The 57162-nt window shown below is 58.4% G+C and carries 55 protein-coding genes (1 of these 55 only partly in view); 38 read left to right on the top strand and 17 right to left on the bottom strand.

Going from position 1 to position 57162, the window contains the following annotated elements; genetic code table 11:
* The 13 genes from cbiE to mdoH form a co-directional block, all read left to right on the top strand.
* Positions 1–577: the 3' portion of a precorrin-6y C5,15-methyltransferase (decarboxylating) subunit CbiE gene (gene cbiE, locus ACR0AP_RS00275; protein WP_480504564.1), read on the top strand. 623 nt of this gene lie to the left of the window's left edge; 577 of the gene's 1200 nt are visible here — the last part of the coding sequence; its start codon lies beyond the left edge, outside the window; the stop codon is at positions 575–577.
* Positions 574–942, top strand: a complete 369-nt coding sequence (locus ACR0AP_RS00270; protein ID WP_480504562.1) for a cobalamin biosynthesis protein — start codon at positions 574–576, stop codon at positions 940–942. The genes cbiE and ACR0AP_RS00270 overlap by 4 nt, the downstream gene beginning before the upstream one ends.
* On the top strand, positions 939–1733 hold the full coding sequence (gene cobM / locus ACR0AP_RS00265) for a precorrin-4 C(11)-methyltransferase (protein ID WP_480504561.1): 795 nt from the start codon (positions 939–941) through the stop codon (positions 1731–1733). The genes ACR0AP_RS00270 and cobM overlap by 4 nt, the downstream gene beginning before the upstream one ends.
* The gene (locus ACR0AP_RS00260; RefSeq protein ID WP_480504558.1) at positions 1720–3042 is read left to right on the top strand and encodes a cobyrinic acid a,c-diamide synthase CobB; all 1323 of its coding nucleotides are present in this window, start codon (positions 1720–1722) and stop codon (positions 3040–3042) included. Before cobM ends, ACR0AP_RS00260 begins: the two co-directional genes overlap by 14 nt.
* Positions 3039–3767 carry a uroporphyrinogen-III C-methyltransferase gene (cobA, locus tag ACR0AP_RS00255; RefSeq protein WP_267363673.1) on the top strand — a complete coding sequence of 243 codons (729 nt, stop codon included), beginning with the start codon at positions 3039–3041 and terminating at the stop codon, positions 3765–3767. Before ACR0AP_RS00260 ends, cobA begins: the two co-directional genes overlap by 4 nt.
* On the top strand, positions 3760–4503 hold the full coding sequence (cobF, locus tag ACR0AP_RS00250; protein ID WP_480504556.1) for a precorrin-6A synthase (deacetylating): 744 nt from the start codon (positions 3760–3762) through the stop codon (positions 4501–4503). The genes cobA and cobF overlap by 8 nt, the downstream gene beginning before the upstream one ends.
* Positions 4504–4590: 87 nt before the next feature.
* Positions 4591–5049, top strand: coding sequence for a DUF302 domain-containing protein (locus tag ACR0AP_RS00245; protein ID WP_480504554.1), 459 nt, complete (start codon positions 4591–4593; stop codon positions 5047–5049).
* A 79-nt stretch (positions 5050–5128) separates the two neighbouring features.
* Positions 5129–6748, top strand: a complete 1620-nt coding sequence (locus ACR0AP_RS00240; RefSeq protein ID WP_480504552.1) for a thiamine pyrophosphate-binding protein — start codon at positions 5129–5131, stop codon at positions 6746–6748.
* Positions 6735–7919 carry a CaiB/BaiF CoA transferase family protein gene (locus ACR0AP_RS00235; RefSeq protein WP_480504551.1) on the top strand — a complete coding sequence of 395 codons (1185 nt, stop codon included), beginning with the start codon at positions 6735–6737 and terminating at the stop codon, positions 7917–7919. Before ACR0AP_RS00240 ends, ACR0AP_RS00235 begins: the two co-directional genes overlap by 14 nt.
* Positions 7920–8098: 179 nt before the next feature.
* Positions 8099–9469: a tetratricopeptide repeat protein gene (locus ACR0AP_RS00230; protein ID WP_480504549.1), complete on the top strand. Its 1371-nt coding sequence runs from the start codon at positions 8099–8101 to the stop codon at positions 9467–9469.
* A 28-nt stretch (positions 9470–9497) separates the two neighbouring features.
* Positions 9498–10715, top strand: a complete 1218-nt coding sequence (locus ACR0AP_RS00225) for an OpgC family protein (protein ID WP_480504547.1) — start codon at positions 9498–9500, stop codon at positions 10713–10715.
* Positions 10712–12211, top strand: coding sequence for an OpgD/OpgG family glucan biosynthesis protein (locus ACR0AP_RS00220; protein WP_480504546.1), 1500 nt, complete (start codon positions 10712–10714; stop codon positions 12209–12211). The genes ACR0AP_RS00225 and ACR0AP_RS00220 overlap by 4 nt, the downstream gene beginning before the upstream one ends.
* Entirely contained in the window at positions 12208–14079 is a 1872-nt protein-coding gene (mdoH, locus tag ACR0AP_RS00215) for a glucans biosynthesis glucosyltransferase MdoH (RefSeq protein WP_480505782.1), read from the top strand. The genes ACR0AP_RS00220 and mdoH overlap by 4 nt, the downstream gene beginning before the upstream one ends.
* On the opposite strand, the gene ACR0AP_RS00210 is transcribed toward mdoH, so the two are convergent.
* Together ACR0AP_RS00210 and ACR0AP_RS00205 are read right to left on the bottom strand one after the other, a co-directional pair.
* Entirely contained in the window at positions 14080–14904 is an 825-nt protein-coding gene (locus ACR0AP_RS00210) for a CE1 family esterase (RefSeq protein ID WP_209503293.1), read from the bottom strand. It lies immediately after the preceding gene.
* On the bottom strand, positions 14901–15362 hold the full coding sequence (locus tag ACR0AP_RS00205; RefSeq protein WP_480505780.1) for a rhodanese-like domain-containing protein: 462 nt from the start codon (positions 15360–15362) through the stop codon (positions 14901–14903). The genes ACR0AP_RS00210 and ACR0AP_RS00205 overlap by 4 nt, the downstream gene beginning before the upstream one ends.
* Positions 15363–15595: 233 nt before the next feature.
* On the opposite strand from ACR0AP_RS00205, the gene ACR0AP_RS00200 reads away from it, so the two are divergent.
* From ACR0AP_RS00200 to selD, 7 genes are read left to right on the top strand one after another with little or no spacing between them, the layout of a single operon-like run.
* A complete protein-coding gene (locus ACR0AP_RS00200) occupies positions 15596–18466 on the top strand; it encodes a monovalent cation/H+ antiporter subunit A (RefSeq protein ID WP_480504543.1) in 2871 nt (956 codons plus the stop codon).
* A complete protein-coding gene (locus tag ACR0AP_RS00195) occupies positions 18466–18825 on the top strand; it encodes a Na+/H+ antiporter subunit C (protein ID WP_209503290.1) in 360 nt (119 codons plus the stop codon). Before ACR0AP_RS00200 ends, ACR0AP_RS00195 begins: the two co-directional genes overlap by 1 nt.
* The gene (locus ACR0AP_RS00190) at positions 18822–20366 is read left to right on the top strand and encodes a monovalent cation/H+ antiporter subunit D (protein WP_480504542.1); all 1545 of its coding nucleotides are present in this window, start codon (positions 18822–18824) and stop codon (positions 20364–20366) included. The genes ACR0AP_RS00195 and ACR0AP_RS00190 overlap by 4 nt, the downstream gene beginning before the upstream one ends.
* Positions 20366–20863 (top strand): Na+/H+ antiporter subunit E, encoded by a 498-nt coding sequence (locus ACR0AP_RS00185; RefSeq protein ID WP_209504851.1) that lies wholly within the window; start codon positions 20366–20368, stop codon positions 20861–20863. Before ACR0AP_RS00190 ends, ACR0AP_RS00185 begins: the two co-directional genes overlap by 1 nt.
* Entirely contained in the window at positions 20860–21129 is a 270-nt protein-coding gene (locus tag ACR0AP_RS00180; protein WP_209503286.1) for a K+/H+ antiporter subunit F, read from the top strand. Before ACR0AP_RS00185 ends, ACR0AP_RS00180 begins: the two co-directional genes overlap by 4 nt.
* A gap of 7 nt (positions 21130–21136) precedes the next feature.
* Positions 21137–21523: a Na+/H+ antiporter subunit G gene (locus ACR0AP_RS00175; protein ID WP_209597047.1), complete on the top strand. Its 387-nt coding sequence runs from the start codon at positions 21137–21139 to the stop codon at positions 21521–21523.
* Between the two features lie 5 nt (positions 21524–21528).
* Positions 21529–23688 (top strand): selenide, water dikinase SelD, encoded by a 2160-nt coding sequence (gene selD / locus ACR0AP_RS00170; protein ID WP_480504540.1) that lies wholly within the window; start codon positions 21529–21531, stop codon positions 23686–23688.
* Here the strand turns inward: selD and mnmH are convergent.
* The 3 genes from mnmH to ACR0AP_RS00155 form a co-directional block, all read right to left on the bottom strand.
* Positions 23679–24731, bottom strand: a complete 1053-nt coding sequence (mnmH, locus tag ACR0AP_RS00165) for a tRNA 2-selenouridine(34) synthase MnmH (RefSeq protein ID WP_480504538.1) — start codon at positions 24729–24731, stop codon at positions 23679–23681. The two genes, selD and mnmH, sit on opposite strands and share 10 nt — an antisense overlap.
* Before the next feature lie 37 nt (positions 24732–24768).
* Positions 24769–25434 (bottom strand): SOS response-associated peptidase, encoded by a 666-nt coding sequence (locus ACR0AP_RS00160; RefSeq protein WP_480504536.1) that lies wholly within the window; start codon positions 25432–25434, stop codon positions 24769–24771.
* Positions 25435–25616: 182 nt separating this feature from the next.
* Positions 25617–27194, bottom strand: coding sequence for a bifunctional metallophosphatase/5'-nucleotidase (locus tag ACR0AP_RS00155; RefSeq protein WP_480504534.1), 1578 nt, complete (start codon positions 27192–27194; stop codon positions 25617–25619).
* 107 nt (positions 27195–27301) lie between these two features.
* Here ACR0AP_RS00155 and ACR0AP_RS00150 point away from each other — a divergent pair, with 107 nt between their 5' ends.
* The 4 genes from ACR0AP_RS00150 to arsC are packed head-to-tail and all read left to right on the top strand — an operon-like array spanning position 27302 to position 29461.
* Positions 27302–27640 (top strand): DUF952 domain-containing protein, encoded by a 339-nt coding sequence (locus ACR0AP_RS00150; RefSeq protein WP_480504532.1) that lies wholly within the window; start codon positions 27302–27304, stop codon positions 27638–27640.
* Positions 27637–28068 carry a DUF1330 domain-containing protein gene (locus ACR0AP_RS00145; RefSeq protein WP_480504530.1) on the top strand — a complete coding sequence of 144 codons (432 nt, stop codon included), beginning with the start codon at positions 27637–27639 and terminating at the stop codon, positions 28066–28068. The genes ACR0AP_RS00150 and ACR0AP_RS00145 overlap by 4 nt, the downstream gene beginning before the upstream one ends.
* Complete coding sequence (locus tag ACR0AP_RS00140) at positions 28065–29123, top strand: quinone-dependent dihydroorotate dehydrogenase (protein ID WP_480504529.1); 1059 nt, start codon at positions 28065–28067, stop codon at positions 29121–29123. The genes ACR0AP_RS00145 and ACR0AP_RS00140 overlap by 4 nt, the downstream gene beginning before the upstream one ends.
* Positions 29120–29461, top strand: coding sequence for an arsenate reductase (glutaredoxin) (gene arsC, locus ACR0AP_RS00135; protein WP_209503266.1), 342 nt, complete (start codon positions 29120–29122; stop codon positions 29459–29461). The genes ACR0AP_RS00140 and arsC overlap by 4 nt, the downstream gene beginning before the upstream one ends.
* Here arsC and ACR0AP_RS00130 read toward each other — a convergent pair.
* Genes ACR0AP_RS00130 through ACR0AP_RS00120 form a run of 3 tightly spaced genes read right to left on the bottom strand, consistent with a single transcriptional unit; the run spans position 29458 to position 31716 of the window.
* Positions 29458–30774, bottom strand: coding sequence for an MATE family efflux transporter (locus tag ACR0AP_RS00130; RefSeq protein WP_480504526.1), 1317 nt, complete (start codon positions 30772–30774; stop codon positions 29458–29460). The genes arsC and ACR0AP_RS00130 overlap by 4 nt on opposite strands.
* Positions 30775–30776: 2 nt before the next feature.
* The gene (locus tag ACR0AP_RS00125; protein ID WP_267364663.1) at positions 30777–31295 is read right to left on the bottom strand and encodes a PaaI family thioesterase; all 519 of its coding nucleotides are present in this window, start codon (positions 31293–31295) and stop codon (positions 30777–30779) included.
* Position 31296: 1 nt separating this feature from the next.
* Positions 31297–31716, bottom strand: a complete 420-nt coding sequence (locus ACR0AP_RS00120; RefSeq protein WP_209503260.1) for a PaaI family thioesterase — start codon at positions 31714–31716, stop codon at positions 31297–31299.
* A gap of 115 nt (positions 31717–31831) precedes the next feature.
* Between ACR0AP_RS00120 and ACR0AP_RS00115 the strand changes: the two genes are divergently transcribed.
* The 8 genes from ACR0AP_RS00115 (at position 31832) to ACR0AP_RS00080 (ending at position 39787) form a co-directional block, all read left to right on the top strand.
* The gene (locus ACR0AP_RS00115; protein WP_267364662.1) at positions 31832–32200 is read left to right on the top strand and encodes a MerR family transcriptional regulator; all 369 of its coding nucleotides are present in this window, start codon (positions 31832–31834) and stop codon (positions 32198–32200) included.
* A gap of 270 nt (positions 32201–32470) precedes the next feature.
* Positions 32471–32872: a MerR family transcriptional regulator gene (locus ACR0AP_RS00110; RefSeq protein WP_209503256.1), complete on the top strand. Its 402-nt coding sequence runs from the start codon at positions 32471–32473 to the stop codon at positions 32870–32872.
* Between the two features lie 42 nt (positions 32873–32914).
* Entirely contained in the window at positions 32915–34696 is a 1782-nt protein-coding gene (locus tag ACR0AP_RS00105; RefSeq protein ID WP_480504523.1) for an acyl-CoA dehydrogenase C-terminal domain-containing protein, read from the top strand.
* A gap of 55 nt (positions 34697–34751) precedes the next feature.
* Positions 34752–34964 (top strand): hypothetical protein, encoded by a 213-nt coding sequence (locus ACR0AP_RS00100; RefSeq protein WP_209503252.1) that lies wholly within the window; start codon positions 34752–34754, stop codon positions 34962–34964.
* 279 nt (positions 34965–35243) lie between these two features.
* Positions 35244–35882, top strand: a complete 639-nt coding sequence (locus ACR0AP_RS00095) for a glutathione S-transferase family protein (RefSeq protein ID WP_480484256.1) — start codon at positions 35244–35246, stop codon at positions 35880–35882.
* A gap of 11 nt (positions 35883–35893) precedes the next feature.
* Positions 35894–37105, top strand: a complete 1212-nt coding sequence (locus tag ACR0AP_RS00090; protein ID WP_480484257.1) for an acetyl-CoA C-acetyltransferase — start codon at positions 35894–35896, stop codon at positions 37103–37105.
* The gene (locus tag ACR0AP_RS00085) at positions 37105–37593 is read left to right on the top strand and encodes a cupin domain-containing protein (RefSeq protein WP_267364657.1); all 489 of its coding nucleotides are present in this window, start codon (positions 37105–37107) and stop codon (positions 37591–37593) included. The genes ACR0AP_RS00090 and ACR0AP_RS00085 overlap by 1 nt, the downstream gene beginning before the upstream one ends.
* Positions 37586–39787 (top strand): 3-hydroxyacyl-CoA dehydrogenase NAD-binding domain-containing protein, encoded by a 2202-nt coding sequence (locus ACR0AP_RS00080; RefSeq protein ID WP_480504521.1) that lies wholly within the window; start codon positions 37586–37588, stop codon positions 39785–39787. Before ACR0AP_RS00085 ends, ACR0AP_RS00080 begins: the two co-directional genes overlap by 8 nt.
* 56 nt (positions 39788–39843) lie before the next feature.
* On the opposite strand, the gene ACR0AP_RS00075 is transcribed toward ACR0AP_RS00080, so the two are convergent.
* Together ACR0AP_RS00075 and ACR0AP_RS00070 are read right to left on the bottom strand one after the other, a co-directional pair.
* The gene (locus ACR0AP_RS00075; RefSeq protein ID WP_348540305.1) at positions 39844–40617 is read right to left on the bottom strand and encodes a Hint domain-containing protein; all 774 of its coding nucleotides are present in this window, start codon (positions 40615–40617) and stop codon (positions 39844–39846) included.
* Between the two features lie 269 nt (positions 40618–40886).
* A complete protein-coding gene (locus tag ACR0AP_RS00070) occupies positions 40887–41822 on the bottom strand; it encodes a DMT family transporter (protein WP_209503242.1) in 936 nt (311 codons plus the stop codon).
* A 148-nt stretch (positions 41823–41970) separates the two neighbouring features.
* On the opposite strand from ACR0AP_RS00070, the gene ACR0AP_RS00065 reads away from it, so the two are divergent.
* The gene (locus ACR0AP_RS00065; RefSeq protein ID WP_480504518.1) at positions 41971–42984 is read left to right on the top strand and encodes a hypothetical protein; all 1014 of its coding nucleotides are present in this window, start codon (positions 41971–41973) and stop codon (positions 42982–42984) included.
* Between the two features lie 6 nt (positions 42985–42990).
* Here ACR0AP_RS00065 and upp read toward each other — a convergent pair whose 3' ends face one another.
* The 6 genes from upp to ACR0AP_RS00035 form a co-directional block, all read right to left on the bottom strand.
* A complete protein-coding gene (gene upp, locus ACR0AP_RS00060; RefSeq protein WP_209503238.1) occupies positions 42991–43623 on the bottom strand; it encodes a uracil phosphoribosyltransferase in 633 nt (210 codons plus the stop codon).
* Positions 43620–44606 carry an adenosine deaminase gene (locus ACR0AP_RS00055; protein ID WP_480504516.1) on the bottom strand — a complete coding sequence of 329 codons (987 nt, stop codon included), beginning with the start codon at positions 44604–44606 and terminating at the stop codon, positions 43620–43622. The genes upp and ACR0AP_RS00055 overlap by 4 nt, the downstream gene beginning before the upstream one ends.
* Positions 44603–45814 (bottom strand): phosphopentomutase, encoded by a 1212-nt coding sequence (locus ACR0AP_RS00050; protein ID WP_480504514.1) that lies wholly within the window; start codon positions 45812–45814, stop codon positions 44603–44605. The genes ACR0AP_RS00055 and ACR0AP_RS00050 overlap by 4 nt, the downstream gene beginning before the upstream one ends.
* Positions 45811–47118, bottom strand: coding sequence for a thymidine phosphorylase (locus ACR0AP_RS00045; protein ID WP_480504512.1), 1308 nt, complete (start codon positions 47116–47118; stop codon positions 45811–45813). The genes ACR0AP_RS00050 and ACR0AP_RS00045 overlap by 4 nt, the downstream gene beginning before the upstream one ends.
* Before the next feature lie 4 nt (positions 47119–47122).
* Positions 47123–47515, bottom strand: a complete 393-nt coding sequence (locus tag ACR0AP_RS00040; protein ID WP_480504510.1) for a cytidine deaminase — start codon at positions 47513–47515, stop codon at positions 47123–47125.
* A 91-nt stretch (positions 47516–47606) separates the two neighbouring features.
* Positions 47607–48710, bottom strand: coding sequence for a cupin domain-containing protein (locus ACR0AP_RS00035; protein ID WP_480504508.1), 1104 nt, complete (start codon positions 48708–48710; stop codon positions 47607–47609).
* Between the two features lie 427 nt (positions 48711–49137).
* On the opposite strand from ACR0AP_RS00035, the gene ACR0AP_RS00030 reads away from it, so the two are divergent.
* From ACR0AP_RS00030 to ACR0AP_RS00015, 4 genes are all read left to right on the top strand, one after another.
* Positions 49138–51411, top strand: a complete 2274-nt coding sequence (locus ACR0AP_RS00030; protein WP_480504506.1) for an NADP-dependent malic enzyme — start codon at positions 49138–49140, stop codon at positions 51409–51411.
* 45 nt (positions 51412–51456) lie between these two features.
* Positions 51457–51846 carry a GFA family protein gene (locus tag ACR0AP_RS00025; protein WP_480504505.1) on the top strand — a complete coding sequence of 130 codons (390 nt, stop codon included), beginning with the start codon at positions 51457–51459 and terminating at the stop codon, positions 51844–51846.
* A gap of 231 nt (positions 51847–52077) precedes the next feature.
* Complete coding sequence (gene prpE, locus ACR0AP_RS00020) at positions 52078–53967, top strand: propionate-CoA ligase PrpE (protein WP_480504504.1); 1890 nt, start codon at positions 52078–52080, stop codon at positions 53965–53967.
* An 88-nt stretch (positions 53968–54055) separates the two neighbouring features.
* On the top strand, positions 54056–55492 hold the full coding sequence (locus ACR0AP_RS00015; RefSeq protein WP_480504502.1) for an amidase family protein: 1437 nt from the start codon (positions 54056–54058) through the stop codon (positions 55490–55492).
* A 240-nt stretch (positions 55493–55732) separates the two neighbouring features.
* Here the strand turns inward: ACR0AP_RS00015 and ACR0AP_RS00010 are convergent, their stop codons facing one another.
* Positions 55733–56539, bottom strand: a complete 807-nt coding sequence (locus ACR0AP_RS00010; RefSeq protein WP_480504501.1) for an NAD kinase — start codon at positions 56537–56539, stop codon at positions 55733–55735.
* A 122-nt stretch (positions 56540–56661) separates the two neighbouring features.
* Here ACR0AP_RS00010 and ACR0AP_RS00005 point away from each other — a divergent pair.
* The coding region (locus ACR0AP_RS00005; protein ID WP_480504499.1) for a PLP-dependent aminotransferase family protein at positions 56662–57162 on the top strand (501 nt) is incomplete at its 3' end.

Genomic DNA, 57162 nt, shown 5'->3' with positions numbered 1-57162 from the left:
GACCGGCACTGGGCGGGGACTGTCCAAGGCCTCGGGCAAGCCAGATGATCTTTTTGAAACCGACGGTCAGATTACAAAACGCCCGATCCGGGCACTGACCCTGTCCGCACTGGCCCCGCAGCGGGGCGAGCATCTGTGGGATATCGGCGGTGGCACTGGTTCGATCAGCATCGAATGGCTGATGTGTGACCCGACCCTGACCGCCACCAGTATCGAACCCCGCGCAGACAGGGCCGAACGCATTCGTCGCAATGCCGACGCGCTGGGGCAGGATCGGTTACAGGTTGTCCACGGTACCGCGCCCGAAGCGCTGGCCGGTTTGCCCCTGCCAGACGTGGTTTTCATCGGCGGTGGGCTCAGCCCCAGTCTGCTGGCGTGGCTTCGCGACGCCCTGCCCGCTGGCACCCGGTTGGTCGCCAATGCGGTAACGTTGGAAAGCGAAGCACTGTTGGCGCGATGGCACCAAGACCTGGGCGGAGACCTGTTGCGGATCGAACTGGCACATTCTGCACCGCTCGGACCGCGGCGCGGCTGGAAGGCTGCCTATCCGGTCGTGCAGTGGAGCGTGACCTTATGATCGTGGCAGGCTTGGGCTTTTCATCAGACGCGACGGCAGACAGTTTGCGCGCCGCCTATGACGCGGCAGCGGCCAGCCATGATGTCCAAGCTCTGGCGACGGTTGCCGACAAAAGCGGCCACTCTGCGCTGGCGGCCTTTGCGGAAAGCCTTGCCCTTCCGCTGCATTTCGTGGCGGCTGCCGATTTGGCCGGACAACGCACCCTGACATGCTCTAACCGCAGCCGTGCCGCTTATGGCACCGGCAGCGTAGCCGAAGCATCCGCCCTTGCCGCCGCCGGGTCCGGCGCGCGGCTGCTTTCACCCAGACACATTTCGGACGACCGGCTGGCCACCTGCGCCATCGCCATCGGAGGACAAACATGACCGTTCATTTCATCGGCGCCGGACCGGGCGCTGCAGACCTGTTGACATTGCGCGGGCGCGACATCATCGCCTCGTGTCCTGTATGCCTATATGCCGGATCACTGGTGCCCGAGGAGATTCTGAGCCACTGCCCCAAAGACGCAAAAATCGTCAACACTGCGCCCATGGATCTGGACCAGATCATGGCCGAGATCGAAGTCGCGCATAAAGCGGGTCAGGATGTGGCGCGGCTGCATTCGGGCGATTTGTCAGTCTGGTCGGCGATGGGCGAACAGATCCGCCGCCTGAAAGAAATGGGCATTCCGGTCAGTGTGACCCCTGGCGTACCATCCTTTGCCGCCGCCGCAGCGGCCCTGGGCACCGAACTGACCCTGCCGGGACTGGCGCAATCGGTGGTTCTGACCCGGACGCCGGGGCGCGCGTCATCCATGCCCGAAGGTGAAACGCTGGTGAATTTTGCCCGAACCGGCGCGACATTGGCCATTCATCTGTCAATCGGCAATCTGGACAAGGTTATTGCAGACCTGACCCCGGCTTATGGCGCAAATTGCCCGGTGGCCGTTGTCTATCGCGCAAGCTGGCCGGATGAACAGATCATCCGCGCAACGCTGGAAACCCTGAAAGGGTCGCTGGATGAAAGCATCTCGCGCACGGCTTTGATCATGGTCGGCCCCGCGCTGGCCGGTGAGGGTTTTGACGAAAGCTGCCTTTATTCCAGAGACTACGACCGCCGCTATCGCCCGCAAAGTGCCGACAGCCCTTGGTCAAGCTGGAGCCATGGTGATGACTAACCCTCCGGGTATTCTGATTTCAGCACCCTCTTCGGGTACTGGCAAGACGACGGTCATGCTAGGCCTCTTGCGCGCGCTGGCCGAAGATGGCCTGACCGTGCAACCCTTTAAAAGCGGGCCGGATTATATCGATCCCGCCTTTCACCGGGCGGCGGCCGGGCGGGCTTCGTTCAATCTGGACAGCTGGGCGATGGCAGATCCCCTGCTCGGCGCAATTTCTGCTCAGGCCGAAGGCGCTGACATTGTGGTGGCCGAGGGCTCGATGGGTTTGTTCGACGGTGTCGCAAAGCCTGGCGAAGTTGGGCACGGTTCGAGCGCCGAGACCGCCCTGCGCATGGGCTGGCCCGTTGTACTTGTGTTGGATGTGGGCGGGCAGGCACAATCAGCGGCGGCAACGGCGCTGGGGTTCAGGATGTACAATCCTGACCTGCCCTTTGCCGGAGTGATCCTGAACCGATGCGCCAGCCCCCGCCATGAACGCCTGACCCGTCTGGGGATGGAGCGCGCGGGCCTGCCTGTTCTGGGCGTCCTGCCCCGGCGTGGTGACTTGACCCTGCCCGAGCGGCACTTGGGACTTATTCAGGCGGTTGAACACCCCGATCTGGAAAGCGCCATTGTAGGCTATGCTGCGTTCTTGAGAGAACATGTGGACCTTGACGCAATCAAGCGGGCAGCTTCCTCAGGCCCCAGCGGACCTTCGTCAGCCGCGCTGCCGCAGCCCCCGGCCCAGCGAATCGCGCTGGCCCGTGATGCCGCCTTTTCCTTTACCTATCCCCACCTTTTGCAAGGGTGGCACGATGCGGGTGCCGAGATCCTGCCTTTTTCCCCCTTGGCAGACGAACCTCCGGCGGCGGATGCCGATCTGGTCTGGCTGCCTGGCGGGTATCCCGAATTGCATGCCGGAGCATTGGCGGCGGCCACCACCTTTCTGAGTGGACTGCGTAAACATGCGGAAACAAAACCGGTGCACGGAGAATGCGGCGGCTACATGGCGCTTGGTCAGGCGCTGATCGACAAGGATGGCGTGCAACATGAAATGGCCGGCTTGCTGGGCCTCGTCACATCCTACCAGAAGCGCAAGTTCAACCTTGGCTACAGAAAGGCCACCCTTCTGGCCCCTATGCCCGGCTTTGCCAAAGGATCGGCATTGCGCGGACACGAGTTCCACTATTCCTCAATCATGGATCAACCGGACGCCCCATTGGCACGCGTGTTTGACGCCGAAGGGGAAGAAGGCCCGCAAACCGGATCACTACGCGGCAATGTCACTGGCACGTTCTTTCACCTGATTGCGGAGGCGTCGGCATGAGCGGCTTTGTCTCTTTCATCGGCTCTGGCCCCGGTGATCCGGAACTACTGACGCTCAAGGCGGTGGACCGGATGCAAAAGGCCGATGCGATCCTGTTCGACGATCTCAGCAGCGGCCCGATCCTGAGCCATGCGCGCGACGATGCGGATCTGGTTGGCGTCGGAAAGCGGGCCGGTCGTCCGTCCCCCAAGCAAGACCATGTCAGCCGGTTGCTGGTGGATTACGCGCAGTCCGGTCAGCATGTGGTGCGCCTGAAATCCGGCGACGGCGGTATGTTCGGACGGCTTGAGGAAGAGCTTGTCGCCCTGCGCGCAGCCGGAATCGCCTATGAGATCATTCCCGGCGTCCCCTCAGCAGTGGCAGCGGCAGCGGCCGCAGGCATTCCATTGACGCGCAGGCTCACGGCCCGGCGGGTCCAGTTCGTGACCGGCCATGACGTCAGTGGTGAGTTGCCCGACGACCTGAACCTGAAAGCGCTGGCTGATCCGCAGGCCACGACCGTCGTTTTCATGGGCAAGCGCACCTTTCCCCTGCTGGTCGAAGCCCTGCACACGCAAGGATTGCCGTTGGATACTCCGGCGCTTATGGCCGAATCCGTCTCGACCCCCGACCAAAAGCTGCAGCGCGCCACGATTGGCGCGCTGGCAGAGCAGCTGAAAACCGAGATTGGCAAAGCACCGGCGCTGATCCTTTATGGTCCGCTGGCGGAGTTCGACGATGATTGATCTGAGCTTGATCGGCATCGGCACCGGCAATCCGGATCATGTAACGTTTCAAGGCGCGCAGGCGATCCGGGCGGCGGATTTGATCCTGATTCCACGCAAGGGGGAAAACAAGGCTGATCTGGCCGGGCTGCGTGAAGCGATCATCGAGCGTGTCGCCGAAACGCCGCCGCAGATTGCCTATTTCGATATTCCCCAGCGCCGGGCCGACGATGGCTACCTGCGCGGTGTCGATGAATGGCACGACGCCATCGCCCTGCGCTGGCAAGCGGCCATAGCCGCTCATCCAGAGGCGCAGCATGTCGCGCTGCTGATTTGGGGGGATCCGTCCCTCTATGACAGCTCACTGCGCATCGCTGCCCGGTTGAACCCGCAACCCAATACCAAGGTTATCCCCGGCATCACCGCCTTGCAGGCGCTGACCGCCGCCCATGCGATTCCGATCAATGATCTGGGCGCGCCCTACGTTGTCACAACCGGTCGTCGTATCCGGGATGAAGGCTGGCCTGATGCGGCCTCGAACGTCGCTGTGATGCTGGACGGCGAATGCTCGTTCCAAACCCTTGATTTGGCAAGTTATGACATTTGGTGGGGCGCCTATGTGGGTATGAAAGAAGAGGTTCTGATCAGTGGCCCGCTGGATGAGGTTGCGCAGAATATCCTTGAGACCCGGGCGAAAGCCCGCGCCGAACATGGCTGGATCATGGATATCTACCTATTGAAGGCTCGACGGAAGTAACGCACGGGCACATGAACACGGGTTTGTGATGTCGCGGGTCGGTCAGGTCTGGCACACAGGTTGCACCTCAATACAGGATACGTGACAATGAAAGCCCTCATTCCCTTGCTCTGCCTGATCGCTTTACCCGTTTGGGCACAGGACGCCCCAACCGGTTGGACCGTGTTTCCCGCGGACAAGACCTACTCGGAACTGGTCGATGCAACCAAGGCTGCGATCAAGGACAACGGATTGATAGTGGTGACGCAGGCTGGACCCACCAAGGCTGCTGCGGCGCGCGGAATCACCATTCCGGGCAATCTGGTTATTGGCGCGTTCAACAACGATTACGCGGTAAGGGTGCTGGAAACCTCTACCAATGCGATGATCGAAGCACCGATCCGTTTCTATGTCACCGAGAACGAGGACGGAACCGCAACCCTGTCTTACAAGACCCCCAGTTTCGTGTTTGACCCTTACATGGCGGAAGGCGGACAAGCCTTGCAGGACATTGCTGCAGAACTTGATAAAACCTTTCAATCTGTCGCTGAAGACGCAGTCAAATAGTCACACTGACGTGATCCGCCTTGCGTCTGGTGGCGTCCTCCGCAATCTGCTTCGAAACGGTTATCTCGGAGCATGACTGATGCAGGACCCCACGCCGCGCGCCGCCGATCTTCTGGCCCAACGCCTGTATGAAGCGGGGTGCCGCCACGCCTTTGGAATGCCGGGGGGTGAGGTGCTGACACTGGTGGATGCGCTTGAGAAGGCGGGCATCACCTTTCATCTGACAAAACATGAAAACTCGGCCGGATTCATGGCCGAGGCCGTGCATCACCGCGACGGCGCGCCTGCGATTCTGGTCGCCACTTTGGGTCCCGGCGCGATGAACGGCATCAACGTGGTGGCCAATGCGTTGCAGGACCGTGTTCCGATGATCGTTCTGACCGGTTGTGTCGATGCGGACGAAGCGCTGACCTATACCCATCAGGTTATGGACCACAGCCAGGTTTACCGTTCCATCACCAAGGGCACGTTTACCCTGACGGCCAAGGGTGCGGATATCATCGCAGACAAGGCGGTGTCGCTGGCCACGCAGCCGCGACCGGGGCCGGTTCATATTGATGTCCCGATCTCGGTCGCCGACACGCCGGTGACGGGTAAAAAACGCCGCCGCCTGGCCAAGGTCGCGCCTGTCAGTCCCAATGGTGAATGCCTTGAAAAAGCCCGGCGCTGGGTGGCTGAGGCCGAGCGACCCATCGCCATTATCGGTCTCGATGTTCTCTATGACGACTCGCGCAGTGTGGTGCAGGCGTTTTTGGAACATTTCGGAATTCCATTTGTGACAACCTACAAGGCCAAGGGTGTTGTTCCCGAAGATCACCCTTTGTGTTTGGGCGGCGCTGGCCTGTCGCCTTCGGCAGACAAGCACCTTGTCCCATTGGTCGAACAAGCCGATCTGGTGCTGTGTCTGGGGTATGACCCGATCGAAATGCGCCCCGGCTGGCGCGAAATCTGGGACCCCGAAGAAAAGCGCGTCATCGACATATCAGCGGTGATCAATGACCACTACATGCATCAGGCGGGTCTTAATCTGGTGGCTGACACGGGCGAGACGCTGGAGGCCATTGCCAAGGGAAACCCTGCCCGCACGACCTGGCCGGGTGGTGAGCCCCCACAGGTCAAAACCGCACTGGCACAGGCCTTTCCCACCGATGAGGAATGGGGACCCGCAGCGGTCATCGCCGAAACGCGCGCTACTCTGCCCCCCGAAACGCTGGCAACCGCCGACAGCGGCGCGCATCGCATTCTGCTGAGCCAGATGTGGGAATGCAGCGAAGAACGTGGGCTGATCCAATCCTCGGCGCTCTGCACCATGGGCTGCGCTGTTCCAATGGCCATTGGTCTAAAACTGGCCGCGCCTGACCGCCCGGTGATCAGCTTTTCGGGTGATGCCGGGTTTCTGATGGTCGCCGGTGAATTGTCGACGGCGGCCGAAATGGGTGGCAATTCGATCTTTCTTGTCTTCGTAGATGCCAGCCTTGCCCTTATCGAGTTGAAACAGCGGCAGCGGCAGATGGGTAAGAATGGCGTGGATTTCGGCCACCATGACTTCGCCGCCATGGGCCGTGCATTTGGTGGGAACGGCCACACTGTCCGCAACCGGGCAGAGTTGCGTGCAGCACTTGAAGCAGCTGTAAAGGCCGAGACATTTACCGTCATCGCCGCTGAAATCGACCGTGGAGGATACGATGGCCGCATCTGAGGGCCCGCTGAAGGGCGTCAAGGTTCTGGACCTCAGCCGTATTCTGGCCGGGCCGACCTGCACGCAGTTGCTGGGTGATCTGGGCGCAAGCGTCATCAAGATCGAAAACCCTGCCACCGGCGGCGACGACACACGGCAATGGGGTCCGCCCTATGTCACCGATGCCGACGGCAACCGCTCGGACCTGAGCGCCTATTTCATGTCAGCGAACCGAAACAAGAAATCCGTGGCGCTGGATATCGCGACTGAGAAAGGTCAGGCGGAAATTCGGCGGCTGGCCTCACACGCGGATATTCTGATCGAGAATTTCAAACCCGGCGGTCTGGCGAAATACGGGCTGGACTATGCCACCCTGTCGCAGGAGTTCCCCAGCCTCGTTTACTGCTCGATTTCGGGTTACGGCCAAACCGGACCAAATGCCAGCAAGCCCGGCTATGACCTGATGGCGCAAGGCTATGGAGGGATCATGTCCCTGACCGGCGACCCGGAAGGCGCGCCAACGAAAGTGGGGGTCGGAATCGCTGATGTGATGTGCGGAATGTATGCGAGCGTTGGTATTCTGGCCGCACTGCGCCACCGCGACCTGACCGGTGAAGGTCAGCAGGTCGATCTGGCACTGGTTGATTCTCAGATCGCATGGCTGATCAACGAGGGCGTCAATTACCTGACTTCTGGCAACGTTCCGCAACGCCGCGGAAACGGGCACCCCAATATCGTGCCTTATGACGTTTACGAGACATCCGATGGGCATGTCATTCTGGCGGTTGGAAATGATGGCCAATTCAAAAAACTGTGCGGTTTCCTGGGACAACCCGAACTTGCCGACGACCCCAGATTCGTGACCAACCCGGCGCGACTGGAACACCGTGATGCGCTGAACGCCATTCTTCGGCCGGCTGTTCAACGGCTGGATACGCGATCCGTAATTTCCGGTCTTGAAGACGTGAAAGTGCCTGTTGGTCCGGTCCAGACGCTGGATCAGGTTTTTGACACGGAACAGGTAGCAGCACGAAATATGCAGATTTCGATGCAGGCCCAGCCCGGTAAGGTGAACCTGATCGGGAATCCCCTTAACCTGTCACGTACGCCTGTAACATATCGCAGCGCACCACCCACCTGCGGGGCGGACACTGACTGGGTATTAAACGCTGAAAACCCGTTCGACGATTGAAACACTTGCACAACTAGGCGGCAAGTTGCTGAAACATGCCTTTGAATCGGCGGATTTTTTCGACTTTTTCACACACGACATTTCACCAATTCGAGAGCGGGGTCGATACTGATACGCCGCTCTCGCACACTCTGTTACATCAAACAGTGTCAAATACCGCAATCAGATTGGACCCAAGTATGAAACAAGACGTTTTTGGACAGATGAACACCTTGGCGCAGCCGGAAGCTGTCGAAGCCTGGAATGGTGTTCTGCTTGGGTTCATGGCACATGCCGCGGTTACGCCCCAACATCTGGGCAAAGTGCTGGAGCTTGAGCCCGATTTTGCTTTGGGCCATGCCGTTAAAGGCCTGTTCATGGCCCTTCTCGGTCGGCGCGAGATGATGGCGGTTGCAGTCGAGGCTTTGGCGGCTGCCAATGCTGCGATGAAACGACAGCCCGTCTCGGCGCGCGAGCGGCTGTTTGTCGATGCTTTGGGGCTGTATCTGGCGGGCCAACTGACACAGGCGGTGCAAAAGTTCGAAGCGGTCCTGCGCGATCATCCGCAGGATACGTTGGCGATGAAACTCAGCCACGCGACCCGTTTCGTTCTGGGCGATCCGGACGGAATGCGCCGTTCGATCGAACGGGTGATGCCTGCATATGAACCCGATCACCCCGGTCGGGGTTATCTGCTGGGCTGCCATTCCTTCGCGCTGGAAGAAACCGGAGCTTATGAAAAGGCCGAAATCGCAGGACGTCAGGCGCTTTGGATGGTGTCCGACGATGCCTGGGGTCTGCACGCGGTGGCCCATGTCCATGAAATGACCGGCAACGCGCAGCTGGGCCTTGACTGGCTGGCCGGGCGCGAGGCGGCCTGGGCCCATTGCAACAACTTCCGCTATCACGTCTGGTGGCACAAGGCCCTGATGCATCTGGATCTTGGTCAGGTCGATCAGGTGATGGACCTGTATGACAATCACGTCCGCAAGGACAAAACCGACGATTACCGCGACATCTCAAACGGAACTTCGTTGCTGATGCGGCTTGAACTAGAAGGCGTAAACGTCGGAAATCGCTGGGAAGAACTGGCTGACCTGAGTGCTGCGCGCACCGAAGACGGCTGCCTGATCTTTGCGGATCTGCATTATCTGCTTGCGCTGACCGGTGACAACCGCGCTGATGCCACCGCCAAGATGCTGACCCGCCTCAACAAAGATGCAGCACGCGCCAATGACGATACCACCCGCCGTATGGCCGATCCCGGTGTCGCGGCCGCCATGGGTCTTGAAGCCTTTGGTGACGGCCATTATGGCACGGCATTTGATCACCTGTTGGCAGCGCGCGGTTCGATGCAACTGGCTGGTGGCAGCCACGCGCAACGTGATGTATTTGAACGCATTACCATCGATTCCGGGCTTCGGGCCGGTCGTCTCGATGCCGTTGAACGCATTCTGGACGACCGTCGCGCCAAGCGCGCCGGGGGAGAAGACAATTATGCCATCGCGCGCCGCGCCCTGATTGATGCGGCCCGTGACGGCGGAGACATGCAAAGCGTCCCCGCCGAATAACAAGACGACCAAAAAGGACAGAGACCGTATGGCGACCATATCGCCCGCTGCTGATTTTGCACCCGTCGCAGCCCCGGCTGCGGCACCCGCCCGCACGCGTGACCCGCGACTGGATTTCTATCGCGGCATCGCGATGTTCATCATCCTGATCGCCCACATTCCTAATGATCCCTGGGCGAATTGGATCCCGGCGCGCTTTGGGTACTCGGACGCAACCGAGATCTTCGTGTTCTGTTCGGGCATGGCCTCGGCCATCGCCTTTGGCGGGGCGTTCCTGCACAAGGGCTGGTGGATGGGCACGGCCCGTGTGGCCTATCGCATCTGGCAGGTTTATTGGGCCCATATTGCCCTGTTCTTCTTCGTCGCCATGACAATGGCCGCGCTGGATCTGACCGGTGCGTTCGAGAAAACCTATGTCTCGTCGCTGAATCTTCAGCATCTCTTCGATGATCCCGCCCCTCAGATGGTGGGAATCTTTACCCTGACTTATGTACCGAACTACTTTGACATCCTGCCAATGTATCTGGTGGTACTGGCGCTGATGCCACTCTACATCGCGCTGTACCGTATCAGTTTCTGGCTGATGGCAGCTGCATCTGTGACCATCTGGTGCATCACCCAGACCGGCGCGCTGGCCCTTCCAGCCGAGCCTTGGTCGGATCGGCAATGGTTCTTCAACCCGTTTGGCTGGCAATTGCTGTTCTTCACCGGATTTGCCTTGATGCGCGGCTGGATTCCCGCTCCACCGGTATCGAAAACCCTGGTCTGGGCGGCTGCCTTGTTCCTGATCCTTTCAGCACCATTCGGATCGTGGAAAGTCTTTATCTGGGTTAACACTGCTGCACCTGAGCTGGGCGCTGTGATCCGCAAGAGCTGGCCATTGACCGAAGAGTTGCGCGGCAAGACCGAGTTTGGCCTGCTGAGGTATGTCCATTTCCTGTCACTGGCCTATCTGGGCTGGGTTGCGGCAGGCGAACATGGTCACCGCCTGATAGCGACGGGTCACGGTTTAGGCGCGCGTGCCTGGCAGTTCCTGCTGACGGTCATCACCAAAGTCGGCCAGCAATCCCTTGCGGTCTTTGTATTTTCCATGGCAGCAGCGCGACTTATCGGCGTTGCCCTCGATCAAGCTGGGCGGGATGTTGCCACCGTCTTTGTCGCCAACATAATTGGCTTTGCCATGATCATTGGCGTGGCTTATCTGGCAGCTTGGTTCAAGTCTCAACCCTGGAAATTGAAGAGATGAATTTCACCCGTCGCGCATTCCTCGTTTCGACGACAGCTTTGGCCTTTGCCCCATCGGCCTATGCGACCGGGGGCACCGTTCCATTTGACCGTGGCCACGTGATCGAACTGGCCCGCGATCTTGCCAGCCGTCCCTATGCGGAACGCGAAATGGTCCCTCAGGAATGGCAGGATCTGACCTACGAACAATATCGCTCGATCCGTTTTCGACTGGACCGCGCGTTGTGGTACGAGACCGAAACGCCGTTTAACGTCGATTTCTTCACACCGGGCCTTTATTTCCCCCGGACCGTCAAGGTGGAAACGGTCGAAAACGGCATGACCACACCGGTCGATTTCGATCTGGGGATGTTCGACAAATCCGATGATGTGCCGCAATTGCCCATCGACGAGACTCTGGGCTTTTCAGGCCTGCGACTGCGGACAGAGATGCACCGCCCCGGCAAAACGGATGAATTCTGCGTCTGGCAGGGCGCCAGCTATTTCCGCGCAATTGGCCTGCATGAGGTTTATGGCCTGTCGGCCCGCGGACTGGCCCTGAAAACCGGCGATCCAGATGGCGAGGAATTCCCCGAGTTTACTCGTTTTTGGCTGGAACGCCCCATGCCCGGCCAACGGAATATGGTTGTACATGCGCTGATGGACAGTCCCAGCGTGACCGGTGCTTATCGGTTCGATGTCACGGCCGGAGCGGATTGCATTATCGATGTCGAGGCCACGCTGTTTCCGCGTGTTGACCTGCCCCATGTGGGCATAGCGCCGGGCACCTCGATGTTCCTGTTCGACCAGACCAACCACAGCCGGTTCGACGATTTCCGTCCGGCCGTCCATGACAGTGACGGGTTGCTAATCCGCAATGGCGCGGGCGAGGTTCTCTGGCGTCCCTTGGCAAATCCAACCCGCCTACAGGTTTCCTCCTTCGTTGATACTAACCCACGTGGTTTCGGGCTGATGCAGCGTAAGCGCGAGTTCTCGGACTATGCCGACCTTGAGGCGAATTATCACAAACGCCCGGGCCTGTGGGTCGAGCCTAAGGAAGAGTGGGGCAAGGGCACCGTTACACTGGTCGAGATACCGGCAGATCAGGAAATCTACGACAACATCGTCGCCTATTGGCGTCCGGCTGAACCCTACGCGGCAGGTAGCAGGGTTGACCTGTCCTATCGCCTGATCTGGGGTGAGGAGCCTCAGCGCACTCCGATGCCACGGGTGACCAACACCGCCATGGGCGAAAATACCTTTGGTGAGGGGCGTTTGGTTGTCGTCGATTTCGAAGGCAGCGAATTGTTCGATGATATCGAGACGATCAGTGTCTTCGTGGATTCCCCTCATGCCGAAACCTCGGACGGTGTTCTGCAACGCAACCCGGATACGGGTGGGTTGCGTCTGGCGTTTTCGTTCCAACCTGAAGAGCGCGATCATGTTGAATTGCGCGCGCAGCTGCTGAAAGACAAACAGCCCGCCTCTGAGGTGTGGCTTTACCGATGGACCATATGAACCGCGATCTGCATATCATGCCGCCTGAAGCACCTCTGGCGATGCCCGCGCAGAATTTCAGCGTAGGGTTCCACGATGCCGATGCCCCGTCGGGCACAGACACGGGTGCGACTGGATTTTGGCGCGCGCTTGCGTTTTCACCGGCGATGGTGGCGACATTGGGCCTGCTATGGATCATGAGCGACTGGTTCAGCGCCCAGGGGATCAATCTGATCGAGGGCATCCTGTTGGCGCTTATCTCGTTCAACTTCTTTTGGATTTCATTCACGGTCTGCACCGTTCTGCTGGGTATGGTGTCGCTGTCGCGACAGGATCGTCCGCAGCGCAAGCGCACAGCACAGCCCCTGCGCGTGGCCCTTTTGACACCGGTATACAACGAAGTGCCATGGAACGTGCTGGGCAACGCCCGCACCATGCTTGAGGATTTGCAGGCACGCGGTGGGCAGCATCACTATGCCATGTTCATCCTGTCCGACACGCGCGATCCTGAAATCGCGGCGCAGGAACAGGCCAGCGTCGAAGCCCTGCGCACCACGCTCGCCCCGGGGCTGGAGTTGTATTACCGCCGTCGCGAGCTAAACACCGACCGCAAGGTGGGTAACATCGCCGACTGGGTCAGTCGCTGGGGCGCAGATTGGGACGCGATGCTGGTTCTGGATGCGGACAGCCTGATGACAGGTCGCGCCATACTTCGGCTGACCGATGCGCTGGCGCGTGATCCCGGTGCCGGGCTGATCCAGAGCTATCCGCAACTGATCGGCGCGCAATCGGTTTTTGCCCGGATGCAACAATTTGCAAATGGAGTCTATGGCATCGCCTTTGCCGAAGGATTGGCGCGCTGGTGCGGGCAAGAGGGCAATTATTGGGGCCACAACGCAATTATCCGCACCAAGGCTTTCGCCACCAGTGCCGGACTGCCCAAGCTGCGTGCGCTCAATGGTCAGGACAAGCTGATCATGAGCCATGATTTCGTCGAGGCCGGATTGCTGCGCCGTGCCGGATGGGCGGTGCGGTTCCTGCCACGCATTCGGGGATCTTACGAGGAAACACCCCCCACACTGATCGATCATGCGATGCGGGATCGGCGTTGGTGCCAGGGCAACCTGCAACACCTGAAACTGCTGGGCTCGACCGGATTCCGGGCCGTCTCGCGTTTTCACATGTTCCACGGTGCCGTTGGGTACTTGATGTCACCGCTGTGGTTTGCGCTGCTGTTGATGTGGGCACTGATCGGTCAGGGCAAAGACGCGTCTGTCCTGCACTACTTCAGCCCCGATAATCCGCTGTTCCCGCAATGGCCGGAAATGTCTGAAACCCGGCACGTTCTGATCATTCTCGTGATGTATGCAATGCTGCTGGCACCCAAGGTGCTGGGAGTTCTGGCTTTGCCGTTAAGCGGTGTGCGCTACTCCGAATTCGGAGGCGGCCTCAAGTTCCTGACCTCGTTTCTGGCCGAGGTCATTCTGTCAATCCTGTATGCGCCAATACTGATGGTGCAACAGATGATCGCCGTGTTCCGGACAGCGCTTGGCATTCAGCGGGGCTGGTCGCCTCAATCACGCGACGGTGGCAGTTACGGATTGCGCACGCTGATCCTGTGTCACGCATTGGAAACCGTCAGTGGCATGGCCTTGAGTGTTGGTATCCTGTCCGGGCTGGTCTCGATCTGGCTGGCTCCGATCGCCATCAGTCTCGCTTTGGCCATCCCACTATCAGCACTCAGCGGTGTTTCGGCCGGTGCCGCACGCCGGATGGTCGGGATGCGCGAGGATTTCCGCGAACCTTCCATCACCCGGTCGGCCCGCCGTTACCGGGCCGAGCTGAAACAACTGGTTGAAGGCAAGATCAAGATGACCCCGGCAGAGTGATCAACTGCCTGGAAGCCCTTCGTACCAATCCACGACCATATCGGCCCAGCCGGCTGGAACTGTATGACCGCCCGGAAACAAGGCAAACTCCAGCGCGCTGCCTTTGGCACAGGCAGTCCAGCGGCGGCGCATGAATTTTCCTGTTGTGCTGAACCCAGCCGGTTTGTGATCGACGCAGCCATTTGCCTCGCGCCAGATTTCGAGCCCGGCATAGATGTCCCCCTGCTGAAACCGGCCACCGCCCAGCAAGCGCCCCTCAAGCGGAACCACGTTGTCGGTCCAGCCGTGGGTATGCAACATCCGGATCGGACCCTTGCAGGTTTCTGGGTGCGGCCGCCAGAATCCCCCGGACACCGGAACATATGCCGAAAATGTCTCGGGTGCCTTGCAGGCCAGATAGTTGACCATAAAACCACCAGCCGAAAACCCGCCCAGCATGACCCGGTCGGTGTCGATACCAAAGCGGTTTACCGCGTCCTGAACCACTTCAGACAGAAAGGCGGTTTCATCCCGTTCGCCAAAACCGGGATAGAAATTCCAGCTTTTTGTGCCACCACGGTCGGGCCTCTCCAAGCCTTCCGGAGCCATGACAGCATAACCCCGCGCCAGCAGAGGTTCGACCATCCCGCGATTTCGCATCGTGCCTGAACCACTGCCGCCATACCCGTGCAGGAACACCACCAATGGCGGGTTTTCTGTGTCGGGCAATTCGATGTGATACGCGCCCATCGGCGTCTCGCAAACGCTCTGTTGATCGGCGCAGCCCGCCTGGACCGTCTGCGCGACAAAGGCAAAGATTGCTGCAAGACTGATTTCCCTGATCATCCCGCATCCTCAATGAATCTGCGAACCGGCAAACCGGCCCTTACCCATCCCGGCCCGGCCGCCGAGCCCAACATTCCCTCGGGTACGTCGATGATATTTGTGAATCCGGCTTCAATCAAACGATTGCTGAGGCGCGCGGACCGCACCCCTCGGGCGCAAATCAGCGCCACGGGAACAGCCTGATCACCACCGGTCATTTGTGTCAGAACGTCGACGAAATCCTCGCGCCGCATATCCAGCGGTACCGCGCCCTCGCCAATTCCCGAGGCGCGCCACTCGCGCGGTGTGCGGATATCAACCAGCAGAACGCGCCCGTCCACAGCCTGCTCATGGGCGTCGGCCACACTGATCCGGCCGCCGCTGTGATCCTCGGGGATCAGTCTGTATTGCCTGATCGCAAACCCGGCAGCAATCGCGGCACCGACGCCAATCACTACCCACCGTCGGGATCGGTTCATTTTTTCGGCCACACCTCAGCCTCCTGTTCGCTGGTGCTGTTTCTATCACAACCAAACAGCAGGTTGCGCGGTGAAAGACAGCTCGCAGATCAAGATCGCGTCATTAATGCGCTGCGCCGCCAATACCTTGGTGATCCATTTCAGCTCGTTAAAAAGTTGCCATCTCTGGACAGTCGGCAAAATATCCTTACAAAATTGACCTCACCCTGACCGCCCAGACCGGAGTATCGCACTTGTCCCTATTCCTTATTGCGGCCCTTCCCTTCCTTGGTGCTGTATTTCCCGCACTGCTGATCCGCGCGGGCCGAAATGCCGCCGCATCCGCAGCCGGGTTGACCACATTTCTGGCCCTGATGGGGCTGCTGATCCACATCCCTTCGGTAATGCGCGGAGACGTCGTGACTGCCCGGTTTGACTGGATACCGAGGTTGGGCCTGAACGCGAATTTCATGCTGGACGGGCTGGGATTTCTTTTCGCCTTGCTGATCCTTGGCATTGGATTGCTCATCATCCTCTACGCACGGTTCTACCTGTCGCGCGAAGATCCGATGGGGCAGTTCTATACCTATCTGCTGCTGTTTCAGGGGGCGATGGTTGGTATTGTCCTGTCCGACAATATCCTACTTTTGATTGTTTTCTGGGAACTTACATCGCTCAGCTCATTCCTGCTGATCGGCTATTGGAAACACCTGCCCGATGGCCGTCAGGGCGCGCGCATGGCTTTGGCCGTCACCGGCTCGGGCGGGTTGGCGATGATCGCCGGGATGCTGATCCTCGGCAATATCGTTGGATCCTATGACCTGAGTGTCATTTTGCAGAACAAGGAGCTGATCCAGGCGTCCCCCTACTACCTGCCAGCGTTGATCCTGATCCTGCTGGGCGCCTTCACCAAGTCGGCACAGTTCCCGTTTCACTTCTGGCTGCCCCACGCAATGGCCGCGCCGACGCCGGTGTCTGCCTATCTGCACTCGGCCACCATGGTGAAAGCCGGTCTGTTCCTGATGGCGCGGATGTGGCCTGTTCTGGCAGGAACAGATGCGTGGTTCTACATCGTGGCCACGACTGGTCTGATCACCATGCTGCTGGGTGCGGTCATCGCGCTGTTCAAGGATGATCTAAAGGCGTTGCTGGCCTTTTCGACTGTATCCCATCTGGGCCTGATCACCATGCTATTGGGCTTTGGCACTAAAATTGCCGCCGTGGCCGCCATTTTCCACATAATCAACCATGCGACCTTCAAGGCCGCCCTGTTCATGACCGCCGGGATCGTGGATCACGAAACCGGCACGCGGAACCTGAAACGGCTGGGGGGTCTGCGTCACCTGATGCCGATCACCTTCACCATCGGCACCATCGCGGCCCTGTCCATGGCGGGTCTGCCGCCGCTGAACGGCTTTTTGTCGAAAGAGATGATGCTGGAAGAGACCGTTCACACCACTTGGTTGCATTCACATTATCTGGTTCCGGGGCTGGCACTTTTGGCGGCGCTGTTCTCGGCCGCTTATTCTTTCCGCTTCGTCAGCCATGTTTTCCTTGGACCCAAGCGAGAAGACTATCCCAGCCATCCGCATGACCCGCCTGTCGGGCTGTGGCTGGCGCCCGCACTGCTGGTTGTACTGGTCGTCCTGATCGGTCTGAATTCCGCCGCGATCGTTGGCCCCCTGATCGCCGTGGTTTCCAGCGCGGTGATAGGCGGCGAGAAGCTGCCGTATTACTCGCTCAAACTGTGGCATGGCTTCACGCCCGCACTTTACATGTCGGTTGTTGCGACATTGGGCGGCCTTTTCCTGCTGGCGCTGCACAAACGCGGCGAGCAGGTCTGGAATGCCCTGCCCCGGCCCGAGGCCAAGGTAATCTTTGAGGCTATCATCGACGCGCTGACCAGATTAAGCCGCTGGATCACCGATGAAATGCATAACGGTGTTCTCAGCCGCTATGCGATCATCTTCGTCGCTTTCACCGTGGGCCTTGGTTATTACGCCTATTCGACAGGAACCATCGGCGTGGAAACCCGCGTTCCGCTGCCAGCGCAGATCATTCCGATCATCGGCTGGATTTGTCTGGTGGGCGCAACGCTTGGTATCATGTGGTTCCACCGGAACCGCCTGTTGTCGCTGGTGCTGATCGGCGTCGTGGGCCTGATCGTTTCCATCGCGTTCAACTATCTTTCCGCTCCTGACCTTGCCCTGACGCAAATCTCGGTCGAGGTGGTAACGATGATCCTTTTGTTGCTGTCGCTGAACTTCCTGCCGACCGAGACGCCATGGGACAGCAGCGCGGCACGGCGATGGCGGGATGCCGCGATTTCCGTCATTGCCGGTCTTGGTACTGGCGCGCTGGTTTACGCGATGATGATGCGCGATTTTGCATTCCCAACGATTTCAGAATTCCATCTGGCCAATTCCTACAAGGGCGGTGGCGGCACCAATGTGGTCAACGTGATCCTCGTCGACTTCCGGGGTTTTGATACGTTTGGCGAGATCATCGTGCTGGGCATTGCCGCGCTGATTATCTTTGCGCTGACGGAATCCGTGCTAAGCACCAATGTCCGCAGTTACCTGCTGAATCGCAAACCGCACTGGCCGCAGTCCGGTGATTCACACCCGCTGATGATGGTTGTGGCGACCCGCGTGATGATGCCGATTGCGCTGATGGTCGGGGCTTATATTTTCTTCCGTGGGCACAACCAGCCGGGCGGCGGATTTATCGCGGGACTGATCGTCGCCATCGCCTATCTGATGCAATACATGGCCAGCGGCTATACTTGGGCGATCGAGCGGCAGCGGTTTTATTACCACGGCACCATTGGCTGGGGCGTGCTGATCGCCGCCGCCACGGGTCTGGGGGCCTGGTTCAATGAACGCCCCTTCCTGACCAGCGATTTTGGCTATCTCCACTGGCCCCCGCTTGAGGAATTCGAATGGGCCACCGCCATGCTGTTTGACACGGGCGTGTTCCTTGCGGTTCTGGGTGCGGTCATGCTGGCACTCGACAGCCTGTCCCGCTTTGCGTGGCAGCCCGGAATGGCACAGGAATTCCCGATGGATATCAATCCCCTGCGGGACTCTCCACCGGAAAAAGAACAAGAGAAGGAGCAGGCCTGATGGAAGCGCTCGTAGCCTCTGCCGTAGGTATCTTGACCGCTGCCGGAATATTCCTGATCCTGCGCCGCCGGACGTTTCCGGTCATTCTGGGCCTGTCGCTGATCACTTACGCAGTCAACGTGTTCCTGTTCGCGACCGGGCGTCTTGCGCTGAACGCCCCCCCGGTTCTGAACAAATACAAGGACGTCGCTTATACCGACCCTTTGCCACAGGCGCTGGTGCTGACCGCAATTGTGATATCTTTTGGGATGACCGCGGTGATCGTGATGATTTCGCTCAGCGCGTACCTGTCCTCCAAGGATGACCATATCGACATGACAGCGCAGGACAGCGTGGACGCAGCAGGAGAAGACGCATGAACCACTGGATCGTTGCGCCGATCGTCCTGCCCGCGATCCTGGCTCCGTTTAGCATCATGGTCCTGCGATACCATCTGGATCTGCAGCGCATCTTTTCCGTTGCCGGTGTTGTGGCCTTGCTTGGGATTGCGCTGACAATCACGGCGCAGGCTTCGGGCGGAGATATTCAGGTTTACGAGCTTGGAAACTGGCCCGCCCCGTTTGGCATTGTCATGGTACTGGATCGAATGTCGGCCATGATGGTGCTGCTAACCGCGCTGCTGGCCTTACCGATTGTCCTCTATGCAATAGCTTCGGGCTGGGATGATCGGGGCAAACACTTCCACGCCCTGTTCCATTTTCAGCTTATGGGTGTCTGCGGCGCATTTCTGACCGGAGATGCCTTTAACCTTTTCGTGTTTTTCGAAGTTCTGCTGATCGCCTCTTACGGTCTGATGACCCATGGTGGCGGTGCGGTACGGTTGAAGGCGGGTGTGCAATATGTGGCTTACAACCTGTTGGGATCGACCTTGTTCCTGTTTGCGTTGGGCACGATCTATGGTGTGACCGGGACACTGAACATGGCGGATATCGCCTTACGGGTTGCAGATATCCCGGCCGAGGATACAGCATTGCTGCGGGTTGGCGCGGTCCTTTTGCTTTTGGTCTTTTGCATCAAGGCCGCCGTTCTGCCCCTGCATTTCTGGCTACCTGCCAGCTATGCCAATGCGCCAATGCCCGTTGCGGCCCTGTTTGCAATCATGACCAAGGTCGGGGCTTACTCGATTCTGCGGATGTTCACACTGGCCTTTGGCCCCGATGTCGCAGCGACAGAGGGTCTGGCGGGTGAGTGGTTGCAACCTGCTGCACTTGTCACTTTGGCTGTCGGGACTATCGGCATTCTGGGGTCAAAACATATCGCCCGCATGGTGGCGTTCTGCGCGATTGCATCCATGGGCACTCTGTTGATCGCAATCTCGCAATTCACGCCTGACGCAACAGCCGCAGCGCTGTACTATGTGTTCCATTCGACGCTGGCGACAGCCCTGCTGTTCCTGGTTGCCGATCTGGTGATGGCGCGGCGGGGCGGGGCCATCGCACCAACGCCCCCCATGCCGCAAAGCGGGCTGGTGTCTGCACTGTTCTTCGTGGGGGCGATTGCAATGGCGGGAATGCCGCCCTTGTCCGGCTTTATTGGCAAGCTGCTTGTGCTGGACGCCTCGCGCGATGCTTCGGATGCCACGATGGTCTGGGCCGTGATTCTGATCAGCTCTTTCGTCACAATTATCGGACTGGCCAGAGCCGGGACATTGATCTTCTGGAAAAGCCATGACACTCAGGCTGTTCCAATAGAAATGCCCGCGGAAAACGAGGCTGCCCCTGAACCGGTCGCACCGGAACCGCAACCCGGTCTTGCCTTTACCGCCGTTTTCGGCGCCGTAGCCGGCCTGATCCTGCTGACATTGTTTGCGGGCCCTGCACTGGAATATACCAGCCAAACCGCAGAGCAGCTGTTCACGCCTGAAAACTACATCTCTGCCGTATTGGGAGGGGCCGAATGATGAAACTGCTACACCGGATATTTCCGCACCCTCACCTGACCATTTTGTTGACGATCGTCTGGATCCTGCTGGCGAACAAGCCGTCGCTGAATTCTCTGGTCTTTGGCCTGATCCTTGGGATCATCATTCCCTTTGTCACACAACCCTACTGGCCCGACAGGCCCAAGCTGCGCAACTGGCCAATGGTCGCCGAATACATGATCGTAGTGCTGTGGGATATTGTCGTCGCGAATGTGACCGTGGCCCGCATCGTCTTGTTCAAACGCAATGAAGACCGGCGGCCCAACTGGGTGTGCATTCCACTGGAGCTTCGGACACCCGAGGCCATAACCGTGCTGGCCGGGACCATCACGATGACACCCGGCACCGTCAGTTGCGACCTGTCGGCACAGGGGCACAATCTGCTGGTTCATTGCCTTGATGCACCAAACCCGGATCAGGTGCGCGACGAAATCAAGCAGCGCTATGAACGTCGCCTGAAGGAGATTTTCGAATGATCGAATACGCAATCTACTTTGCATTTGCCTGTTTCGGCGCGGCGATCATGATGTGTCTGTGGCGGATCATCACCGCAGACGGCGTTGGGACCCGGGTTCTGGCTCTGGATACTATGGTCATCAACACGATTGCCCTGATGATCCTTTATGGCCTGTCGAAAGGGACCGAGATTTTCTTTGAAGCGGCCATGATCATCGCGATGCTGGGTTTCGTTTCGACCGTCGCATATGCGCGCTTCATGCTGCGCGGCAACATCATCGAATGAGGGCGATATGACATTCATTGCAGAGCTGCTGATCGCCGTTTTCCTTATAATCTCGGGTGTTTTCGGGTTTGTCGGGTCCTTCGGCATGATCAAGCTGAATGACCCTATGTCCCGCCTTCATGCGCCGACCAAGGCGACTACTTTGGGTGTGGGCGGGGTGTTGCTGGCTTCGATCACCCATTCCGTTCTGCTGGAAGGCAAACTGTCGCTGCACGAGCTTCTGATCACGCTGTTTTTATTCCTGACGGCTCCGATCACGGCCCTGTTCATTGCAAAATGGCACATTCACCGTCATGAACTGCCCAGTGACCTGCCCGATGCTGGCGAGGATGAGCTTTGGGCCACCCATGCGGTCGAGCAGGTCGAGGATGTTCCGGACCACAGCGCGAATTAACACAAATGCACACATCTCCGCTGCCCCTGACCCGTGATCTGGTTTTAATTGGCGGCGGCCACACCCATGCCCTGCTGCTGCGCAAATGGGGAATGAGCCCTTTGCCCGGCGCCCGGGTAACCGTGATCAACCCAGGCCCCACCGCCCCCTATTCCGGGATGTTGCCCGGATATGTCGCCGGACATTACGACCGGTGGGAGCTGGATATCGATCTTGTCAGACTGGCCCGTTTCGCAGGTGCGCGAGTGATCTTGAGGGCGGTCAACGGCATCGACACCGAAACACACGAAGTGCACGTCCCCGGGCATCCTCCGGTAGGCTTCGACGTGGCTTCGGTCAATGTAGGGATCACGTCGGACATGCCCGCCCTGCCGGGCTTTGCGGAATATGCAGTGCCAGCCAAGCCGTTGGGACCCTTTGCCGCAAAATGGGCCGAGTATCTAAAGGGTCAAGGGCCAGCCGCGGTCGCCGTGATCGGTGGCGGCGTCGCGGGCGCCGAACTGGTCATGGCGATGGCGCACGCGTTGAAAGCCAGAGGGCGGGCGGCACAGATTACCCTGATCGATAGTGCCGCGGCCCTGACTGCAACCAAACCCAAGGCGGCGGCAACAATCCGGATTGCAATGCACGACCTTGGTGTAGAGGTGATTGAAAACGCGGTGATCACCCGGATCGGGCAAGATCACGTGGAACTAAAGGACGGGCGCACAATTCCGGCTGGTTTCGTGACCGGTGCCGCCGGAGCCCGCGCCCATGACTGGATTGCAAACACAGGGCTTGACCTTCATGACGGATACATCCGCGTAAACAGCTACCTGCAATCCAGTGATCCGGCTGTGTTTGCCGCCGGGGATTGCGCCCATCTTTCGGACAACCCCAGACCGAAGGCTGGCGTTTATGCGGTGCGCGAAGCGCCAATATTGTTCGAAAATCTGCGCGCAAGGCTCGGCGCGGGGCGGATGCAAAGATACACACCGCAAAAAGACTATCTCAAACTGATCTCACTGGGTGGCAAGTCAGCACTGGCCGAGCGTTTGGGAACATCGTTCAGCGGCCCGTTGATGTGGACATGGAAGAACCATATCGACCAGACCTTCATGAACAAGTTTCGCGACCTGCCGCAAATGACACCACCCGCTCTGCCGCGCGACCGGGCCGCCGGGCTTGATGGGGTTTTGGGTGAAAAGCCCATGTGCGGCGGATGTGGAGCAAAGGTCGGGCGCGACGCATTGCAGATCGCCCTGAAATCCCTCCCCGCCCCTACTCGTACCGACGTCACCCCCCTGCCCGGCGACGATGCCGCGCTTTTGCAAACGGGCGGGGCGCGGCAAGTCATGACGTCCGATCATCTGAGGGCTTTCACCAACGATCCCACACTTATGACGCGTATCGCCGCCATTCACGCCCTGGGGGATATCTGGGCCATGGGGGCTGCACCTCAGGCAGCCACGGCAACGATCATCCTGCCACGCATGTCTGCCGCCCTGCAAAGCCGCACAATGTCCGAAATCATGTCCGTCGCGAGTGACGTCATGCGCGATGCGGGCGCGGAAATCGTCGGCGGGCACAGCTCAATGGGCGACGAGATGACGGTCGGTTTCACGTTGACCGGCCTGTGCGAAGCTACCCCGATTACATTGGCGGGTGGTCAGCCGGGGGACCGTCTGATCCTGACCAAACCCTTGGGAAGCGGTGTTCTGATGGCGGCGGAAATGGCCGGTCTTGCCGAGGGGGCCTGGGTCGCGGCAGCCTACAAACATATGACACAGCCCCAAGGCGATGCAGCCCGCATTTTGGCCAACGCCCATGCGATGACCGACGTGACCGGGTTTGGTCTGGCCGGGCATCTGCAAGGCATCTGTGACGCATCTCATTGCGGCGCTACGCTTGATCTGGACGCGGTAAATGTGATGGACGGTGCGCTTGCGCTGACGGATCAGGGGGTCCGGTCAACGATTTTTGCCGACAACAGCACGATTGCGCCCAATCTTCCGTCCGGGGACAAGGCGGCGCTGCTTTTTGATCCGCAAACAGCCGGGGGTTTATTGGCCGCCGTGAATGCGAAGGACGCCGAAACCCTTCTGCAAGATCTTCTGGACGCGGGATATCCGGCAATGATCATTGGCCAGCTGACCGACACACCGGGTTTGCGCCTTCAAACCTGATCCAGCAGGCTTTCAATTTGCGCGGCCGCGTTGCTCAGCCCCGTGTTGTCCAAAGTTTCCACATCAAGACTGGCCAACACTTGCACCGGGCGGGATTGCCGGGATTTGGTGTATGCGGGATCATAATGCTGTTCCATCAAGGCCCGTGTCAGCGCCTGTTTTTCACCCGCATCGATCAAGCGCAGCCACCCGTCCACGACCTCATGCCCGCGATGGAACCGCAGCGGCGATAACCGGTCACGCAAACGGTCACCGTCAGACAGGATGTCGTGATAAGCCCGCACCAGATAGGCCGAACGTGCTTCAATCGAAGCCGTGATGTTCACACGCGGAGCATTACACAACGCGTTCCAAAGGCTGGGTGGCAGGATCAAGCTGCCAATTTTGGATGATTCCGCTTCGACCACGACTGGACGCGCCGGATCCATTGCACACAACGCAGCGGACAGAGCAGATTCAAACCCCTTCTGACTGGGCTGCCCTCCCGGCCTTTCGCCCAGCAAGGACCCGCGATGGTTGGCCAGCGCTTCAAGATCCAGAACCTGTACGCCTCGTGCCTGCAACACAGCCAAAAGATCGGTCTTTGCGGTGCCCGTGTTGCCATCCAACGCGATCAGCCGATGTGGCAAGGGATCATCGTACAAATAAGCGTTCACCAATCGACGATAGGTGCGATAGCCACCTTCGACCACTTCGGCGCGCCACCCAATTTGTTGCAACATCCATGTGAAAGATCCGGAACGCTGTCCACCGCGCCAGCAATAAACCAAGGGGCGCCACGCTCCGTCATGATGGCTGAGGTGATGTTCGATGTGATTGGCTGCATTGCGGAATACCAAAGCAGCGCCCAGCTTGCGCGCCAGAAAGGGGCTTTCCTGTACATAAATGGTTCCGACCCGGGCGCGTTCCTCATTATTCAGCACCGGCAGGTTCATTGCACCCGGCAGATGATCTTCGGCAAACTCGGCAGGGCTGCGAACGTCAATCACGGTATCATAGCCGTGCGCGTAAAGTTGGGTCAGGTCAGGAAATTTCAGAGCCATGCCGAAGGTCTAGCTTGCCGCGTTTCCAATGAAAAGGTCACGCGTCATAAGGTTCGATCAGCTCAGGCCCGCTGGCCCGGTTCGAGTTCACCGCAGGATCGACCCGGTGGAAGGTCAGCACGTCCTCGTGCCCTGGCTGCATCAGTCGTGCGGCCCCTTTTCCGGCTTCACCCAACCATAGTGGCCAGTCTTTGGGTTCTACGATCAAGGGCATTCGCTGATGAATGACCTCAAGCCTTTTGTTGGCAGCCGTCGTCACGATTGCACAAGTGCCCTGACGTTCGCCTTCAGGACCCCAGTCCTGCCAGACCCCGGCAAAAGCAATCGGAGCTTTGTCCTGACGGTGGATATACCAAGGCAGGCGCGTTCCCTGTTTCGTTTTTGTCCATTCATAGAACCCAGTCGCTATGATCAGGCAGCGGCGCGTCCGGCAGGCATCACGAAAGGCGGGCTTGTCCGCCAGGGACTCGGCCCGGGCGTTGATCAGCAACGGCCCCGCTGTTTCGGTCTTGTACCAATGTGGCAGAAATCCCCAGCGCAGCTCGTCCAGATGACGGCCTGTTTCGCCACTCCGCACGACATGTACCTGATTTGTCGGACAAACATTGAAATTCGGCACCACAGGTAGCGCATTTGCTGGGCGCGCGGAAAACAGCTGCGCCATTGCGTCGTTTGGAAGAGTTACTGCAAACCGTCCGCACATGAGTAATGAACCACCGATACAATGCTAAAGCACCGAATTCCGACTTTTATTAGGAACCGATACCAATATTCGTACTGGGTCAACCGCGCTCTGGCCGGAATACGATTTCAGCTGATCGGTTCCCAAAAAAACAAAAAAGCCGCATCACGAGGATGCGGCTTTTGTCTTTTCTATGAACACAGTTACTTCTGTTTGATACGCCCGTCGACATAGGGCTGATAGGGCGCATTTTCCGCCAGGTATTCCGCGGTGACATCCGCAAGGTCCGGGCCGAAGTCATAGGCGTTCTTGTCGTCGCCTTCGAACATCTTGTACCCGTCACCGCCGTTGCGGACGTAGTTGTTGGTGACGACCAGGTAGGTCTTGTTCGGATCGATCGGAACAAAACCGTCACCCTCGGCAACCATTACCTCGCTGACGCGTCCCTCGTTCGGCGCAACGCTTGGATCCCAAGTGAAGCTTAGGCCGGCGACCTGCGGGAAGCGACCTTTTACTTCTTCCACCTGACTTACACCATTCTCAAGCGCGTCAATGACACCCTGTCCGCTGATTTCAAAGGTCGACAGTGTATTCTGGAATGGCAACACAGTCAGAACCTCGCCCATGGTCACATCACCGGGGTCTATGGACGCCCGCAATCCACCCGAATTGGCAATCGCGATCTGAACGCCCTGATCCGCCACGCGCGCCAGCATCGCATCGGCAACCAGGTTGCCCATCTGACATTCCTGCACGCGACAAATTGAGCGATCCCCTTCAATGGCTTCTGCAGCGCTTGCAACAACCTTGTTGCGGATTTCATCCAAAGGCACCGCCAGTTCCGCAATCCGGTCCAGCGCGGCCTGATCCTCGGTCACTGCGTTGTCCATGATCAAAGGCTCGCCAGCTGCCTCGACCACTTTGCCATCGTCATCGAAAGTAACGTTCAATTCGCCCAGAAACTTGCCATAAGCATAGGCCTGAACGATCTGTACGCCGTTTACCACTGTTGGGTACGGACCTGCCGCCTTATCCGACACATTCGAAAGATACGTGTTCGAATGCCCGCCGACGATCACGTCAACACCAGTCGTCTCTTGCGCGACACGCTGATCGACGCCATAGCCGGAATGGCTGAGAACGATGATCTTGTTGACACCCTCACCTGTCAGTTTATCGACCTCGGCCTGCACAGCTGGCACCGGGTCCGAAAACGTGACGTTGGGGCCGGGCGAGGCAAGCTCATCCGTGTCGATTGGGGTCAGGCCGATCAGGCCGATCTTCTCGCCGCCTACTTCGATAACGGTCGCTTTCTTGATCCTGTCCGTCAAAAGCTCTTCGTCGCGAATATCAGCGTTGGACATCAGAACCGGGAAGTCGACCGAGTCGATGAACCCCCGCAACACTTCAGGGCCGTCATCAAACTCGTGGTTGCCAACGGTCATGGCGTTATAGCCCAGCTTGTTCATGAACTCCGCCGCGACCTTGCCCTTGTAGTAGGTATAGAAAAGGGACCCCTGGAACTGGTCACCTCCATCCACCAGAATCGAGTTTTCTGCCCGTGCGCGCGCATCGGCAACTGCCGTAACAAGGCGCGCCGATCCGCCAAAGCACTTACCTTCTGCATTGTCTTCCGCACCGCATCCGCTGTCGTATTTGTTGATCGGCTCAAAGCGCGAATGGAAATCGTTGGTGTGCAGAATTGTCAGCTTGTAATCGGCTGCTGCGGCACCCGCCGTCAGGCCCAGCACCGCGACCGAAGTTAAAAATCGGGTCAACATCTTGGAACTCCCTGTTATTATTGCCGGGGATCGTGCGCTGATGTCGACCGAGAGTCAAAGGAGAAATCCAGCTTGATTCCAAGCGCCGTGCGGGGCATCAGGTCATCATGCTGATCTACAAGATTTTCCGAGCCGTCGAATGGGCTGAACTGCAAAGTCTGGGCACCACAGACGGAGCACCCATTGACGTGTCAGACGGGTTTGTTCACTTTTCCACCGCTGAACAAGCTGCTGAAACCGCCGCCAAGCATTTTGCGGGCGTTGAAGGGCTTACGCTGTTGGCCTGTGATGCCGATGCCATGGGCGATGACCTGAAATGGGAAGTGTCGCGAGGAGACGCCCTGTTTCCACATCTGTATCGTCAGATCAGGTTAAGCGACGTTGTCTGGGCGCGACCCCTGCCTTTTGTCGGCACGGCACATCAGTTTCCCGAGGACATGGCATGATATCTTATGTCGATCCGGATCGCGGCCAGTTCGAGGCGTTCAAGGCCCTGGACCGCGACCAGCCGATCGAAATGCTCAATCTGGTGAAGTTCCGCGCCGAGGCGCAGTATCCCAAATCACATGAATTGGCGGGCGCAGGGTTGACCGGGGCGCAGGCCTATCAGAAATACGGGGTTGAAACCGCCCCAATCATTGGCCGTATCGGGGCATGCATCCTGTGGCGGGGTGCATTTGAAACGACTCTGATCGGACCGGCTGATGAGGTATGGGATGCCGTCTTTATCGCACGCTATCCGACTGCATATGCGTTTCTGGAAATGGTGACTGATCCGGCCTACCGGGCGGCGGTGGTCCATCGGCAGGCTGCGGTAGAAACCTCGCGCCTGATCCGGTGCGGATCAAGCAAAAGCGGGAAAGCGTTCGGATGAAACTGACCGAGAAGTTCGGGCTTGCGGCCCTGCACTGCATGGACCCCGAAACCGCCCACGGGATGTCGATCAGGGCTTTGAAGGCGGGGCTTGCGCCTGCGCCGGGGCCGGTGACAACACCGCGTCTGAAAACCAGCCTAGCCGGGTTGGACCTGCCTAACCCGGTAGGATTGGCCGCGGGCTTCGACAAGAACGGTGAGGTTTTGGCACCCCTGTCACGCGCTGGATTTGGTTTCATCGAAGTCGGGGCTGTCACACCACGCCCGCAACCGGGAAACCCTAAACCACGCCTGTTTCGCCTGACCGAAGACAAAGCAGCGATCAACCGTTTTGGCTTCAACAACGAAGGCATGGAGGTGATGGCAAAACGGCTTGCTGATCGCCCCCAAAATGCGGTGATCGGCCTGAATCTGGGCGCCAACAAGGACAGCGAGGATCGCGCGGGTGATTTCGTAAAGGTGCTGGCGCATTGTGCCGCGCATCTGGATTTTGCCACGGTCAACGTGTCATCCCCGAATACGGAAAAGCTGCGGGATTTGCAGGGCAAGGCGGCGCTAAGCGCGCTTTTGAACGGTGTGATTGAAACCCGTGATGCGCTGCCTCGCCCACTGCCCATCTTCCTGAAAATCGCGCCGGACCTGACCGATGCCGAGTTGCAGGACATTGCCGATGTTGCGCGCGAGACCCGTGTGGATGCCGTGATCGCCACCAACACCACCCTGTCGCGTGACGGGTTGCGCAGTTCGCACAAAGGTGAAACCGGCGGACTGTCCGGCGCACCGCTGTTCGAGAAATCAACACGTGTTCTGGCGCGGCTCAGCCAGTTGACCGGGGGTGACATTCCCCTGATCGGCGTGGGTGGCATCAGCAATGCGGAACAGGCCTATGCCAAGATCTGCGCCGGGGCATCTGCTGTGCAGTTCTATACGGCGATGGTGTATGGCGGCATTTCTCTGGCGGCTGACATTGCGAACGGGCTCGATGAACTGCTGGCCCGCGACGGCATTGAGAATGTAGCCCAAGCCGTCGGCAGCAAACGAGAGGACTGGCTATGATCGAATATTGGCACAACCCGCGCTGTTCAAAATCCCGCGCCGGACTTGCGTTGCTGGAAGAGAATGGCGCACGGGTCACGGTGCGCAAATATCTTGAGGATGCACCATCAATCGATGAGCTGCGAGCGGCACAATCCGCATTGGGGCTTTCGCCCGTTGAGATGATGCGCACCGGAGAATCCCGGTTCAAGGAACTGGGGCTGACAAAGACCTCGCCAGACGACGCCCTGATCCGGGCCATGGCTGAAAACCCGATCCTGATTGAACGTCCGCTTGCCATTGCGGGCGATAAGGCTGCCATCGGGCGTCCACCGGAAAACCTTCTTACGCTGCTCTAGGCCACCTGCGCCTCGAGCTTGGGATAGCGCCACCCCAAAGTCACGCCACGTGCGATGTTAAGCACCATCAACGCGGCCCACAGGCCGTGATTTCCGAAACTTGGCACCAGAATGAACAGCGCAACCAGATAGATAGCGACCGATTGGAACATCGCCCTACGCATGGCCCGGGTCCATGTTGCACCTATGTAGATGCCGTCAAACATCCAGCTTGCCACGCCGATAACGGGTGCCAACGCGGCCCAGACAAGAAACTCGCGCCCGGCCTCGCGCACCTGCGGCGATGTTGACATGAGGTCGATCAACGCCGGTCCGGCGACAAAGAAAACCACACCCAGTAACAGGGCACCCCCAACACCCCATTGCGAGGTCATGACAGACGCGCGGCGCACCTGATACCTGTCTCTGGCACCCACCGCGCTTCCGACCAGCGCCTCGGCGGAAAAGGCGAACCCGTCCAGCGCGAAAGCCGTGATTTCAAGAAACTGAAGCAAGACCTGATTGGCCGCCAGATTGACATCACCCAGATCCGAACCGACGAAAAGAAAAGTCGTGAAGGATCCGGTTAGCAAAACCGACCGGATCATGATATCGCCGTTGACCTGCAACATCCGTTGCAGCCGAGCGGCATCAAATATGCGAGCCCAGTCGCGCCAGATTCCGTCTTTGAACCCATCCCGACACAGCCAAAGGCCCAGCGCCAGACCGGTCCATTCCGCAATCAAAGTGGCAATGGCAACCCCTTCGACACCCCAGCCAAGACCAAGCACGAACCATAGATCCAGAACGATGTTCAATCCGTTCATCCAGACCTGAAGAACAAAAACCCCACGCGTGCGTTCAACCGCAATCAACCATCCGGTAACCGCATAAAGCGCGATAGTTGCTGGCGCCCCCCAAATTCGAATCTCAAGATAGGCGCGGGCGAGCGTTTCGACCTCGGGGCTCGCCGGAGATAAAGCGAACGCACCCGCGAACACGGCCACTTGTGTAAGGATAAAGAACAGCCCAGCCGCGCCGCCAAGCATCAGGCCGCGCATCAGCAATGCCCAGGTTTCAACAGCGTCACCTGCCCCGCGTGCCTGCGCCGCCATCCCGGTGGTTCCCATCCGCAAGAAACCGAAGATCCAGTAGATCGTTGACAGGATCACCGCACCGATCCCGACCGCACCAATAGGCGCTGCCTGCCCCAACTGGCCGACAACGCCGGTATCAACTGCCCCCAGAATCGGAACGGTGGCGTTCGACAGGACAATCGGCACAGCGATCTTCAGCACCCGTCGATGCGTGATGGGCGCCGAGGCGTCCTGCATGGTCAGCTCTTGCCCCGAGGCGGTTGCGGCATCAGGAAATGCCCGGAGGCCTGCGCAAACAGTTTCGCATGGTTGTCCTGCCAGGCTTCAACCCGTACCGAAGCGTAACGCCGCCCTGACCGGCTGATAAATGCCCGCGCATAGGCGTCTCGCGGCAAGCCCGAACGCAGATAGTCGACGGTAAAGTCGATTGTCTTGGGAAACCGGATGCTTTCGTCTGACACGATTGCCTCTGCATCGATCTCTCCGCTTTCAATACTTGGGAACATGTGTTCCCAGCTCAGCGTGATAACCGCTGTTACCTCCAAAAAGGCAGCGGTCACGCCGCCATGAATTGCAGGCAGAAACGGATTGCCGATCAGCTTGTCATCGAAATTCAAAACGCCGGTCAGCTCATCCCCGCGCCTGTCAAAACTGATGTTCAGGAAACGTATATACGGTACGCCGTCGACAAGCGCACGCAGGGCTGCATCGCGGCGCTGCTTGACCACCTGCATCGGCTCGGGACGAGGTCTTGGCATATTACTTCCCTTCAACCGTAAAGGACCCTGAGGCTGTCGCCACCGGCAGGTCTGTGTCGTTGTCCATTGCGGTGGCCCGCACGAAGGCAACGTTTCGCGTGATATGGTGACAGACGGCATGTGCAGTAATCGTCTGACCTGGCGTCGCCGCGCGCATATAGTCTATCCGCAGATCGATTGTTGCGGTTCCTCCGGGGGCCGATGGGTGGCTCATCACCGCAGCGCCACAACAGGTGTCCAGAATCGTGGATATCGCTCCCCCATGAATCACCCCTGTACGCGGATCCCCGATCAGGTCTTTGTTGTAGGGCAGAGTTATCTCTGCCTCACCCTCGCCGATCTGCGTGAGCGTAAGGTTCAATGCCCGCGCATGGGGGATCGCCTCGATAAACTGGCGGGCTAAAACTGTCTTATCGACCATAAGTATGCGTCCTGTTCTCTGCACCGCCTTTATGAGCCGGTGTTCCGGTAAAGAGCAAGCCTACCTGTTGCGCTTGGGATCGGGACCGCCTAGGTTGCTGACGAGGAGACCGGGAATGTCCAACAACCGTTTGTCATTCAAAGAAATGTGCGCCGAGTTTGACGTGACGCCGCGCACCCTGCGCTACTACGAATATATCGAGCTTTTGCAACCGGACCGCGAAGGGCGTTCGCGCTTTTACGGGGCCCGGGAATGCGCGCGGATGAAACTGATCATGCGCGGCCGAAAGTTTGGTTTTCCTCTAGAAGAGATTCGCCAGTGGCTTTTGATCTATGAAGATCAGGGCAACGAGGCGCAAATGGCCACCTTCGTCGAAATGGCAGACCGCCAGATGAGTGAACTTCAGCAGCAGCGCCAGCAATTGGATGAGGCAATGGACGAACTCAAAAGCCTGCGCGACCAAACGGCCAAGTCGCTGGAATAACCTTTTCCGATATTTCATAATCAAGCATTGCAGGTGGCAGAACCTGTCGAAACCGGTGCGCATCCCCTTCAAGGCACCCGTTTATTCATGCCGGAAATCAGTTGACGTAACGGTAACAAAATTACGCCGAAAGGCCCTTACGTGCACGGATGTTACGTCAACTTCAAAGTGACGCAGCGTCTGGATTACGTAAACGTCACTCACATGTTGTAAAGCACCCACCAACTGCGCAACTCATGTCTCATGACGCCAGTGACGAGAGTATGACGAATGACCGAAGATGTGATGACCATCCGCGAGATGTGCGAGACCTATGATGTCACACCACGCACCTTGCGGTTCTATGAGGCAAAGGAACTGCTGTTCCCGATCCGCGAAGGCCAAAAACGTCTGTTCACCAAACGTGACCGGGCGCGGCTGAAGCTGATCCTGCGCGGCAAAAGATTTGGGTTCAGCCTCGAGGAAATTCGACAGCTGCTGGATCTCTACCACGTGGGCGATCAACAGGTCACCCAGATGAATCGCACTTATGAAATCGCGTGCGAGCGTCTGGCTGACATGGAATCGCGCCGCGAAGAGCTGACGCAGGCCATCGACGATCTGAAAGAGCAGTTGCGCTGGGGCGAGAAAGTCATCGCCTCGATGAAACAGGAAAAGAAGGCGGCCGAGTAACCTCGCACTGCCTTCCGGACATATGAATTAAGGGAGCTTCACATGCCCGTTTACAACGCGCCAACCAAAGACATGCAGTTCATTCTGCACGATGTTCTGAAAGTCTCACAGTCGGACATCCCCGGCTATGATGAACTGGAAGCCGAATTCACCGGCGCAGTTCTGGAAGAAGCAGGCAAGGTTGCCGCCAACGTCCTGCATCCTTTGAACGTTGTTGGCGACACCGAAGGGTGCCGGTTGGAAAACGGTATTGTGTACACCCCTACCGGGTTCAAAGACGCCTTCGAGCAGATGAAGGAAGGGGGCTGGACTGGCCTCGACATGCCGGAAGAGTATGGTGGCCAGAACATGCCCTACGTGATCGGCACAGCCGTAGGTGAGATGTTCTCGGGCTCCAACCAGGCATTCACCATGTACCAGGGCCTGACCCATGGCGCAGCCTCGGCCATTCTGGCGCACGGAACAGACGAGCAGAAGAACAAATACCTGCCCAACATGGTCAGCTGTGAATGGACCGGCACCATGAACCTGACCGAACCGCATTGTGGGACCGATCTGGGCCTGATGCGCACCAAGGCAGAACCGCAGGGTGATGGCAGCTATAAGATATCAGGCCAGAAGATCTTTATCTCGGCTGGCGACCACGACATGGCAAACAACATTATCCATCTGGTGCTGGCCAAGATCCCAGGTGGCCCCGAGGGCATCAAAGGCGTGTCGCTGTTCATTGTGCCCAAGTTCATTGTGAACGAAGACGGCAGTCCGGGCGAACGCAACGGCGTATCGGTCGGAAAGATCGAAGAGAAAATGGGCATCCACGGCAACTCGACCTGCGTCATGAACTATGACGAAGCCACCGGCTGGCTGCTGGGCGAAGAGCACAAGGGCATGCGCGCCATGTTCACCATGATGAACGAAGCGCGTCTGGGTGTGGGTATGCAGGGCCTGTCGCAAGCCGAAGCGGCCTATCAGAATGCTCTGGAATACGCCAAGGATCGTTTGCAGGGTCGCGATGTGACCGGCGTTAAGAACCCGGATGGTCCGGCCGATCCTCTGATCGTGCATCCAGATATCCGTCGCAACCTGATGGATCAGAAAAGCTTTACCGAAGGCGCGCGCGCGTTCATCCTATGGGGCGCGACCATGATCGACAAGGCGCACCGCGCGGGAGACAAGGATGCGGACGGGCTCATCTCGCTGCTGACTCCGGTCATCAAAGGCTTCCTGACCGACGAAGGATACGACATGACCGTTCAGGCGCAGCAGGTTTATGGCGGCCATGGCTACATCGAAGAATGGGGCATGTCGCAATATACCCGCGACGCCCGCATCGCGATGATCTACGAAGGTGCAAATGGCGTTCAGGCGCTTGACCTTGTGGGTCGCAAGCTGGCGCAGGATGGCGGCAAGCACGTCATGGCGTTCTTCGAGATGGTCAAAACCTTCTGCAAGGAAAACGCGGGCCAGAACGAAGCATACGACAAGGCGTTCATCGAACCGCTGAAAGCCGCATCCAAGGATTTGCAGGCCGCTGGCATGTATTTCATGCAGGAAGGCATGAAGAACCCGAATAACGCATTGTCCGGTTCCTATGACTTTATGCACATGTTCGGCCATGTTTGCCTGGGCCTGATGTGGGCGCAAATGGCGAAAGCGGCTCAGGAAGCGCTGGATGGTGGAGCCTCGGACAAAGAATTCTACGAGACCAAGATTGCCACCGGCCGTTTCTACATGGCCCGCCGCCTGCCCGCGACAGCGATGCATCTGGCACGCATCCAGACCGGCGCGGACACGGTAATGGCACTGGACGCGGCGAACTTCTGATCTCAGTCTGGGTCCGGGCAACACCGCCCGGACCCAGCTTACCGGAGGAGACCAAATGCCAAAACGTTTTCGCCTGACCCGCCGCTTTCCGGTTGCGATGACTGAAGATGGGTATCGCAAACTCAAAGCGTTCGCGCGTGATGCCGGTCTGGACGAAGGTGAGGCGCTGTCTTTCTTGTTCGAGAATTTCAACAGCGTGATTGATGAGGAGAACCTGACCCACCGCCTGCGCATCTTCAATTCCGAACTTGAGGCACGGAAGAGGTGAACTGCTGCGGAGAAAACTCATCGGCGACTTTAATTTAAATGCCGGACGCCTCCGGCGGGAGTATTTGTGAAAAGATGAAGCGGCGATGCGTCCCTGCCACCGGGCACACTCGCCATCAGGACAGGAACGACTTCACCTTTTGCGGTCATCGGCTCTCCAGCCTGTACCGCACGACCACTGAATACGAAGATGGTTGATGAAACGTTACCTACTGCCCTTCATCTTTTCAAAAATACTCAAATCCGGCCTAGCCACATGCGCCTTGGGAGGGGCGAGCACATGACCATCAAACTTCATTGCTTCGGAGAAAGTGGAAACAGCTACAAGGCTGCTTTGGCTCTGGAAATGTCCGGTTTGGAGTGGGAACCGGTCTTTGTCGATTTCTTCAAAGGTGTAACCCGTACGCCGGAATATCGTGCTGACGTAAACGAGTTGGGTGAAGCACCAGTTCTGGTCGATGGAGATTTTCACACCAGCCAATCCGGTGCGATTCAGGCCTATGTCACGGAGAAATCCGGCAAGTTCGGTGGCAAGGACCGGGAAGAAGACTACGATATTCTGCGTTGGGTTTTGTGGGACAATCACAAACTCAGCTCAATGGCAGGTTTGACGCGGTTCCTGATCAATTTCCTACCCGAGCAGCACCGCAACCCTGATGTCATTGCATTCAATAAAGGGCGTTTGAAGGCAGCTTATGAGATCCTGAACAACCACCTGGACGGCCGCGACTGGATCGTTGGTGATGGTGTGACCAACGCCGACCTTAGCTGCTGCGGCTATCTGTATTACCCTGAACCATTCGGTTTTGACCGTGCCGACTGGCCCCATATCGACGCCTGGCTGACCCGCTTGTCCGAACAGCCCGGTTGGAAGCACCCCTATGACCTGATGCCCGGCAACCCGTCGGATCGAGCTTGAGGAGAAAACCCATGACCGAAGCCTATATCTATGACGCCCTGCGCACGCCGCGCGGCAAGGGCCGCAAGGATGGCAGCCTGCACGAGGTAACCTCGGTGCGCCTGTCCGCCCTGACCCTGAACGCGGTGAAAGAGCGCAACAACCTGGAAGGTCACGCCGTCGAAGACGTGATCTGGGGAAACGTCACGCAAGTGATGGAGCAAGGCGGCTGTCTGGCGCGCTCGGCCGTTCTGGCATCCGACCTCGACCAGTCGATCCCGGGCTTGGCGATCAACCGTTTCTGCGCCTCGGGCATGGAAGCCGTGAACCTGGCCGCAAACCAGGTGAAAGGCGGCGCGGGCGATGCCTATATTGCAGGCGGTGTCGAGATGATGGGGCGCGTGGCCATGGGCAGCGACGGTGCAGCAATCGCTGTTGACCCCTCGCTGGCGATGGAGACCTATTTCGTGCCTCAGGGCATCTCGGCCGACATCATCGCGACCGAGTATGGCTTTACCCGTGATGACGCGGATGCGCTGGCGGTTGAATCGCAAAGACGTGCGGCGGCAGCATGGGCCGACAACCGGTTTGAAAAATCCGTGATCACCGTCAAGGATCAAAACGGTCTGACCATTCTGGACCGCGATGAATACATGCGTCCGGGCACCGATATGCAAAGCCTCGGCGCTTTGAACCCGTCATTCGCTATGATGGGCGAACAGATGCCTGGCTTCGACAAGGTTGCGATGCTGAAATACCCCCATCTTGAGCGCGTGAACCACATCCACCACGCCGGCAACAGCTCGGGCATCGTGGACGGAGCCGCTGCTGTTCTGATCGGCAACAAGGAATTTGGCGAGAAATACGGCCTCAAGCCGCGTGCCCGCATCAAAGCAACCGCCAAGATTGGCACTGATCCGACCATCATGCTGACTGGCCCGGTTCCGGTGACCGAGAAGATTTTGGCCGACAATGGCATGAAGATCAGCGATCTGGACTTGTTTGAAGTGAACGAAGCTTTCGCCTCGGTCGTGCTGCGGTTCCAGCAGGCATTTGATGTCGATCCCGCACTGGTCAACGTCAACGGTGGCTCGATCGCGATGGGTCACCCGCTGGGTGCCACGGGTGCAATGATTATCGGCACGCTGCTGGATGAACTTGAGCGTCAGGACAAGGAAACCGGTCTGGCCACGCTTTGCATTGCATCCGGCATGGGTGCGGCAACCATTATCGAGCGTGTCTGATGCCTAAGCTGGATCTTTCTCAGATCCCGTTTCAGGGCGGCTCGGCCTATCCCGGCAAGCTGGCCGAAGCGACCACAGGTCGCTTTGCGCAGCGCGTGGGCGATGCGGGCGGGCTGACCCAATACGGGGTCAACATCGTGCGGCTGGATCCGCAGGGCCTGTCATCGCTGCGCCATTACCACATGAAGCAGGACGAGTTTGCCATAATCCTCAGCGGCTCGTGCACGCTGGTCGATGATGATGGCGAGCACGAGATGCAGCCCGGCGATTGCGCCGCCTGGCCCGCAGGTGAGGCCAACGGCCATCACCTTGTGAACAACACCGATGCGCCCATGACCTTTCTGGTGGTGGGCACACGGACCCCGACCGAGACCGGCTATTACAGCGACATGGACATGATGGTGAAGGTTGATGAGAACGGATTCTCCTTCACCCGCAAGGATGGCAGCCCGCTGACGGCTGACCAGATTGGAGATGACAATGACTGATTTCACTCTGAGCAAAGACGCAGACGGCGTCGCCACGATCACCTGGGACGTGCCCGGGAAGACCATGAACGTGATGTCCTTTGACGGGCTGGCAGAATTGAGCGATTGCATCGATCAGGCGCTGGCCGACGATGAGGTGAAAGGCATCATCGTTACTTCGGGCAAAGAAGGGTCATTTGCGGGCGGCATGGACCTGAACCTGCTGGCGGTAATGAAAGAACAGGCGGGCGACAATCCGGCCAAGGGTCTGTTCGAGGGCACGATGAAAATGCACGCCCTGCTGCGCAAGATCGAACTGGCGGGTATGGACCCCAAGACCAAGAAAGGCGGCAAGCCGATTGCTACCGTTCTGCCCGGGACCGCTGCGGGCATCGGTATGGAACTGCCCCTGTCTACCCATCGTATCTTTGCAGCCGAAAACCCAAAGGCAAAGTACGGCCTGCCCGAGATCATGGTCGGCATCTTCCCTGGCGCGGGCGGCACCACCCGTATGGTCCGCAAAGTTGGCGCCATTGCGGCGGCTCCGCTGTTGCTGGAAGGCAAAATGCTGGACGTCAAGAAAGCCAAGGGCGCAGGCTATATCGACGAAATCGCAGCCGATCCAATGGCAGCAGCCAAGGAGTGGGTTCTGAGCGCCAAGGACGCCGATCTGGTCAAGCCTTGGGACGCGAAGGGTTATAAAATGCCCGGTGGCGCCCCCTATCATCCCGCAGGCTTCATGAACTTCGTTGGCGCGTCGGCGATGGTGAATGGCAAGACCCAAGGGGCCTTCCCGGCGGCCAAGGCATTGTTGAGCGCGGTTTACGAGGGCGCTTTGGTCGATTTCGACACCGCGCTGAAAATCGAAGCGCGCTGGTTCACGTCCGTGCTGATGAACCCTTCGTCAGGTGCGATGATCCGGTCGCTGTTCCTGAACAAGGAAGCGCTGGAAAAAGGCGCCGTGCGCCCCGCCGGTGTCCCGGATCAGTCGGTCAAGAAGATCGGTGTTCTGGGCGCGGGCATGATGGGGGCTGGTATCGCCCTGGTTTCGGCGCAGGCCGGTATGGAAGTGGTTCTGATCGACCGCGACCAGGAGGCTGCGGACAAAGGCAAAGCCTATACCGAGACCTATCTGGACAAAGGCATGAAGCGCGGCAAGGTCACGGCTGAGAAAAAAGAGGCCATGCTGGGTCGCATCACCGCGACGCCGGATCTGGACAACCTGAAAGGGTGTGACCTGATTATCGAAGCCGTCTTTGAAGACATGGGCGTCAAGGCTGAGATGACCAAGAAGGTCGAGGCGATCATCCCCGAAGACTGCATCTTTGCATCGAATACCTCGACCTTGCCGATCAGCGATCTGGCCAAAGCCTCTGTCCGGGCTGACCAGTTCATCGGCATCCACTTCTTCTCACCGGTCGAAAAGATGTTCCTGGTCGAGATCATCAAGGGCAAGGAAACCGGGGATCGTGCAGTGGCCAAGGCGCTGGACTATGTGCGTCAGATCCGCAAGACCCCGATCGTGGTCAACGATGCGCGTTTCTTCTACGCAAACCGCTGCATCATTCCATATATCAACGAAGGCGCGCGCATGGTCACTGAAGGCGTCAGCCCCGTTTTGATCGACAACGCCGCGCGGCAGTTGGGCTTCCCGGTCGGTCCGATCCAACTGACCGACGAAACCTCAATTGATCTGGGTGCCAAGATCGCCCGCGCGACAAAGGCGGCGATGGGCGATGCCTATCCGGAAAGCCCCTCGGACGATCTGATCTTCTGGATGGAGGAACAGGGCCGTCTGGGGCGCAAGGCAAATGCCGGTTTCTTCGACTATGACGAGAAGGGCAAGCGCGTCGAATACTGGAAGGGCCTGCAAGACAAGTATCCGCTTGCCGATGACCAGCCTGACCTGATCGAAGTGCAGGAACGTCTGATGTTTGCTCAGGTTCTGGAAGCTGTCCGCGCGCTGGAAGAGGGTGTTTTGGAAGACATCCGCGAGGGTGATGTCGGTGCAATTCTGGGCTGGGGCTTTGCCCCGTGGTCGGGTGGTCCGTTCAGCTGGCTGGACATCATCGGCACGCCCTACGCGGCCGAACGTTGCGATCAATTGGCCGAGAATTACGGTGAACGCTTTGCCTGCCCGACGCTGCTGCGCGAGATGGCAGAAAAAGGTCAGAGCTTCTACGGTCGCTTCAACCCTGAAGCAAAAGCCGCTTAATCCAATGACGCGGGCGCATGTCACCATGCGCCCGCATCGTTCTTGTCAGTGTTTGGTTAGATCTGCCATTCGGGCCGCAGGAACAGAACCGGCGCGCTTGGGCGTCCCGGTCGACCCGGTCGCCTGACCCCAAACGGCGGGCGGATCGGAAATATCGGTTCCTGGGGAATGGGTGCAGGCAGCGCACCCAATGGGTTGGCAAGAGCCGACATATCGCCCTTGCTTATAAGTGAGTGGATCAGGTCTGAGGCCACCTCTTCGGCCGCGACATCGTACCGTGTTCCGGTGGTTGCACCGCGCATGTTGAAGCGACCGGACGGGCAATAGGCCTGCAATCCGCCCTCGACAAAAATCACCTGATCATCATCAAAGAACAAAGAAAACACTTCAAAAGACGACCCCGGTGCCTGTGACGTCAGGTGACCGGCGCCGTTCAGCAAACGCGCTGGCACCACCGAAGGTCCATCGGCCTTGGCGTTGATCCGGGACAGGTTTAGCGCCATGCCCTGTTCGGGCATCAACCAGACAGGTCGCCCGTTATACGCGGCGCGGGCAGGCACGAGGACCGGCAGGAACTCGACCCGGCGTTCATCGGCTGGAATGACCACAACGCTTATCGAGATGCGCCGTACTTCTTTGAACCCGTGATCGAGGGTTCTAACCAGATCACCCACCGTGATCCGTTCGACCGGCTTCCACCCGGCAGTCGTGGCGATCTTGGTGCCGTGCAAAAACCCGCCACGGCGCGCATTTACCGCCTGTTTATTGTTGGTTCGATCAACTTCTGGCAGCTGATCCAGATAAACAGAAATACTTGTTACTTCGGACACGTGCCTTACCCCCTTTTGGCACAAAACGGTTATGCCAATGAGCTAACACCAAATATTCGGCCCGTCACATTTCAGACATATTTGCGCCCAATTTTGACCAATTCCGCGTAGTTACCGCGAGTTTTCATGAACACTCTATGAGCCTCACTGGGCATTTTTTCCATTTCTGAAACGAAGGCGATTTTGTCGATCCTCCGAATCCTCGCGTTTCACAGAGGTTCAGAAGCATCAAGACGATCTGGCTTAGACGTGCATACGACCCAATCGCGTCAGGCTACTTTTTGCTGTTCAGATGATCGGCTGGCACGCCACCCCAGCAACAGACCCGCTGCCGCAATCATAAGGATGCCCGAAATCTGAAAGACGCCAATGGTTTGCCCAAAGGCCACAAATGCGAAGAGCGGGCCGAAGATCATCACAGAATACTCGAACACCGCCACATAAGATGGCTCGCCTACCTGATACGCCTTGATCAGCATGAAAACCGCGATTGTTGAACCGATAGCCTGAGTAACCAGCCACGGTATGGCAGGCCCCATGTTCCAAACCCATCCACGCGAGACAAAGCCATCAGCACCCTCTGCCGTGACGAGCGGTGAGATTGTCAGAAACGCAACCCCCATCGCACCTGCCACACCCAGAGTAATGACCATAACGGCCAGCATGGCCACAGTGCTTTCCTGAGAACAATGCGTACGCGTGAGGATCGAACTGAGGGCATAGAAAAACCCTGCCGCCACAGGCACCAGCGTGCGCAGGTCAAAATCGCTGGGGTTTGGCTGAAGTACCAAAAGGATGCCCGTAAATCCAATCAGTACGGCCAGTATGCGCCACGGCCCTATTGGTTGCCTGAGCACCAGAGCGGAGATCAACAGCACAAAAATCGGTGAGGTGAACAACCCTGCCAGCGCCTGTGCAATTGGCATCATGGCAAGAGATGCAAAATAGAAAAGCATCGCCATGGTAATCAGCACGCTGCGCAAGATGACAGGCCCCCACCGCACGGGCCTCAACCCACCCAGCCCCAGAAACGACAGGCCAACAATCAGCGGCAGCATCAACAGTGCACGGGTCAGATGAAACTGCCACAGCCCGACGGTTTCGGCCAAAAGGATCACAACATTGTCGATGACGCCGATAATTGCCATGGCACTTACCATCAGGGCCGAAGCCAGAACAGCAGAAGATGCGGAATGCGCCTGCATGAAGTCGTGTCCTGATTGCGATGGTGGGCCGACTGTTTCGATCCATTCGGGTATCCAGCACAATTCACAACGACTGCGCAACAGGTTTGCGCCCTGCGATTTCACCATGCTAAGCTGCAACAAAACAAATTCGAGCAGACCAACCCAGATGACGGCCCTGAAACAGTACCAGCGGATCGAAGCCACCGGTCTGTGGCGCCCCTCGCCCGATGAACAGCGGCGCGAGGTTGTTGTGTCTATCGGCGAAGCCACCCTAACCATTTCTGATTTCAATGACAGGGCGCTAACACATTGGTCGCTGGCGGCACTTGAACGCCAGAACCCCGGTTCCTTTCCGGCCATATTCAACCCGGACGGTGACCCGGATGAAACGCTTGAGCTGGCGGAATCCGAAACCACGATGCTTGAAGCGATCGATCGATTGCAGCGTGCTATTGATCGGTCCCGCTCCCACCCGGGGCGTTTGCGCTGGCTGAGTGTCGGAGGCGTCGTGGCCGCTGTGCTGGCCCTGTTGCTGTTCTGGCTGCCCGGTGCGCTGCAAAACCATGTTGTCTCGGTCGTGCCCCAGGTCAAGCGGCAGGAGATCGGCGATATGATCCTGCATCGGATCGAGCGTGTTTCGGGCCAGGCCTGTACGTCGCGGGATGCAGGGGATTCATTGGAACAGCTGGCCCGGCGCACTGGCGTACGGCAGATCATCATTCTGCCAGCAGGCGTTCAAGACAGCCTCAGCTTGCCTGGCGGCACTGTCCTGCTCAGCCGTGCTTTGGTCGAGGATTACGAAGACCCTGCTGTCGCAGCGGGTTATGTGATTGCAGAACGGGCGCGGGCCGCGCATAAGGATCCGCTTGATGACCTGCTGGACAGAACCGGCGCGACCTCTGCCTTCAGGCTGCTGACAACCGGCGGACTGACGCCCGAGATTATCGACACATATACCGAGCAGGTCCTGTCACAGCCCCGTCCGGCCATTTCTGACGACGACGTGCTGGCGATGTTCTCGCAAAGCGCGCTTCCCTCAACCCCCTACGCCTATGCCCGTGATGTGACCGGCGAAACGGTTCTTGGCCTGATCGAAGCGGATCCGATGGCGGGAAGGGCGCTGGAACAGGTGCTGCCGGACCGCGACTGGGTCCGGCTACAGAATATTTGCGGCGAATAAACCGGATCACTTGGTTCCGAACATCCGGTCACCGGCATCCCCCAGACCGGGCATGATGTAACCTTTCGCGTTCAACTCGCGGTCCAGCGCTGCCGTGACGATACGCACGTCAGGGTGTGCTTCTTTCATCCGCGCCACACCTTCGGGTGCCGCCAACAGGCACAGAAAGCGAATATCCGTCGCCCCGGCCTGTTTCAACAGGTCAATGGCTGCGGCCGAGCTGTTACCAGTCGCCAGCATCGGATCCACCGCAATGACCAAACGGTCCTTCAGGCTTTCGGGGGCCTTGAAATAATACTGTACGGGTTTCAGCGTTTCTTCGTCGCGATACAGCCCCACGAAACCGACGCGTGCCGAAGGTACAAGTTCCAGCACCCCGTCCAGCATCCCGTTTCCGGCGCGAAGGATCGACACCAGCGCCATTTTCTTACCCGCCAGTATGGGGGCGTCCATTTCTTCCATCGGCGTTTCGATATTTCGCGTTGTAAGGGGAATGTCGCGCGTGACCTCGTAAGCCAGAAGCAATGTGATCTCGCGCAGCAACTGCCGGAATCCGGCGGTCGAGGTGCCCTTGTCCCGCATGAGCGTCAGCTTGTGTTGCACCAGCGGGTGATCAACGACGGTCAGGTGTTCGCTCATGTGTTCTCCAATCTTTTCTTGACCCGCGCGCGGGTGTCATCATCACAGAAGGCCGCGTTCAGGGCCATCTCATTCAATGCCGCAAAATCCCCGGCCTCCCAGCCGAACGCCGCGTTCAACATCTCATATTCCCGCCGCATGGTCGTGTGAAAAAACGGAGGATCGTCGGTGGAAATCGTAACCTTTACGCCCGCATCGCGCAGTTTCGCGATGGGGTGGGCGGCAAAATCTGGGAAAAGACCCAGAACCACATTCGAACCCGGACACACCTCAAGCGTGACATCCCGGTCAACCAGTTCACGAACAAGTTCAAGGTCTTCGATGGCGCGGACGCCGTGCCCGATACGCTCAACCCCCAGATCGCGCACAGCGTCGCGCACACTGTCAGGACCGCCAAACTCACCCGCATGCGTGGTCAGGCGCAGCCCGGCTTCGCGGGCACATTCGAAAGACCATTTGAAGTCACCCTGCGTGCCAATGGATTCGTTGCCGCCCATGCCAAAACCGGTGATCCAGTTTCCGGCGGTCTCGGCCGCACAATGGGCACTCCGCCTGGCTTGTTCGGGGCCAAAATGGCGGACACAGGTAACGACACCGCGCAAGGTGATATCGAATTTACGCTCGGCTTCGTCCGCCGCATCCTGAATGGCATTCAGATAATCCCGCCACGCATGCAGGTCGCCACCGCCGCAAAAATCAGGGCTGAGGAAGGTCTCGGAATAAACCACGCCATTTTCAGCGCTTTCCTCAAGAATGGCCAATGTGAGCCTTCGGAAGTCTTCGGGCGTTTTCAGAACTTCGCAAGCGGCTTCGTACACGCTCAGGAAATGCGCGAAATCACGAAAATCATAAGATCCGTCTGGCTTGAAGATACCGCTCAGGTCAACGCGTTTTTCGTGGGCAAGCTGGCGGATGAAGGCCGGAGGTGCCGCGCCTTCGTGGTGAAGATGCAGTTCAATTTTGGGCAGGTCTGCAACGCTCATAAAAAGTTCCTTCCCGGCCCTTGCGCCGGAATGTTCAGATGGTGGGCAATGCTGGCCGCAATATCGGTAAAATCTACTTGCCCGATTTGTCCGGTACCCTGTCCCGCAATCAGAACCGGAACCTGTTCACGGGTGTGATCTGTTCCGGTCCAGCTTGGGTCATTGCCATGATCAGCTGTTAACAGCAACAGATCGCCTGGTCGAAGTTTCTTCAGTATATCCCCGATCTCGCGGTCAAACCATTCCAACGCTCGGGCATAGCCGCTGATGTCGCGGCGATGCCCATAAAGGCTGTCAAATTCGACAAAGTTGGCGAAGGTCAGACTGCCCTCTTCCGCCTCGCCCACAAGATCAGACAGGTGCTGCATCAGCTGGGCATCCGACCCTTTGCGCAGCGTGTCGATCCCCTGCATCGAGAAGATGTCGCCGATCTTGCCCACTGCATGAACCCGTCGCCCTGCATCCTGCACCCAGTTGGTCAGCACCGGTGCCGGGGGCAGAATGGCGAAATCCTTGCGATTGGTCGTCCGTTCGAACCCCGTCTCAGGCGTTCCGACAAAGGGGCGCGCGATGACACGCCCCACTTTCATCTTGTGCAATCGCGGAGCAAGCGCGCGGCACATGTCCAGCAACCGTTCCAGCCCAAAGCTTTCCTCATGGGCCGCGATCTGAAACACACTGTCAGCGGATGTGTAGCAGATCGGCCAACCGGTGCGCATATGTTCGGCACCCAGTTCGGCTATGATCGCTGTCCCGGACGCGTGGCAGTCACCAAGAATGCCTTCGGTCCCGGCAGCTTCGGCTGCCGCGCGACTCAGTTCCGCTGGAAAAGCCGGAACCGTGTTTGGAAAGTAATGCCAATCCCAAGGCACCGGCAGGCCCGCCAGTTCCCAGTGGCCCGAGGGCGTGTCCTTACCCGGCGAATGCTCACGCGCACAGCCCCATAGTCCAGCAGGTTCGGCATCGAGGCCCGGAGTGGCGTCTCCAGACGCCAGCCGCACAGCCGCGCCCAAACCCAGCGCGTCCAGGTTGGGCAGGTGCAACGGGCCGGTGCGCCCGTCTTCTGCGCGGCCTTCCGCGCAGGCTTGGGTGATATGGGCCAGCGTGTTTGCCCCGGCATCCGGAACATCACCGTTGAAAAACCGGTCTGCATCAGGTGCCCCGCCTATTCCGACGGAATCCATGACGACAAGAAACGCTCGGCTCATACGCTGATCCTTTCGTGGATCAGATCGGGCAGCTTTGGAACTGTACCGCTGATTGTCATCGCACTCAGCACAGTTTCCGCTGTCCGCCGTGCAGCGTCTTCCCGTGCAGCGTGGACCACGGCAATGGGTGAACCTCTTGACACACGATCCCCCAGCCTGAGGATGTTGGATATTCCTACTGCCGGGTCGATCTCATCACTTTCGACCTGGCGGCCGCCACCCAGCGCGACGACCGCAAGGCCCAGCGCCTCCCCGTCGATGGCGGAGATGTAACCGTCATTGGGGGCAGGAACCTCCTGAATAACGCTCGCCTCAGGCAGGAAACGGGTCCAGGTATCGACAAATTTCACAGGACCACCAACCGCTGCCATCATGCGGCCAAACCGTTCGGCAGCGCGACCGTCACGGACGATCCTGGCGATCTGCTCGCGCCCCTCCTCGACCGAGTTGCATATGCCTGCATCAGCCAGCAGGACGCCGCCCAACTCGGCAGAAATGTCCACCAGTGGCGAAGCGTCAGGACCGGTCAGAACCTTCATCACTTCCGCGACCTCCAGTGCATTGCCCAGCGCCGGGGCCAAAGGCTGGTTCATGTCCGTGATCACCGCCGAAGTCCGGCACCCGGCCGCGTTCGCTGTCTCGGTCAATGCTGTGGCCAGCTTACGGGCATCCTCAATTGTTTTCATAAAGGCACCGCTGCCGACCTTGACGTCAAGAACCAACGCATCCGGGCTGGCCGCCAGCTTTTTGGACAGGATCGACGCTGTGATCAAATCCAGACTTTCGACTGTTGCCGTTACATCCCGCACTGCATAAAGCCGCTTGTCCGCCGGTGCAATCTGGCCCGTCGCGCCAACGATGGCCGCGCCCGTTTCGCGCAATATCTGCGCAAGTCGGTCCTGACCGATCTGAGTGCTGACCCCCGGAATCGCCTCGAGCTTGTCCAATGTTCCACCCGTGTGCCCCAAGCCCCGACCCGAGATCATCGGCACATAAGCACCACATTCCGCCAGCGCCGGAGCCAGCACAAGGCTGACGCAGTCCCCGACCCCACCGGTCGAGTGCTTGTCGATCACCGGCCCGTCCACATCCCAACCGAGAACATCGCCGCTATCGCGCATCGCAATCGTCAAGTCCGCACGCCCCTGAGGACCCAGCCCGCCCATACAGACGGCCATGGCAAACGCCCCGGCCTGCGCATCGCTGACGCTGCCGTCTGCCAACCCTTGCGCGAACCAGATAAGCTCGTCGCGGCCTGGGACTTCGTGCCTGCGCAGTTTGGCTATGATTGAACGGGCGTCCATGCGTTCAGACATCCTCCATGTGCGACGCGTCGAACGCACCCGGCAGCAAATCTCCGATGGTTGTCTCAAACTCCGCACCATCGACGGTTGCCAGAGTGACCTTTACATCGCGCTTGCCAAACTCGGCCAGCTTCTGACGGCACCCACCGCAAGGCGGCACAGGCTGAGGGCTGGAGGCAACCACGTAGACTTCGGCCAGTTCCTGCTCGCCCGCGGCCACCATCGCGGCAATTGCACCTGCTTCCGCGCAGGTGCCCTCGGGATAGGCCACATTCTCGACGTTGCACCCGGAAAAGACTTGGCCCGAAGAAGACCGGAGCGCTGCGCCAACTTTGAAGTTCGAATATGGCGCGTAGGCGTTTTCCCGGACAGACAAGGCAGCGTCTTTCAGCGACATGGCGATTCCCTATTTTTGATCATCTGGTCAGAAATTTGCACGCTAACGTATTAAGGCGGGGAAATTGAAGCCCCCGACCCGTGTTTTTCGCTTAACCCAGCGTTGTGTTGAAGGTACCGGGCAAGGTGACTTCCAACAATTCGATATTGTCTGTTGGGTCGGACAGCCGTGTGCGCATCCCAGGTGGGATGACGAACGCATCCCCTTGCTCCAGCCGGTAGGGATCGCGCCCGTCTCCTTCCAGGGTGACCTCTCCGTCCATCACAAAGGTAAAGTGAATGTCGGTGTCATGGATGGCCCATTCCGGATCACCCGATCCTTTGCGCACAACCTGCACCCCAGCGACGCCCTTGGTGTTCTCGGCAATCGTAGTGTCGCGGCAGATGTAACCCGGAAGACGGAAGGGCATCCACTCGGCACCCTTGGACTGATTATAGACAAAACGTTGCCCCTGCCATTTGCGGTCCGGGCGGATGTGCGGAGTGGGAAGTATCATGTCATGGTCGATTTCCGTGACATGCTCAGCCGGTACTCCAATCTCGATGACCTGAACATTATCAGAGGCTTCGAGAACACGGTGCCGGATTTCCGGTGGTTGAATAAAGCAGTCCCCCGCTGTCAGGCGCATTTTCTCGCCCTGATCCTCATAGACCACATCCACCCAGCCATGGATGCAAAAGATCAGCTGAAACCCGACCTTGTGAAAATGCACCATGTCCGGGACCGGTCCGCCATCGGGAATGCGGATATGACTGGCGATGATCGACCCGCCCAGCCGATCCGGCACCAGATCGCGATAGTGCATCCCGGCCCGACCGATGATCCAAGGGGCCTGATCCTTGAGCCTGCGCACGACAAAGGAATGCACGGTCTCTGGCATCACCAGTGGCGGATTTCGTTCTTCAATTTCGATCCGGGTGCCATTTGGGGCCACCAGAACGCGTTCACCACCCGCGAAATCAGACGGATTATCCGTCAGAATACGCAAGGTACCAGGGCTTTCCGGTGCGTCTTTTTCAATGCGCAACCGCACGCCATGCCCCGAAAACACCGCGACGCGCGGATCGTCAGCGGGATAGATCATGTCCATCTTCATCCCCAGTTTTTTCGTGTAAAAGGGGATGTCGTCGCGAATTTCCCGCGTGGGCAGGCGAATCTCAGCGTGCGTTTTCGCCAGATCGGATGTCTTGGTCATCAGTATTCTCTTCGAATTGCAACTTTGGCCATCCGATCAGAACAGACGCCAAAATGCCAACCGAAAAGAACATCCCTGGCATTTCTTCCACAGCGAAGAACCGCATTTCAATGATCACGGATAAAGCGCCGCCGTTCAGCGCGGTGAACTCGACCAAAATCTGGGCGACAACAACTGCCCAGCATCGCTGCAACCAACATCCAACCTACTGATCCCTCGTTGGTTACCAGCCACGTCATCAGTCCTGAATGTCACGACGGCCTTGCCAGAGTGATCTTGGACGTCGCAATGTGAAAAGATGCAAAAGAACTCAGACAATACCAATCCGGATTCTGGTTGCGACATCACGGCAGAGTTACGTAGCGTAGCCAAGTTCAAATAAATAGTTTAAGGCTAAATCAAATTCTCAATGGGAGCTGAATCGCCGATGTCTGACACCCCCAGCCTGCGACAAGCTGCGCTCGAATATCATGAATTCCCCAAACCCGGAAAGCTTGAGATCAAGGCCACCAAACCGATGGCCAACGGTCGCGATCTGGCCCGCGCCTATTCGCCCGGCGTGGCGGAGGCCAGCCTTGAAATCAAGGCCGATGCAGCCAATGCCGAGCGGTACACCGCGCGCGGTAACCTTGTTGCTGTGGTGTCAAACGGCACCGCCGTGCTCGGCCTGGGGAATATCGGGGCACTCGCGTCGAAGCCGGTTATGGAAGGCAAGGCTGTTCTGTTCAAAAAGTTCGCGGGCATCGACTGTTTTGATATCGAGGTAGATCAGCCCGATCCCGAAAAGCTGGCGGATATCGTCTGTGCCCTTGAACCGACATTTGGCGCCATTAACCTTGAAGACATCAAGGCCCCCGATTGCTTTATCGTCGAAAAGCTCTGCCGTGAACGTATGAACATCCCGGTTTTCCATGATGACCAGCACGGAACTGCCATTGTGGTCGGGGCTGCGGCCAAGAATGCGCTACATGTGGCCGGAAAGTCTTTTGAGGACATCAAGGTCGTGTCAACCGGTGGCGGGGCCGCCGGGATCGCGTGCCTGACCATGCTGGTCAAGCTGGGCGTGAAACGTGAAAACATTTGGCTGTGCGACATTCACGGGCTTGTCTACGAAGGACGGGCCGAGGACATGAACCCGCACAAGTCACAGTTCGAGCAGAAGTCGGACTTGCGGACGCTGGACGATGTGATCGGTGGGGCTGACCTGTTTTTAGGTCTCAGCGGACCAAATGTTCTGAAGCCTGACATGGTCCGGAAAATGGCCAGCCGCCCGATCATCTTCGCCCTGGCCAACCCGACGCCGGAAATCCTGCCAGAGGACGCGCGCGCAGTGGCACCAGACGCAATCATCGCCACGGGTCGCAGTGATTTTCCCAATCAGGTCAATAACGTGCTGTGCTTTCCGTTTATCTTCCGGGGTGCTCTGGATGTCGGCGCGACCGAGATCAACGACGCGATGCAGATTGCCTGCGTGGATGGTATCGCTGAGATGGCGCGCGCAACCACAAGCGCCGAAGCCGCGGCTGCCTATAAGGGCGAGCAACTGACCTTTGGCCCGGATTACCTGATCCCAAAACCATTTGACCCGCGTCTTGTGGGCGTGGTGTCATCGGCGGTCGCCAAAGCCGCCATGGAAAGCGGTGTTGCAAAACGCCCTATCGACGACTTTGACGCCTATAAGGAAAAGCTCAACCAGACTGTCTTCAAATCTGCCCTTCTGATGCGTCCTGTGTTCGAGGCTGCGGCCGTCGCATCCCGTCGCATCGTTTTTGCCGAAGGTGAAGATGAAAGGGTTCTGAGAGCCGCGCAGGCCATTCTCGAAGAGACGACGGAAACGCCAATTCTGATCGGGCGACCCGATGTGATCGAAACCCGGTGTGAAAAGCTGGGGCTGACCATTCGTCCGGGCAAGGACTGTCAGATCGTTAACCCGGAGAACGACCCGCGCTATTACGATTATTGGACTTCCTACCACCAGATTATGCAGCGCCGTGGGGTGACGCCGGATCTGGCCAAGGCGATTATGCGCACCAACACAACAGCCATCGGTGCGATCATGGTGCATCGTGGCGAAGCGGACAGCATGATCTGCGGCACGTTCGGCGAATATCGCTGGCATCTGAACTATGTTGAGCAGGTGCTTGACGAGGGCAACCTGCGCCCGCATGGTGCCTTGTCCCTGATGATCCTGGAAGACGGCCCCCTGTTCATCGCCGACACGCATGTCCGGCAATTGCCGTCGCCGGAAGAACTGGCAGAAACCACCATTGGTGCTGCGCGACATGTTCGCCGGTTCGGGATCGAGCCCAAGATCGCCTTCTGTTCGCAATCGCAATTTGGCAATCAGGCTGAAGGATCAGGCAAGCGGCTGCGGGCGGCGCTGGAAATCCTTGATCGGCAGCCGCGCGATTTTGTCTATGAAGGCGAAATGAACGTAGATGCGGCTTTGGATGCAGACCTGCGGGCGCGTATCTTCCCGGCGTCGCGATTGGAGGGAGCGGCCAACGTTCTGATATTCGCCCACGCAGATGCGGCCAGCGGCGTGCGCAATATTCTGAAGATGAAGGCGGACGGGATTGAAGTTGGCCCGATCCTGATGGGAATGGGCAACAAGGCCCATATTGTTACTCCATCCATCACCGCGCGCGGTCTGCTGAACATGGCGGCGATTGCAGGAACACCCGTGGCGCATTACGGTTAACCGGGGGCGGCCTTGCTGGCGCCCCTGTCAACAGGGGGGAAGCGCATGAAAGGACATTGCCACTGCAACGCCGTGCATTGGGAAAGCGATGCCCAAGCCGCATGGAGCTGTTATTGCCACTGTTCAGATTGCAGGCGAAACTGCGCCGCGCCGGTCACGGCTTTTTTCGGACTGCCGCATGAAGCAGTCAGATGGCTGGGTCAGGCACCAAAGATCTATCGTTCATCTGAAGGGGTCGAACGTCTTTTTTGTGGCAATTGCGGAACCCAGATGGCCTATCGCACAGCGCGCGATAGGGTGAACATACATCTTTACACCGCAACGCTGGACGAACCGGAAACCCTGCCACCACAGTTTCACGTGTTCCACGCCGACCACCTGCCCTGGCTGAACCTTCAGGACAAGCTGCCACGTTACGCCAAAACGGCTGGTTGAGATGATTCCCGGAGGAGCCCAAGATTTGCATGTAAAAGTTTGCAACTTTGCAAATCTTCGCACCGCGGCGATGAAAACTCTGCTACACCTGCGATTTTGCAAAAATTTGCAAGTCATATTCCGCTGATCTGCAAATTTTTTGCGATAAACTGACGCGTCGTCATGCGTCGCGCTTGCCCGTATGTTTTCCGCGACCTAACACAATGTCCAAGCCGTTGTGAGGAGGACGAGATGGCGTATCAGGACGTTTATGACAGCTGGAAGACTGACCCCGAAGCGTTCTGGATGAACGCCGCAAAAGGGATCGATTGGGTCAAGGCCCCCAGCAAGGCACTGTTCGACGACAATGCGCCCTTGTACGAATGGTTCAGCGACGCGCGGGTCAATACCTGTTGGAATGCCGTAGACCGTCATGTGGAAAACGGGCGCGGTGAACAAACCGCCATCATCTATGACAGCCCCATCACCCACACCAAGCGCGAGATATCCTATGTTGAGCTTCGCAACCGCGTGGCCACTCTGGCCGGCGCGCTTCGCGCAAAGGGTGTCGAGAAAGGTGACCGTGTCATTATCTACATGCCTATGATCCCCGAAGCGCTTGAGGCAATGCTGGCCTGCGCCCGCCTCGGCGCCGTGCATTCAGTTGTGTTCGGCGGGTTTGCCAGCAACGAACTGGCTGTGCGCATCGACGACGCCAAACCCAAAGCAATCATCGCCGCGTCCTGCGGGATGGAGCCGGGCCGCGTGGTTCATTATAAGCCCCTGCTTGACGGCGCGATCGACCTGGCTAACCACAAGCCTGATTTTTGTGTGATCTTCCAGCGGGAACAAGAAGTTGCTCAGTTGATCGAAGGGCGCGACTTCAACTGGCATGGCTTCCAATACGGTGTCGAACCGGCTGAATGCGTACCGATCGATGGCAATGACCCGGCTTATATCCTGTACACCTCTGGCACTACGGGTGCACCCAAAGGGGTCGTGCGCCCCACTGCCGGACACCTTGTGGCACTGAACTGGACGATGAAGAATATCTATAACGTCGATCCGGGTGACGTATTCTGGGCAGCCTCCGACGTGGGCTGGGTCGTGGGACACTCCTATATCTGCTACGCGCCCCTGATCCATGGAAACACCACAATTGTGTTCGAGGGCAAGCCAGTCGGCACCCCGGATGCTGGCACCTTCTGGCGCGTGATCTCGGAACATAAGGTCAAAAGCTTCTTCACCGCACCTACAGCCATCCGCGCCGTCAAACGAGAAGACCCAAAAGGCGAATTGATCGCCAAATACGATCTGTCTCATCTACAGGCCCTCTATCTGGCAGGCGAACGCGCCGACCCTGACACAATTATCTGGGCACAAAACGCGCTGAAGGTTCCGGTGATCGACCATTGGTGGCAAACCGAAACCGGCTGGGCCATTGCCGGAAACCCGCTGGGTATCGAAGAGCTTCCGGTCAAGCTGGGCTCGCCCGCAAAACCGATGCCGGGTTATGACGTGCAAATTCTGGATGAAGGCGGTCACCCGATGAAGGCCGGTGAACTGGGTGCCATCGCGGTTAAATTGCCCCTGCCCCCAGGCACCTTGCCAACACTGTGGAATGCCGAAGCACGGTTCAAGAAATCTTATCTTGAACACTTCCCCGGATATTACGAAACCGGCGATGCCGGGATGATTGACGAAGACGGGTACCTCTACATCATGGCGCGCACCGATGACGTCATCAACGTAGCGGGCCATCGCCTGTCGACGGGTGGGATGGAAGAAGTGTTGGCCGCCCACCCCGATGTGGCAGAATGCGCGGTAATCGGTGTTTCGGACCAACTGAAGGGGCAGATGCCGGTCGGCTTCCTGTGCCTGAATGCTGGTGCCACACGGGATCATGGCGATGTGGTTCAGGAAGTCGTCAAAATGGTTCGGGAAAAGATCGGACCGGTGGCTGCCTTCAAACTGGCTGTTGTTGTCGACAGGTTACCCAAGACCCGCTCCGGTAAAATCCTGCGCGGCACGATGGTCTCGATTGCAGACGGTCAGGACTATAAAATGCCTGCAACGATTGACGACCCGGCCATCCTCGATGAAATAAAGGAAGCATTGCAGACAATTGGTTACGCCAAGTAACCATCGGGCGGCACAGGCCGCCCATACCATGTCCGCCCTTGCAACCTGAATCTGGGCCCCTACTGTCGCTGTAAGACAGTGAGGGCCCATGACACATACCGATATCTGGCGTCTCAGCGCCACAGTGCTGACCACCCTGACCCGACGCGGCGATCTGAGCGCGACCGAGGCGGTACAGGCCTCGATTGATCGCATGGACGCGGTGAACCCCGCGCTGAACGCGGTCGTCGAAGATTTGCGCACCGAAGCCCTGGAGCGCGCGCAGTCGCTTGATGCTGCACGTGGGCGTGGTCAGCCGACCGGCCCGCTGCATGGTGTACCGGTAACAATCAAGGTGAATGTCGATCAGAAAGGTCACGCTACCACCAACGGTGTCATTGCGCTGAAGGATGTGATTGCACCGGATGACGCGCCGGTGGTCAGCAATTTGCAAAAAGCGGGGGCCATTGTGATCGGGCGAACGAATACGCCCGAGTTTTCCTTCAGGGCCGACACCGACAACCCCCTGCATGGGCGCACATTCAACCCGTGGGGACGGCACATTTCACCCGGAGGATCATCCGGTGGCGCTGCTGCCGCCGTGATGGCAGGTGTCGGTGCGCTGGCCCATGGCAACGATATTGGCGGCAGCCTGCGCTTTCCGGCAGCCGCCATCGGTGCCGTGACGGTCAAACCGGGTTTGGGGCGCGTTCCCGCGTGGAACCCAAGTCAGAAGGCCGAACGCGGATTGCTGGCGCAATCAATGTCGGTTCAGGGCCTGATCACCCGCTCGGCTGCGGATCTGCACCTGTCCATGCCCAGCCTGATCGCCACCGATGCGCGGGATCCGTTCCACGTACCAATGCCCTGGCGCGGCGAGCGTTTTGACCAGCCAATCAAAGTGGCATTCACCAAGAATACCTTCGGCTATGCGCTGCACCCCGAGGTTGAAAAAGCCCTCGACACTGCGCGCGATGCGCTGGTCGATGCAGGGTACGACGTTGAAGAGGTCGATCCACCCGATGTCTTTGAATGTGGCCGGATCGGGTATCGGACCTTGATGGGCGAAGTGCTGACCCTGATGAAATCAGACATTGAAGCCGCTGGGTCCAGAACAATCCGCGACATCTTTGACGTCTACTTTCAGGAGTTCCCACCCATCGTTGAAACAGAATTGGTTCGGATGCTGGCCAAGCGCAGCCATTATGCACGCGAATGGTCCCTGTTTATGCAGGACTACCCGCTGGTTTTGTCCCCTTTCCTGCCACAGCCATTTTTCAAACCTGACCGGGACACCGAAGGCGCGGAAGGCGTGCATGATGTTTTGGGATGCGCTGTCTATTCCTATGCGATGAACTTTCTGGGACTGCCTGCAGCTTGTGTTCCGTCGCGGCTGGCCACCCTTCCCAAAGGACCTCAACCTATCAACGTACAGATCGCGGCACAGCGCTGGCGCGAGGATCTGGCCGTGGATGCCGCCGCCGCGATAGAAGCCCGCGTCGGACAGATGTGTTTCCCGCTTTGGGATCACATGCAGCAAAAATAGACCCCGGGTCATTGTGCCCGGGGTCCAGCTGCTAAAATAAGCCCGGATTTCTGATGACGAGCGTAGCACCACCCACCCTCGCCAGCGCAAAATCTGCGCAACCATTCGAAAACACCGTTCAGGTGGCCACTCACTCCCACCTTGGCGTGTTCTCCGGGCAAGTTCACATTAGCCAATCGTTAAGGGAATTCCTGTGAACTGCTTCACATAGACGTGAGAAAAATTCGGGGATGGCCAATTTTACGTGAATTGTTCTGATATTAGACGTTCTTCCAACCCATGGCCGGGGTCGAAAAGGATACGGTGCGCAATGGCTGGTTCCGACCTGATCTCGACCCAGTCGATATCCGGGAAAGAAACGGAATCAGCAGCCACGATGACCGGTCGTTTGTCTGCTTCGACCACATCGAACCTGACTTTCGCCATTTTCGGCAACAAGGCACCACGCCACCGCCGTGGGCGAAACGCCGCGATGGGTGTCAGGGCAAGAACGTCAGCGCCAATCGGAACAATCGGCCCATGCGCGGAATAGTTATAGGCGGTCGATCCCGCGGGCGTGGCAAGTAGTGCCCCGTCACAGACCAGTTCGGCCATGCGTACCCGGCCGTCTACGCTGATCTTGAGCCTTGCTGCCTGAGGACCCGCGCGCAGCAATGACACTTCGTTGATCGCCAACGCTTGGTGCAGTTTTCCTGATTGGTCCATCGCCTGCATGGCCAACGGGTTGATAACCTCTTCCTCGGCATCCTCCAGCCGCGCCATCAGATCGTCTTCGTGATACTCATTCATCAGAAAGCCGATCGTGCCGCGATTCATCCCGTAAACCGGAGTATCGAGATGCTGCACATTGTACAAAGTGTGCAACATGAAGCCGTCGCCGCCCAATGCAACCACAACATCTGCGTCCCGAGGTGCCACATTTCCATGTTTGGCCACCAGGATGTCACGCGCTGTTTGCGCCACTTTGACCTCGCTGGCGAGAAAGGCGATTCTCTTTTTCATGTTTTGTGGTTTCCGGTGTTGCACATTTGGTTCCGAAACAAACATACCTTTCCCCAATAGGCCAGTCTTGACGCCGCAGTAGGCCAAATCGTCGCTTTAAGCCTTTTGTGCGTGTGACGTTTCCGATAGGAAATCCGCAAGATTCTACCCAGCCATGTGGAGCGCCCATGAACGCCAATCTTCGTGACACCGGATTTTTCACCCAGTCCTTGTCGGACCGCGACCCTGAGCTTTTTGGCTCGATCCGGTCTGAGCTGGGTCGTCAGCGCGACGAGATCGAGCTGATTGCGTCCGAGAACATCGTCTCTGCCGCTGTGATGGAGGCGCAGGGTTCGGTGATGACCAACAAATATGCCGAAGGCTACCCGGGTCGGCGCTATTACGGGGGCTGCGAGTTTGTTGATATCGCCGAGAATCTGGCCATCGACCGCGCCAAGCAGCTGTTTGGCTGCGGTTTTGCCAATGTGCAGCCGAACTCGGGCAGCCAGGCCAACCAGGGCGTGTTCCAGGCGCTGATCCAGCCCGGCGACACCATTCTGGGCATGAGCCTGGATGCTGGTGGCCACCTGACCCACGGCGCGCGGCCCAACCAGTCGGGCAAGTGGTTCAACGCCGTGCAATACGGCGTGCGCCAGCAGGACAACATGCTGGACTATGATCAGGTCGAG

Source organism: Ruegeria sp. AF7, from assembly GCF_056541885.1.
The sequence above is the reverse complement of the archived record's forward strand: the minus strand, read 5'-3'. Positions and strand labels throughout refer to the sequence as shown.

Bases quoted from the DNA above. Each gene is read 5' to 3' on its own strand.
- ACR0AP_RS00160 (WP_480504536.1), bottom strand. From the start codon at position 25,434: ATGTGCGGACGGTTTGCAGTAACTCTTCCAAACGACGCAATGGCGCAG.
- ACR0AP_RS00110 (WP_209503256.1), top strand. From the start codon at position 32,471: ATGACCGAAGATGTGATGACCATCCGCGAGATGTGCGAGACCTATGAT.
- ACR0AP_RS00120 (WP_209503260.1), bottom strand. From the start codon at position 31,716: ATGGTCGATAAGACAGTTTTAGCCCGCCAGTTTATCGAGGCGATCCCC.
- ACR0AP_RS00150 (WP_480504532.1), top strand. From the start codon at position 27,302: ATGCTGATCTACAAGATTTTCCGAGCCGTCGAATGGGCTGAACTGCAA.
- ACR0AP_RS00050 (WP_480504514.1), bottom strand. From the start codon at position 45,814: ATGAGCCGAGCGTTTCTTGTCGTCATGGATTCCGTCGGAATAGGCGGG.
- ACR0AP_RS00220 (WP_480504546.1), top strand. From the start codon at position 10,712: ATGAATTTCACCCGTCGCGCATTCCTCGTTTCGACGACAGCTTTGGCC.
- ACR0AP_RS00055 (WP_480504516.1), bottom strand. From the start codon at position 44,606: ATGAGCGTTGCAGACCTGCCCAAAATTGAACTGCATCTTCACCACGAA.
- ACR0AP_RS00040 (WP_480504510.1), bottom strand. From the start codon at position 47,515: ATGTCGCTGAAAGACGCTGCCTTGTCTGTCCGGGAAAACGCCTACGCG.
- ACR0AP_RS00145 (WP_480504530.1), top strand. From the start codon at position 27,637: ATGATATCTTATGTCGATCCGGATCGCGGCCAGTTCGAGGCGTTCAAG.
- ACR0AP_RS00080 (WP_480504521.1), top strand. From the start codon at position 37,586: ATGACTGATTTCACTCTGAGCAAAGACGCAGACGGCGTCGCCACGATC.
- ACR0AP_RS00230 (WP_480504549.1), top strand. From the start codon at position 8,099: ATGAAACAAGACGTTTTTGGACAGATGAACACCTTGGCGCAGCCGGAA.
- ACR0AP_RS00035 (WP_480504508.1), bottom strand. From the start codon at position 48,710: ATGACCAAGACATCCGATCTGGCGAAAACGCACGCTGAGATTCGCCTG.
- ACR0AP_RS00140 (WP_480504529.1), top strand. From the start codon at position 28,065: ATGAAACTGACCGAGAAGTTCGGGCTTGCGGCCCTGCACTGCATGGAC.
- ACR0AP_RS00210 (WP_209503293.1), bottom strand. From the start codon at position 14,904: ATGATCAGGGAAATCAGTCTTGCAGCAATCTTTGCCTTTGTCGCGCAG.
- ACR0AP_RS00115 (WP_267364662.1), top strand. From the start codon at position 31,832: ATGTCCAACAACCGTTTGTCATTCAAAGAAATGTGCGCCGAGTTTGAC.
- ACR0AP_RS00180 (WP_209503286.1), top strand. From the start codon at position 20,860: ATGATCGAATACGCAATCTACTTTGCATTTGCCTGTTTCGGCGCGGCG.
- ACR0AP_RS00095 (WP_480484256.1), top strand. From the start codon at position 35,244: ATGACCATCAAACTTCATTGCTTCGGAGAAAGTGGAAACAGCTACAAG.
- ACR0AP_RS00085 (WP_267364657.1), top strand. From the start codon at position 37,105: ATGCCTAAGCTGGATCTTTCTCAGATCCCGTTTCAGGGCGGCTCGGCC.
- ACR0AP_RS00030 (WP_480504506.1), top strand. From the start codon at position 49,138: ATGTCTGACACCCCCAGCCTGCGACAAGCTGCGCTCGAATATCATGAA.
- ACR0AP_RS00130 (WP_480504526.1), bottom strand. From the start codon at position 30,774: ATGCAGGACGCCTCGGCGCCCATCACGCATCGACGGGTGCTGAAGATC.
- cobF (WP_480504556.1), top strand. From the start codon at position 3,760: ATGATTGATCTGAGCTTGATCGGCATCGGCACCGGCAATCCGGATCAT.
- ACR0AP_RS00245 (WP_480504554.1), top strand. From the start codon at position 4,591: ATGAAAGCCCTCATTCCCTTGCTCTGCCTGATCGCTTTACCCGTTTGG.
- mnmH (WP_480504538.1), bottom strand. From the start codon at position 24,731: ATGGCTCTGAAATTTCCTGACCTGACCCAACTTTACGCGCACGGCTAT.
- ACR0AP_RS00195 (WP_209503290.1), top strand. From the start codon at position 18,466: ATGGAAGCGCTCGTAGCCTCTGCCGTAGGTATCTTGACCGCTGCCGGA.
- selD (WP_480504540.1), top strand. From the start codon at position 21,529: ATGCACACATCTCCGCTGCCCCTGACCCGTGATCTGGTTTTAATTGGC.
- ACR0AP_RS00155 (WP_480504534.1), bottom strand. From the start codon at position 27,194: ATGTTGACCCGATTTTTAACTTCGGTCGCGGTGCTGGGCCTGACGGCG.
- upp (WP_209503238.1), bottom strand. From the start codon at position 43,623: ATGAGCGAACACCTGACCGTCGTTGATCACCCGCTGGTGCAACACAAG.
- ACR0AP_RS00090 (WP_480484257.1), top strand. From the start codon at position 35,894: ATGACCGAAGCCTATATCTATGACGCCCTGCGCACGCCGCGCGGCAAG.
- ACR0AP_RS00125 (WP_267364663.1), bottom strand. From the start codon at position 31,295: ATGCCAAGACCTCGTCCCGAGCCGATGCAGGTGGTCAAGCAGCGCCGC.
- ACR0AP_RS00185 (WP_209504851.1), top strand. From the start codon at position 20,366: ATGAAACTGCTACACCGGATATTTCCGCACCCTCACCTGACCATTTTG.
- prpE (WP_480504504.1), top strand. From the start codon at position 52,078: ATGGCGTATCAGGACGTTTATGACAGCTGGAAGACTGACCCCGAAGCG.
- cobA (WP_267363673.1), top strand. From the start codon at position 3,039: ATGAGCGGCTTTGTCTCTTTCATCGGCTCTGGCCCCGGTGATCCGGAA.
- ACR0AP_RS00025 (WP_480504505.1), top strand. From the start codon at position 51,457: ATGAAAGGACATTGCCACTGCAACGCCGTGCATTGGGAAAGCGATGCC.
- ACR0AP_RS00045 (WP_480504512.1), bottom strand. From the start codon at position 47,118: ATGGACGCCCGTTCAATCATAGCCAAACTGCGCAGGCACGAAGTCCCA.
- ACR0AP_RS00225 (WP_480504547.1), top strand. From the start codon at position 9,498: ATGGCGACCATATCGCCCGCTGCTGATTTTGCACCCGTCGCAGCCCCG.
- ACR0AP_RS00235 (WP_480504551.1), top strand. From the start codon at position 6,735: ATGGCCGCATCTGAGGGCCCGCTGAAGGGCGTCAAGGTTCTGGACCTC.
- ACR0AP_RS00105 (WP_480504523.1), top strand. From the start codon at position 32,915: ATGCCCGTTTACAACGCGCCAACCAAAGACATGCAGTTCATTCTGCAC.
- ACR0AP_RS00205 (WP_480505780.1), bottom strand. From the start codon at position 15,362: ATGAACCGATCCCGACGGTGGGTAGTGATTGGCGTCGGTGCCGCGATT.
- ACR0AP_RS00015 (WP_480504502.1), top strand. From the start codon at position 54,056: ATGACACATACCGATATCTGGCGTCTCAGCGCCACAGTGCTGACCACC.
- ACR0AP_RS00260 (WP_480504558.1), top strand. From the start codon at position 1,720: ATGGTGATGACTAACCCTCCGGGTATTCTGATTTCAGCACCCTCTTCG.
- ACR0AP_RS00010 (WP_480504501.1), bottom strand. From the start codon at position 56,539: ATGTTTGTTTCGGAACCAAATGTGCAACACCGGAAACCACAAAACATG.
- ACR0AP_RS00190 (WP_480504542.1), top strand. From the start codon at position 18,822: ATGAACCACTGGATCGTTGCGCCGATCGTCCTGCCCGCGATCCTGGCT.
- ACR0AP_RS00240 (WP_480504552.1), top strand. From the start codon at position 5,129: ATGCAGGACCCCACGCCGCGCGCCGCCGATCTTCTGGCCCAACGCCTG.
- ACR0AP_RS00065 (WP_480504518.1), top strand. From the start codon at position 41,971: ATGACGGCCCTGAAACAGTACCAGCGGATCGAAGCCACCGGTCTGTGG.
- ACR0AP_RS00175 (WP_209597047.1), top strand. From the start codon at position 21,137: ATGACATTCATTGCAGAGCTGCTGATCGCCGTTTTCCTTATAATCTCG.
- arsC (WP_209503266.1), top strand. From the start codon at position 29,120: ATGATCGAATATTGGCACAACCCGCGCTGTTCAAAATCCCGCGCCGGA.
- ACR0AP_RS00070 (WP_209503242.1), bottom strand. From the start codon at position 41,822: ATGCAGGCGCATTCCGCATCTTCTGCTGTTCTGGCTTCGGCCCTGATG.
- mdoH (WP_480505782.1), top strand. From the start codon at position 12,208: ATGAACCGCGATCTGCATATCATGCCGCCTGAAGCACCTCTGGCGATG.
- ACR0AP_RS00100 (WP_209503252.1), top strand. From the start codon at position 34,752: ATGCCAAAACGTTTTCGCCTGACCCGCCGCTTTCCGGTTGCGATGACT.
- cobM (WP_480504561.1), top strand. From the start codon at position 939: ATGACCGTTCATTTCATCGGCGCCGGACCGGGCGCTGCAGACCTGTTG.
- ACR0AP_RS00270 (WP_480504562.1), top strand. From the start codon at position 574: ATGATCGTGGCAGGCTTGGGCTTTTCATCAGACGCGACGGCAGACAGT.